Origin of the sequence: Veillonella parvula, assembly GCF_018366295.1 — a bacterium.
Lineage (GTDB): Bacteria > Bacillota > Negativicutes > Veillonellales > Veillonellaceae > Veillonella > Veillonella parvula_P.
In genome coordinates, this window is record NZ_JAGZIJ010000001.1 from 403,701 (window position 1) to 461,371 (window position 57,671).

Annotated in this window: 55 protein-coding genes and 1 riboswitch (2 of these 56 cut by a window edge); of the genes, 12 read left to right on the forward strand and 43 right to left on the reverse strand. The window is 36.6% G+C overall.

What is annotated here, in order from left to right:
- From rsmH to KHY58_RS02045, 15 genes are all read right to left on the reverse strand, one after another.
- On the reverse strand, positions 1–649 hold the 5' portion of the coding sequence (gene rsmH, locus KHY58_RS01975) for a 16S rRNA (cytosine(1402)-N(4))-methyltransferase RsmH (RefSeq protein WP_278471715.1). The gene continues 284 nt to the left of window position 1, outside the view; only the first 649 of its 933 coding nucleotides appear in the window; the start codon lies at positions 647–649; its stop codon lies beyond the left edge, outside the window.
- 9 nt (positions 650–658) lie between these two features.
- Complete coding sequence (gene mraZ, locus KHY58_RS01980) at positions 659–1,090, reverse strand: division/cell wall cluster transcriptional repressor MraZ (protein WP_118091313.1); 432 nt, start codon at positions 1,088–1,090, stop codon at positions 659–661.
- Between the two features lie 403 nt (positions 1,091–1,493).
- Complete coding sequence (gene trxA, locus KHY58_RS01985) at positions 1,494–1,814, reverse strand: thioredoxin (protein ID WP_004696229.1); 321 nt, start codon at positions 1,812–1,814, stop codon at positions 1,494–1,496.
- Positions 1,815–1,823: 9 nt separating this feature from the next.
- Positions 1,824–2,198, reverse strand: a complete 375-nt coding sequence (locus KHY58_RS01990; protein WP_278471927.1) for a CoA-binding protein — start codon at positions 2,196–2,198, stop codon at positions 1,824–1,826.
- Positions 2,199–2,330: 132 nt separating this feature from the next.
- Entirely contained in the window at positions 2,331–3,305 is a 975-nt protein-coding gene (gene gluQRS, locus KHY58_RS01995; protein ID WP_278471717.1) for a tRNA glutamyl-Q(34) synthetase GluQRS, read from the reverse strand.
- Between the two features lie 82 nt (positions 3,306–3,387).
- Complete coding sequence (locus KHY58_RS02000; protein ID WP_024061915.1) at positions 3,388–6,297, reverse strand: insulinase family protein; 2,910 nt, start codon at positions 6,295–6,297, stop codon at positions 3,388–3,390.
- Between the two features lie 140 nt (positions 6,298–6,437).
- Positions 6,438–6,755, reverse strand: a complete 318-nt coding sequence (locus tag KHY58_RS02005; protein ID WP_004696238.1) for a hypothetical protein — start codon at positions 6,753–6,755, stop codon at positions 6,438–6,440.
- Positions 6,756–6,762: 7 nt separating this feature from the next.
- Positions 6,763–7,992: an aspartate kinase gene (locus KHY58_RS02010; protein WP_004696945.1), complete on the reverse strand. Its 1,230-nt coding sequence runs from the start codon at positions 7,990–7,992 to the stop codon at positions 6,763–6,765.
- A gap of 319 nt (positions 7,993–8,311) precedes the next feature.
- A complete protein-coding gene (locus tag KHY58_RS02015) occupies positions 8,312–8,701 on the reverse strand; it encodes a class II SORL domain-containing protein (protein ID WP_004696242.1) in 390 nt (129 codons plus the stop codon).
- Between the two features lie 139 nt (positions 8,702–8,840).
- Positions 8,841–9,383, reverse strand: coding sequence for a cob(I)yrinic acid a,c-diamide adenosyltransferase (gene cobO / locus KHY58_RS02020; RefSeq protein WP_024061916.1), 543 nt, complete (start codon positions 9,381–9,383; stop codon positions 8,841–8,843).
- 88 nt (positions 9,384–9,471) lie between these two features.
- A complete protein-coding gene (locus KHY58_RS02025) occupies positions 9,472–10,848 on the reverse strand; it encodes a cobyrinate a,c-diamide synthase (RefSeq protein ID WP_024061917.1) in 1,377 nt (458 codons plus the stop codon).
- Between the two features lie 29 nt (positions 10,849–10,877).
- Positions 10,878–11,585, reverse strand: a complete 708-nt coding sequence (gene cobI / locus KHY58_RS02030) for a precorrin-2 C(20)-methyltransferase (RefSeq protein ID WP_004696248.1) — start codon at positions 11,583–11,585, stop codon at positions 10,878–10,880.
- A gap of 86 nt (positions 11,586–11,671) precedes the next feature.
- Positions 11,672–12,526, reverse strand: a complete 855-nt coding sequence (locus KHY58_RS02035; RefSeq protein WP_024061918.1) for a sirohydrochlorin cobaltochelatase — start codon at positions 12,524–12,526, stop codon at positions 11,672–11,674.
- 206 nt (positions 12,527–12,732) lie between these two features.
- Positions 12,733–13,614, reverse strand: a complete 882-nt coding sequence (locus KHY58_RS02040; RefSeq protein WP_278471721.1) for a sirohydrochlorin cobaltochelatase — start codon at positions 13,612–13,614, stop codon at positions 12,733–12,735.
- Positions 13,615–14,026: 412 nt separating this feature from the next.
- Entirely contained in the window at positions 14,027–15,031 is a 1,005-nt protein-coding gene (locus KHY58_RS02045; protein ID WP_278457142.1) for a DUF805 domain-containing protein, read from the reverse strand.
- A gap of 1,189 nt (positions 15,032–16,220) precedes the next feature.
- Between KHY58_RS02045 and KHY58_RS02050 the strand changes: the two genes are divergently transcribed.
- Both KHY58_RS02050 and KHY58_RS02055 read left to right on the forward strand, forming a co-directional pair.
- Positions 16,221–17,210 (forward strand): sirohydrochlorin cobaltochelatase, encoded by a 990-nt coding sequence (locus KHY58_RS02050; protein ID WP_004696254.1) that lies wholly within the window; start codon positions 16,221–16,223, stop codon positions 17,208–17,210.
- Positions 17,211–17,261: 51 nt separating this feature from the next.
- Positions 17,262–18,203: an ABC transporter substrate-binding protein gene (locus tag KHY58_RS02055; RefSeq protein ID WP_278471722.1), complete on the forward strand. Its 942-nt coding sequence runs from the start codon at positions 17,262–17,264 to the stop codon at positions 18,201–18,203.
- Between the two features lie 68 nt (positions 18,204–18,271).
- Here the strand turns inward: KHY58_RS02055 and KHY58_RS02060 are convergent, their stop codons facing one another.
- From KHY58_RS02060 to KHY58_RS02115, 12 genes are all read right to left on the reverse strand, one after another.
- Positions 18,272–19,054, reverse strand: coding sequence for an ABC transporter ATP-binding protein (locus KHY58_RS02060; RefSeq protein ID WP_278457145.1), 783 nt, complete (start codon positions 19,052–19,054; stop codon positions 18,272–18,274).
- Entirely contained in the window at positions 19,054–20,049 is a 996-nt protein-coding gene (locus KHY58_RS02065; RefSeq protein ID WP_008601262.1) for a FecCD family ABC transporter permease, read from the reverse strand. Before KHY58_RS02065 ends, KHY58_RS02060 begins: the two co-directional genes overlap by 1 nt.
- A 137-nt stretch (positions 20,050–20,186) precedes the next feature.
- On the reverse strand, positions 20,187–20,852 hold the full coding sequence (locus KHY58_RS02070) for a precorrin-8X methylmutase (protein ID WP_004696261.1): 666 nt from the start codon (positions 20,850–20,852) through the stop codon (positions 20,187–20,189).
- Positions 20,839–21,627: a precorrin-6A reductase gene (cobK, locus tag KHY58_RS02075; protein WP_004697081.1), complete on the reverse strand. Its 789-nt coding sequence runs from the start codon at positions 21,625–21,627 to the stop codon at positions 20,839–20,841. Before cobK ends, KHY58_RS02070 begins: the two co-directional genes overlap by 14 nt.
- The gene (gene cobJ / locus KHY58_RS02080; RefSeq protein WP_004697003.1) at positions 21,624–22,313 is read right to left on the reverse strand and encodes a precorrin-3B C(17)-methyltransferase; all 690 of its coding nucleotides are present in this window, start codon (positions 22,311–22,313) and stop codon (positions 21,624–21,626) included. The genes cobK and cobJ overlap by 4 nt, the downstream gene beginning before the upstream one ends.
- Before the next feature lie 29 nt (positions 22,314–22,342).
- The gene (locus KHY58_RS02085; protein WP_278471725.1) at positions 22,343–23,488 is read right to left on the reverse strand and encodes a cobalt-precorrin 5A hydrolase; all 1,146 of its coding nucleotides are present in this window, start codon (positions 23,486–23,488) and stop codon (positions 22,343–22,345) included.
- Between the two features lie 4 nt (positions 23,489–23,492).
- Entirely contained in the window at positions 23,493–24,254 is a 762-nt protein-coding gene (gene cobM / locus KHY58_RS02090; protein ID WP_012864529.1) for a precorrin-4 C(11)-methyltransferase, read from the reverse strand.
- A gap of 1 nt (position 24,255) precedes the next feature.
- Positions 24,256–24,843 (reverse strand): precorrin-6Y C5,15-methyltransferase (decarboxylating) subunit CbiT, encoded by a 588-nt coding sequence (gene cbiT, locus KHY58_RS02095; RefSeq protein WP_009351736.1) that lies wholly within the window; start codon positions 24,841–24,843, stop codon positions 24,256–24,258.
- On the reverse strand, positions 24,840–25,466 hold the full coding sequence (cbiE, locus tag KHY58_RS02100; RefSeq protein WP_278471726.1) for a precorrin-6y C5,15-methyltransferase (decarboxylating) subunit CbiE: 627 nt from the start codon (positions 25,464–25,466) through the stop codon (positions 24,840–24,842). The genes cbiT and cbiE overlap by 4 nt, the downstream gene beginning before the upstream one ends.
- Positions 25,442–26,560 (reverse strand): cobalt-precorrin-5B (C(1))-methyltransferase CbiD, encoded by a 1,119-nt coding sequence (cbiD, locus tag KHY58_RS02105; protein ID WP_278471728.1) that lies wholly within the window; start codon positions 26,558–26,560, stop codon positions 25,442–25,444. Before cbiD ends, cbiE begins: the two co-directional genes overlap by 25 nt.
- A gap of 71 nt (positions 26,561–26,631) precedes the next feature.
- The gene (locus tag KHY58_RS02110; protein ID WP_278471729.1) at positions 26,632–27,126 is read right to left on the reverse strand and encodes a YajQ family cyclic di-GMP-binding protein; all 495 of its coding nucleotides are present in this window, start codon (positions 27,124–27,126) and stop codon (positions 26,632–26,634) included.
- A gap of 414 nt (positions 27,127–27,540) precedes the next feature.
- Positions 27,541–29,136 carry a WG repeat-containing protein gene (locus KHY58_RS02115; protein ID WP_278471731.1) on the reverse strand — a complete coding sequence of 532 codons (1,596 nt, stop codon included), beginning with the start codon at positions 29,134–29,136 and terminating at the stop codon, positions 27,541–27,543.
- A 225-nt stretch (positions 29,137–29,361) separates the two neighbouring features.
- Here KHY58_RS02115 and KHY58_RS02120 point away from each other — a divergent pair, with 225 nt between their 5' ends.
- The 3 genes from KHY58_RS02120 to KHY58_RS02130 all read left to right on the forward strand — a co-directional run bounded on the left by KHY58_RS02120 (position 29,362) and on the right by KHY58_RS02130 (position 33,077).
- The gene (locus KHY58_RS02120) at positions 29,362–30,336 is read left to right on the forward strand and encodes an RluA family pseudouridine synthase (protein ID WP_278471734.1); all 975 of its coding nucleotides are present in this window, start codon (positions 29,362–29,364) and stop codon (positions 30,334–30,336) included.
- Between the two features lie 251 nt (positions 30,337–30,587).
- Positions 30,588–31,517, forward strand: coding sequence for a class II fructose-1,6-bisphosphate aldolase (fba, locus tag KHY58_RS02125; RefSeq protein ID WP_195394676.1), 930 nt, complete (start codon positions 30,588–30,590; stop codon positions 31,515–31,517).
- A 3-nt stretch (positions 31,518–31,520) separates the two neighbouring features.
- Entirely contained in the window at positions 31,521–33,077 is a 1,557-nt protein-coding gene (locus KHY58_RS02130) for a putative polysaccharide biosynthesis protein (protein ID WP_021148291.1), read from the forward strand.
- A gap of 96 nt (positions 33,078–33,173) precedes the next feature.
- Here the strand turns inward: KHY58_RS02130 and KHY58_RS02135 are convergent, their stop codons facing one another.
- Positions 33,174–34,217, reverse strand: coding sequence for an AEC family transporter (locus tag KHY58_RS02135; RefSeq protein WP_278471737.1), 1,044 nt, complete (start codon positions 34,215–34,217; stop codon positions 33,174–33,176).
- Between the two features lie 221 nt (positions 34,218–34,438).
- Here KHY58_RS02135 and KHY58_RS02140 point away from each other — a divergent pair, with 221 nt between their 5' ends.
- Positions 34,439–35,179 (forward strand): gamma-glutamyl-gamma-aminobutyrate hydrolase family protein, encoded by a 741-nt coding sequence (locus KHY58_RS02140; RefSeq protein ID WP_119563166.1) that lies wholly within the window; start codon positions 34,439–34,441, stop codon positions 35,177–35,179.
- 15 nt (positions 35,180–35,194) lie between these two features.
- Positions 35,195–36,502 (forward strand): APC family permease, encoded by a 1,308-nt coding sequence (locus KHY58_RS02145; protein ID WP_278471740.1) that lies wholly within the window; start codon positions 35,195–35,197, stop codon positions 36,500–36,502.
- Between the two features lie 150 nt (positions 36,503–36,652).
- Here KHY58_RS02145 and KHY58_RS02150 read toward each other — a convergent pair whose 3' ends face one another.
- The gene (locus KHY58_RS02150; RefSeq protein WP_119563168.1) at positions 36,653–37,492 is read right to left on the reverse strand and encodes a hypothetical protein; all 840 of its coding nucleotides are present in this window, start codon (positions 37,490–37,492) and stop codon (positions 36,653–36,655) included.
- Positions 37,493–37,631: 139 nt separating this feature from the next.
- Between KHY58_RS02150 and KHY58_RS02155 the strand changes: the two genes are divergently transcribed.
- Positions 37,632–38,291, forward strand: coding sequence for an HAD family hydrolase (locus tag KHY58_RS02155; protein ID WP_101928387.1), 660 nt, complete (start codon positions 37,632–37,634; stop codon positions 38,289–38,291).
- A 481-nt stretch (positions 38,292–38,772) separates the two neighbouring features.
- Here the strand turns inward: KHY58_RS02155 and KHY58_RS02160 are convergent, their stop codons facing one another.
- Positions 38,773–39,369 (reverse strand): hypothetical protein, encoded by a 597-nt coding sequence (locus KHY58_RS02160; RefSeq protein ID WP_101928388.1) that lies wholly within the window; start codon positions 39,367–39,369, stop codon positions 38,773–38,775.
- Positions 39,370–39,619: 250 nt separating this feature from the next.
- On the opposite strand from KHY58_RS02160, the gene KHY58_RS10020 reads away from it, so the two are divergent.
- Positions 39,620–39,670 (forward strand): hypothetical protein, encoded by a 51-nt coding sequence (locus KHY58_RS10020; protein WP_353511575.1) that lies wholly within the window; start codon positions 39,620–39,622, stop codon positions 39,668–39,670.
- Between the two features lie 269 nt (positions 39,671–39,939).
- Positions 39,940–40,027: riboswitch (ZMP/ZTP riboswitch) on the forward strand.
- 88 nt (positions 40,028–40,115) lie between these two features.
- Positions 40,116–41,327, forward strand: coding sequence for an L-lactate MFS transporter (locus tag KHY58_RS02165; RefSeq protein ID WP_101928389.1), 1,212 nt, complete (start codon positions 40,116–40,118; stop codon positions 41,325–41,327).
- Positions 41,328–41,564: 237 nt separating this feature from the next.
- Here KHY58_RS02165 and KHY58_RS02170 read toward each other — a convergent pair whose 3' ends face one another.
- The 6 genes from KHY58_RS02170 to KHY58_RS02195 all read right to left on the reverse strand — a co-directional run bounded on the left by KHY58_RS02170 (position 41,565) and on the right by KHY58_RS02195 (position 50,567).
- Positions 41,565–44,903 carry an AAA domain-containing protein gene (locus tag KHY58_RS02170; protein ID WP_278471746.1) on the reverse strand — a complete coding sequence of 1,113 codons (3,339 nt, stop codon included), beginning with the start codon at positions 44,901–44,903 and terminating at the stop codon, positions 41,565–41,567.
- Between the two features lie 307 nt (positions 44,904–45,210).
- Positions 45,211–46,155 carry a DUF4268 domain-containing protein gene (locus KHY58_RS02175; RefSeq protein WP_008601297.1) on the reverse strand — a complete coding sequence of 315 codons (945 nt, stop codon included), beginning with the start codon at positions 46,153–46,155 and terminating at the stop codon, positions 45,211–45,213.
- 35 nt (positions 46,156–46,190) lie between these two features.
- Positions 46,191–46,889: a hypothetical protein gene (locus KHY58_RS02180; RefSeq protein ID WP_039965018.1), complete on the reverse strand. Its 699-nt coding sequence runs from the start codon at positions 46,887–46,889 to the stop codon at positions 46,191–46,193.
- 102 nt (positions 46,890–46,991) lie between these two features.
- Positions 46,992–48,533 carry a protein kinase domain-containing protein gene (locus tag KHY58_RS02185; RefSeq protein ID WP_278471748.1) on the reverse strand — a complete coding sequence of 514 codons (1,542 nt, stop codon included), beginning with the start codon at positions 48,531–48,533 and terminating at the stop codon, positions 46,992–46,994.
- 142 nt (positions 48,534–48,675) lie between these two features.
- Entirely contained in the window at positions 48,676–49,164 is a 489-nt protein-coding gene (locus KHY58_RS02190) for a type I restriction-modification system subunit M N-terminal domain-containing protein (protein ID WP_101928392.1), read from the reverse strand.
- A gap of 182 nt (positions 49,165–49,346) precedes the next feature.
- Entirely contained in the window at positions 49,347–50,567 is a 1,221-nt protein-coding gene (locus KHY58_RS02195) for a hypothetical protein (RefSeq protein WP_008601304.1), read from the reverse strand.
- Between the two features lie 111 nt (positions 50,568–50,678).
- Between KHY58_RS02195 and KHY58_RS02200 the strand changes: the two genes are divergently transcribed.
- Positions 50,679–50,915: a hypothetical protein gene (locus KHY58_RS02200; protein ID WP_038125447.1), complete on the forward strand. Its 237-nt coding sequence runs from the start codon at positions 50,679–50,681 to the stop codon at positions 50,913–50,915.
- 122 nt (positions 50,916–51,037) lie between these two features.
- Here KHY58_RS02200 and KHY58_RS02205 read toward each other — a convergent pair whose 3' ends face one another.
- The 5 genes from KHY58_RS02205 to infC form a co-directional block, all read right to left on the reverse strand.
- Positions 51,038–51,679 carry a PdaC/SigV domain-containing protein gene (locus KHY58_RS02205; RefSeq protein ID WP_038125449.1) on the reverse strand — a complete coding sequence of 214 codons (642 nt, stop codon included), beginning with the start codon at positions 51,677–51,679 and terminating at the stop codon, positions 51,038–51,040.
- A gap of 267 nt (positions 51,680–51,946) precedes the next feature.
- Positions 51,947–52,501, reverse strand: coding sequence for a hypothetical protein (locus tag KHY58_RS02210; RefSeq protein ID WP_004697253.1), 555 nt, complete (start codon positions 52,499–52,501; stop codon positions 51,947–51,949).
- A gap of 142 nt (positions 52,502–52,643) precedes the next feature.
- Positions 52,644–52,994, reverse strand: coding sequence for a 50S ribosomal protein L20 (rplT, locus tag KHY58_RS02215; protein ID WP_004696335.1), 351 nt, complete (start codon positions 52,992–52,994; stop codon positions 52,644–52,646).
- Between the two features lie 46 nt (positions 52,995–53,040).
- A complete protein-coding gene (gene rpmI / locus KHY58_RS02220) occupies positions 53,041–53,238 on the reverse strand; it encodes a 50S ribosomal protein L35 (RefSeq protein ID WP_004696338.1) in 198 nt (65 codons plus the stop codon).
- Positions 53,239–53,258: 20 nt separating this feature from the next.
- Entirely contained in the window at positions 53,259–53,777 is a 519-nt protein-coding gene (infC, locus tag KHY58_RS02225) for a translation initiation factor IF-3 (RefSeq protein WP_038150291.1), read from the reverse strand.
- Between the two features lie 464 nt (positions 53,778–54,241).
- On the opposite strand from infC, the gene KHY58_RS02230 reads away from it, so the two are divergent.
- Positions 54,242–55,735 carry a DASS family sodium-coupled anion symporter gene (locus KHY58_RS02230; protein ID WP_278471752.1) on the forward strand — a complete coding sequence of 498 codons (1,494 nt, stop codon included), beginning with the start codon at positions 54,242–54,244 and terminating at the stop codon, positions 55,733–55,735.
- A gap of 164 nt (positions 55,736–55,899) precedes the next feature.
- Here KHY58_RS02230 and KHY58_RS02235 read toward each other — a convergent pair whose 3' ends face one another.
- Both KHY58_RS02235 and thrS read right to left on the reverse strand, forming a co-directional pair.
- The gene (locus KHY58_RS02235; protein WP_278471754.1) at positions 55,900–57,105 is read right to left on the reverse strand and encodes an MFS transporter; all 1,206 of its coding nucleotides are present in this window, start codon (positions 57,103–57,105) and stop codon (positions 55,900–55,902) included.
- A gap of 155 nt (positions 57,106–57,260) precedes the next feature.
- On the reverse strand, positions 57,261–57,671 hold the 3' end of the coding sequence (gene thrS, locus KHY58_RS02240; protein WP_118091341.1) for a threonine--tRNA ligase. Its footprint extends 1,500 nt past the window's final position; 411 of the gene's 1,911 nt are visible here — the last part of the coding sequence; its start codon lies beyond the right edge, outside the window — the gene reads right to left on this strand; it ends in the stop codon at positions 57,261–57,263.

Below are 57,671 nucleotides of genomic sequence, written 5' to 3' on the forward strand. Positions count from 1 at the left end.
CTCTATTTACTTCGATGCGAATAGCTTGAAACGTCCGTTTTGCCGGATGAGGTCCATCTTGTCGCGCCTTTGCAGGTATTGCATTCTTAATAATTCTAACTAACTCACCAGTAGTAGTAATTCTTTTTTCTTGGCGTGCTTCAACAATAAACTCAACAATCCGTTTAGCCCATCGTTCTTCCCCATAGTCGCGGATAATTTGCAGTAATTGTTCACTGTCATATTCATTAACAATTTCCTCTGCCGTGAGAGGTGCATCTTTATCCATACGCATATCAAGAGGTCCATCATTCATATATGAAAAACCTCGTTCAGGAGTATCTAGTTGATAGCTGGATACACCAAGATCAAATATAAAACCATCGACTTCATAAATGCCCGCATTTTGGAGGGCTTCTTTTAAGTTAGAAAAGTTTGTAGGTATCGTTAACACCTGACATTTCAAATCAGATAAACGCTGTCGAGCTACACTCAAAGCATCTTCATCCTGATCTAAACCTATAATAATGCCTTCTGGATCTAGCATCTCACCCACTGCGTGAGCATGTCCTGCCCCACCAAGGGTACAGTCCACATAAATGCCTTTTGGATTAGTTACGACGGAGTCCACTGTTTCACGTAAGAGTACGCTAGTATGATTAAATTCCATCATAGCCTCCTATAACATAATCCCTTCAAGCCCTTCAACTAACTCTTCCATGCTTTCAGCCACTTGTTCATCATAGAAATCGAATTTTTCACGGCTCCAAATTTCAACGTGGTCTCCAGCACCTACAATAACAGCCTGTTTATCAAGGCTTGCATATTCACGTAGTGGTACAGGAATAAGGACACGACCTTGTTTATCATATTCAAGCTCAGCAGCACTACCAAAAACAAAACGTTTCAAGGCACGTACGCTAGCTTTAGTGGAAGATTGGGATTGTAAAGCAGTAGAAATTTTCTTCCATGCCTCTTCGGTGTAAATAGCCAAGCAGTTATCTAGACCTTTTGTAACGATGCACAAATCGCCTAGTTGTTCACGTATTTTAGCAGGTATAATCATCCGCCCTTTTGTATCAATAGTGTGATTATATTCGCCCATGAACATATGTATCACCGCCCTTTACTATTTCTTATCCACCACTATATGGTAAATTCTACCACAATTCCCCACCTTTCACAACAAAAAATCCATTTTTATCCCACTTTTTTATATTTTTCTTGTTTAATCTCTATTTTTCTCCTCTTTTCTACAATACATATGTTCGATTAAATATTCAAAATTAATTAATTTAACCACTCTCCACCACAATGGTGAAATACTACTCCTTAGACGGACACAATCCCCACTTTTAGATGTATTATGTTTAGGAACTCAATGTATTATGTTTAATAACTTATAAATGTTAAATATATTTAGGTCTATATAAAAAAAGCACAAAAAAACCTCATCAATGTACAATCATACATTGATGAGGTTTTCCTCTATTTATATAGTTTTAATTATAGTATTAGAATTTGGATTCGATAGCCGCTTGAAGATCGCCTTTAGGCAAGAAACCGATTTTACGGTCTACTACTTCACCATCTTTTAAGATAACGAATGTAGGCAATACTTCAACTTGTAAGTTACGTGCTAATTCTGGTTCTTCATCAGCGTTTACTTTTACAAAGTTAGCTTTACCTTCAAGCTCACCTGCAATTTCTTCAATGATTGGCATCATACGTACGCAATAACCGCACCATGGAGCCCAGAAGTCAACAACAGTAACACCACCTTGGTTTACTAAATCTTGATATTCAGCAGTTTTTAAATCTTTTAATTCGCTCATTGTACCCTCCTACGGTAATTGAACTAATACACAATCTTGAATGACATGCAGATCTAAAGCATGTGCTTTTTCAACAACAGATGGTTTATCCGCCCCCGGTTGCAACCACACAACAGAAATGCCAAGTTCTTTGCATTCATCAAGTGCAGCTAACCCCGCTGCTTCTGGTACAACAAAATCTACCACAGCAGGCACAACGGGAAGTGAAGAAAGACTAGAATAACAAGTGTCTCCATCTATTTCTGCAATATTAGGATTGACTGGATATACTTCATATCCGTGATCTTTAAGACATTTATAAATCTTATAACCGAACTTCTCGGTTTTATGGGTAGCTCCAATAACGGCCCATACTTTTTGATCTAAAGCTTGTTGAATTGTCATTTCGACCACCTCTTATATACTATTATAAATAAATATCGAATATTGTCAATATATTATATCGAATTATATAGTTAAAGAATTATTCTCTTTTAGCAAACATCCTATAACATAAATCAATACTATTTTACTACTCTATTCTTTAATTTGTATCTCAATCGTTTTCTGACTAAGACTAGGTACATTTAAATCAATCTCAATTAATTCAGATAAACTAATTTCTCTACGACTTAATGTATGAGCTTCAACTAAGCCCCCTACAATAGCCAGCTCACCTAAAATTCTATTAGGAGACCACTGATTTTCACGCAATTCTCGAATAGTAATACTCTTTTGTCGCTTAGACAATCTATGTCCTTCAGAATCAATTAATAATGGAGCATGCCCATAAGAAGGTATTTGTATATTTTTAGAATTGAAACTGGTTTGTAATGTTTTATATAAATATATTTGCTGCCCCGTAGTCTCTAGTAAATCATCTCCACGAATGACCTCCGTTATCCCCATAACAATATCATCCAGTACGACAGCTAAATTATAGGCATACATACCATCACCACGACGCAATACATAATCATCTAATTCACCTTCTAAATGAATATGTTGAAAGCCTTGCCAACGATCCACGAAATCTAAATCACAAGAATTAACGGCTAAACGCAAAGATGGCTCCTTAGACATCATAAATTCTTTTATCAATTTATCCTCTAGATGACGGCAATGGCCATCGTAACGATGAATTACATCGCCGACATGGGGTGCCGAAGCAATAGACTGGAGCCTTGTACGATTACAAAAGCAAGGATAAATTAGTTTTTCTGATGCAAGATGTTCTAATATTTCTCCATAATATGTTTGCCGTTCACTTTGCCAATATGTTGATTCTGGACCACCAACACGAGGTCCTTCATCCCATTCAAAGCCTAGCCACTCTAAATCATCTAATAGAGCTTCCCCTAAATCCCGTTTAGAACGTTGGATGTCTATATCCTCCATTCGCACAACATACTGCCCTTTTTGTTGCCTCGTAGAAACATAGGATAAGAGGGCTATCCACACATTGCCAAGATGGATATATCCTGTGGGGCTTGGAGCAAATCGGCCTTTCATAATGGACCCTCCTACAGTACAAAACAAGTGGCATATCCCGTAGAATTACACAGAATATGCCACCATACATGATATAAGACAATTATCCTAGAGAAATGATGTTATCGAATACCTTACCAGCGTCTTTAATTTTTTGTTCGTTCCCCATTGTACAAATATGATTATCCTTCAATACGGGTTCAACCACATCTGCTAAAGCAACGATATCCTCTGGCTTACAAGCGATAACTTGTTTACGAAACTCTACCTTATCCTCTAGTTTAGCACCGCTAAAATACATCCCCATCGCACGTGGGCCACGCAACGCAGGAGTCATAGGCAAGTCCAAGGAGCTCATAGTACCGATAATATATTTACGCATCTCACGATTAGTCAACGTAAACTCACGAAGATATTGAGGTAATTCTTTATATACATTTAATGTTTCTACCAAGTTTGGATCTCGATAGCTACAGAAAATCATATTCCCATCATCATAGAAGTTTGCAAAGGCACCGTAAGCACCACCTTGTACACGAATGCGAATCCAAAGATATTCATAGCGTAAAATCGTCTCTAATACACTCATTGGGCCTACGTGTTTATACCCATGGTCTACAAAGTTACCACCTTGAGCTACGTATTGAACCTTACCAGCTGTAACGATACCATCATTACCAGACAAACGTGTAATCTTTAATTTATCATTACTTAACTCAGTAGTATCCCAGGTTTCAATCAATGGTTTCATAAGATGTTCAAAGGCTTCTAATTCGCCTTCTTCACCAACGAACATGATATCCACATTGTTAGCACGGAAAATCTTACGAGCTACATCAGCTAATTTTTCTGGCAATAATGGTAATGCCGCAGGATTAGAAGCCAACTCGCTAATCTTTTGATAGTAACCAAAGTTACCATTATCTCTAAATTTACCAACTGCAGACACTTGAGCCATAACACGTTGACTTACGATGGAATTACCACGACGGAATGCTTCATTATCCCAAATAGCTTTGCTTTCTTGAACAAGTTCAGTCAAGCGTCTATCGTCACTATAATCTGCTTTTTGTACTACTTCGTTAATCAAACGGCATAAGTCAGGTAATTTAGAATGCAAAGCTTTAGCTCGAACAATCATGAGAGGCGTAAATTCATCACGCTTACCATCTTTGCTAATAGCCGTAATATCTGAGCTTAAACCACCAAGATTCATATTGATATCTTTCGCCAATGCTTCATAGCCACGTTCAGATGTGTCAATACGACCAATAATATCACTTAAAATATCGGCGTAGAACAATTCATCTTCTGTAAGACAGCTTAAATTAAAGTAAAGCCCTACATAGTTGATGCCTTTTGTGAAAGTAGGCACAAAATGTACTGTAGTGTTGCCAATTTTACTTTCACGACGTTCTACCTCTTCAATATTAGGATTTAAATCTGATAATTCAAGCAATGGTATCGATGCTAACGCTTCGTCGCTATCTGGAGCCTCTTGACGAAGTTTAAGTCGTTTTGTTTGCTCTACAATTGCTTCGATTTCTTCTGGAGACATCTTAGCTTTTACAGAAGCTAAATGTTCTTTAACCTCTGCATCCTTGCGCTCTTGAAGACCCCGTTCAGGATAAATAGAAACAAGCACTTTATGATTGTTATTTAAGATAGATTGACGAATTAAATCTTCAAAGTACGTACCGGATAAGCCCTTACGAATATTCACTAATGCTTCTTCGTAGTGTAATAACTCGAGTGGATCATTGTCATATAGCCAGTTATCCATCATACGGATAACATACGCTAAACCAATTGGCCGACCTCCAAAGTCACTTTCACGAAGAGCAAACTCAATGCTATTCAAGGAAGCTTCTAATAATTCTTTATCTAAACCATTATCACAAAGTTCTTGCAATGTAGACTCCACAATGCGTTGCAACTCAGCTTGTTTATCGAGATTGGAACCAGTTGCTTGCACGGTCCACAAAGGTTGACGAATACTATCAAGATAATAGCCACTCACATCAGAGCCAATACCTGCTTTCACCAAAGCCTGTTTAAGAGGAGCCGCAGGAGATGTCAACAATGCATGTGTTAATACCTCAAAAGCCAAGCTATGCTCAGGCGTTACATCAGGTAAAACATAGGCAAAGGAATGTAAAGTTCGGTTGTCTGTTGGCTCTTCAGAACCTACGCTATATGGATAGCTTACCACCTTACCTTTTGTAAATGGAGTTTGTATACCAACCTCTGTATTAACCTCAATAGCATCAAAATGACTTAAGTACTCATCATTCAAGAATGCCAATTGCTCTTCAATATTCATATCACCATAAAGGAAGATATAACTATTGGACGGATGATAATGAACTCGATAGAACTCTTGGAACTCTTCATAAGTTAAGTCTGTAATATGGTCAGGATCTCCACCAGAATCAACACCATAAGTGGTATCTGGGAAAAGTTCACGCATCATTTGGCGTTCTAGAACGGAATCCGGAGAGGAATAAACCCCCTTCATCTCATTAAATACAACACCTTTATAGGTAAGTTCATCGTCCGCACTATCTAATTCATAATGCCAACCTTCTTGCATTACGATTTCCGCATCTTCACGAACGCGTGGATACAATACAGCATCAAGATATACGTCCATCAAGTTGTGGAAGTCTTTATCATTCTTACTGGCTACAGGATACATTGTTTTATCAGGGTAAGTCATAGCGTTTAAGAACGTGTTTAAAGATCCTTTAACAAGCTCAACAAATGGCTCTTTTAAAGGAAACTTACAAGAACCACATAAAACGGAATGTTCCATAATATGTGCCACACCAGTACTATTATGTGGTGTTGTTCTAAAAGCGATATTGAATACTTTATTAGAATCTGGTGAATCAATATAAATTAAACGAGCACCAGACTTTTCATGTTTCATTTCATAAGCGGTACCATTGATCTCATCAATGCGCTCAATGCGGTCAAGGCGAAAGCCAGAATAAACCTTATTTATTTCCATGCTGTCCCTTCTTTCTATACTAATATAATGATTTCTCTCTGAATAATTTATTATATCATATCGATGACTCTATATATAGATGTTAAGAATAATTATCGAATTACAAAACCCCATAGGCAAGTATACCCATGGGGTTCATATTATTTATTATGTTGCATCTGCCACTTTTGATTACGACGCAAGGTTAATAAGCCTTCTAACACGGCTTCGAATTGTATAAAACTCAATGTATATGGTTGATACATATCTGGTACAACCTTGTAAGTAATAGTAACCTCAGACTTATCGTAATCATAGAAGATACCATGTAAATTACTCATTGTTGTATAACCAGTTTGAGCTTGTTCCAATGTTGGAATAGGCTGATTTTTTAGATTTCCTAGTAGATCGCTAATGAAACCTTCCTTACGACCTTGGTCATTGAGCATTTCATCCATAAAACTACGTAGACTATCCATGCAGTGATTAACCTCGTTGATCTAACAATAAGCCATTATGAATTACACGAACAGCATCTTTTACGCGATCTTCAGCAACAAGACAAGAAATACTAATTTCAGAAGTAGAAATGATTTCAATATTGATACCTTCTTGGCTCAAGATATCAAACATTTGCGCAGCTACACCAGGTTGTCCTAACATGCCTGCACCAATAATGGAAACTTTCGCCATTTTTTCGTCAATATTAACAGCTTCAATATCTACTGCTTTTTGTAATTCTTCTAATACTTCTCGAGCTAATACCACATCATCCATAGCTACTGTAAAGATAAGATCAGTTTTTGGTTCTCCCACGGAACGGATAGATTGAACAATCATATCTACGTCAACGTTTCTAGCAGCTAATGCTTTGAATACAGTCGCTGCAACACCTGGTTTATTTTCAACGCCTACAAGAGCTACTTTTGCTGTATTTGTATCATCAGCTACGCCAGTAATTACGTGTTTATTTGCTTCCACAGTATAATCCTCCCGAATAATAGTACCTGGTTTATCACTAAATGTAGAACGTACATGAATAGGTACACCATAACGGAAACCCATTTCTACGGCACGCGGCTGCATTACACCTGCACCAAGGCGTGCCATCTCAAGCATTTCGCCATACGTTACTTCTTCTAATTTGAAAGCTTCCTTCGCCACGCGAGGATCTGTAGAATATACGCCGTCTACGTCCGTAAAAATCTCACATACATCCGCTTTCATAGCACCTGCCAATGCAACAGCTGTTGTATCAGAGCCACCACGGCCTAATGTCACCATATCACCATATTCAGTTATACCTTGGAAACCAGCAACTACCACAATTTTACCTTCATCCAAAGCTTCAAACACACGATTAGGATCAACGCCCAAAATGCGACCTTTATTAAACGTATCACTACTTGTGATACCTGCTTGATCACCTGTTAAGGATACAGATTCCTGACCACGTTCGTTAAAAGCCATTGCCATCAATGCAATTGTTACTTGTTCACCGGTAGACAACAAGCGGTCCATTTCACGACCATACGGCTTGGATGTAACTTGTTTAGCTAAGGCCACCAAGTCATCAGTTGTATCACCCATAGCGGATACAACAAGAACGATTTTATCGTCAGCTTGCTTCTCACGAAGAACGCGATCAACAATATTAAATATTTTTTCTGGTGTAGCTACGGAACTACCACCAAATTTTTTAACGATTAAGGCCACAATAATCCCTCATTTAACTATGTTTACTAAATATCAATATGCATATACTTTACCACAAACAAATAGCACTGTAAAGGGATGTACAGCAATTAATCCACTGGAGTGATACAAAACTCCTTTTTATATGGACATTAAAAATCAAATAATATGTCTATAATATGATGAATATGCATTAAATAATCCTAACACGTATTAGCCATAATGCCATTAAATATCTACTATTGAAAGTTTAACTTTACCTCATTATTAAGCTATGTAAACACATAGATATACAAAAAGACCAGCCCTCGGGCTGGTCTTTATTAGTTGTTTTAGTTAATTAAGCAACTACGATATCTTTTTCGGATTCCCACAAGCCATGGATATTGCAGTAGGAAACAGCGATCAATTTACCGGATTTTTTCAAAGCTACTGCTAAAGTACCTTCAGAAACTGCTGCTACAGGACCTTCGTTTGCAGTTGCACCGTCACCATGAACGTTGAACTCGATAGCGCCAACTTCGAATGGCAATTGAGTGCCTTCAGCTACGAAGTACAATTTAATCCAATCAATGTGATGTTCTACAGTGTTTGGATGTGCAATGTCTTTACCTACGGATAAAGTAACGTGGAAAGTTTCACCTGCTTTTACAGTGTCAACTGTTTCGATAACAGGAACGTGTTTTTCAGTAGCGAAATCGCCAGATTTAATGTAATCATGTACAGCCATAGTTAACCTCCTGGTTAGTCTTATATACATACTTAATGTCAAGAATATTGAGCACCTCTGTGCTTATGACTATATTATACATTTTCGATATAGTTTTAGCAAGTTCTTTTTCGATTTTTTTCGATTTTTTTGAATTAAATCAAAATTCTATGCCTTTAGCAGCTTTTATGCCCTTTTCATAAGCATGCTTTACTACCTTCATTTCTGTTACGGTATCCGCCATATCAATGATTTCAGGTTTAGCATAACGCCCCGTCAAAACAACATGAAGTCTTTTTGGCTTATTCTTAAGCATTTCCACTACAGAGTGCACATCGATAAGCTCATAATTAATGGCATTATTTATTTCATCCATAACAATTAGATCCCATTTGTCGGAGTTTACTTCCTCTACCAATGTACGCCAAGCGGCTTGTGCTGCTTCTTTGTGGCGAGCAAGCTCAGCTTCTCCTACTTCATCACGTTTATAGTAAATAAAGCCTTTTCCCATAGAGCGAATTTCAACTTGATCACCTAATTTAGCGAGACCTGCCAATTCACCATAGCCATTGCCACTCTTAATAAATTGTAATATAAGAACCTTGAAACCTTGTCCGACAGCACGTAAAACAACGCCTAATGCCGCTGTTGTTTTACCTTTACCATTCCCTGTATTAACTAGAATTAATCCACGTTCTTCCATAATAGCTCCTTTAATACGAACTGTCCCGCAGAATGTAATTGTGATAACACATAGTCATATAAACCTATTAAATACATTTATACATCTATTACTTTTGGGCCTTATAAGCAGCACATGTATCAACAAAATGTTGTGCCCCTTCATCAGAGCCAGCAAAGTTCAAATGTAAGTAAGAAGCTAATACATTTTTTGTTGCATAGCCGCCGTCATACGATTGAGGTTTACGGCCTCCTTCTAAATGAAAAGCCCATGGGAAGTCATCTATAGTTGGCTCCATTGTAGAGAAATGGAACTCATGACCACGAATAGCTGTATTCATAGCACCTAGCAAAGTATCTCTCTTTGCTGTTGCTGTAACATATCCCACCTTTTGAAGCTTTTGTTGCATCACACAATTGGCAGGTACAATACCTACAGTTTTATATACAGAACCTTCAAAGTCATGAATACTTTCACAAAGATACATAAGGCCACCACATTCAGCATAAATAGGCATACCTTGTGCATTAGCTTGGCGGATAGATTCCTTCATAGACTCATTACTAGATAACTGGAATAAAAACATTTCTGGGAAGCCACCACCGAATACAAGTCCGTCTACATCGGGAATTACCGAGTCATTAAGCGGACTAAAGTAAACAAGCTCAGCCCCTTTTTCCTCTAACGCAGCAAGACTAGCAGGATAATAAAAAGAGAATGCCTCATCATAAGCTACACCGATTTTCACACGTTTTTCAATGGTTTTAACATCTATAGCATCTGGTAGTTCGATAGTTGGTGCATTAGTAGCAATTTCCAATAGTGCATCGAGATTTACCATCTTCTCAACAGCTTCTCGAATCGTATTAATCGCCTCTGTTGGATCGATTTCAGTAACTGGTGTAAGTCCTAAATGACGCTCTGGTGAATGCATACGATCATCACGGTAAATAGCACCAATAACGGGTACGCCAATTTTATCCATTCCTTCACGAACCATACGCTCATGATTAGCAGAGCCTAAGCGGTTTAAGATGACACCACCAAAGTTTACCTCTGGGTCATAGTCACGGAACCCTTTAGCAATAGCTGCCGCACTTTCACCCATAGCCTTGCAATCGATAACAAGCACCACTGGTGCATTTAACTGTTTAGCAATTTGAGCCGTAGAACTAACGCCTTCTCGACCACCATCGTAAAGGCCCATAACACCTTCAATAATAGCAAGGTCTACATCATGTGCCATTGTAGCAAAGAAAGGAGTCAACTTGTGAGGTGGCACAAGCCACGTATCTAAATTATAGCTTTCACGGCCGGATGCAATTTTATGAAAGCCCGGATCAATATAATCCGGGCCCACTTTAAAAGATTGCACCGTACGTCCACCATTTGCATAAGCTGCCAATAAGCCCGCGACGATAGTTGTTTTACCAACACCAGAATTGGTGCCTGCAATGACAACACGTGGAATCTGTACTGTGTTCATAGATATTACCTCGCAATACGATGTGTTTGTTAACGATCCTTACGTTTTGCAAGAATTGTAGATAAGTAGTTGAGTTTAGTATCTTTTGGTATATTATCTAAACCTACGAATACTTGCTCATCAGGCAAACCTACACGGCTAATCATAACCGCATCATCTGCCATATTATGTTTAATCAAGGTTTCTTGTACTTCATCAAAGTTTTTATATACCTTCATGATAACTGCATCATCTGCAACAGCCAATACAGCATCGATTTTTTCTTTAGGCGCTGTAGCTGGAACGATGGCCAATACCTCTTCCTTCTCTACGATTGGGTATCCAAGGTGAGATCCGATTGCACAGAATGCAGTAACGCCAGGAATTGTTTCAATTTCATGACCTGTATTTTCAATCAAACGGTATACATACATATATGTGCTGTAGAACATAGGATCACCTAATGTTAAAAATACAACACTTTTACCTTCATCTAAGTAAGACAAGATAACGCGTTTAGCCTCTTGCCAGCCTTCCTCCTGTGTAGAATCATCCAATACCATTGGGAATACTACGGGAACGATTTCTGTATGTTCTTGGATATATGGGGATGCGATATCAAGGGCTACGGAACCATCTTTCTTTTCTGTTTTAGGTGTGATGATAATATCTGCTTCACCTACGATGCGAGCAGCTTTCACAGTCATTAATTCAGAATCGCCAGGGCCTACGCCAATACCATATAATTTACCTTTCATGGGTATCTCCTATTCTTATAGTCACACTCTATTTATAATTGCAATATCTTTTATTATAACCAATTTATACAATATATACAAAGATACTATTTAATATTTGGAATTGCAGGACGATGTGGGCTACGTTTGCCATACAAATCATCGATACAATCTTGCACATGTTGACGGAAAATATCATGAATCGCTTCATATTCACCTAGAGCACTATGAATTGGTTTAACCGCATATCCTGCTCCAGAAAGTTCATTAACAACACTATCCTCTTCGTCACCAAATAAATCATTTTGTGCATGATCCCCGAGTACCAATAATAAAGGATGTACATAAATTGTTTTTGGACGTTTACCATCAAGCCATTCCCAAGGCATTGCTACATCTGACACATATGGTGCATTTTCAAGTACAGCAATACGCACATTTGTAAGTCCATTACGGATTAGCTTAAACTGTAAATTACCATATGAAGAATTGCCAGAACCAAGACCTCCATGACCGACCAATAACAAACCATCATCCTTAGAAATATTAAGAGATTTAATGAAACGGTCAATCAAGATTTGGTAATCATCTGGGTGCTCTTCTTGTCCCATATAGTATACGAGAGGTCTACCTACACGCAATACTTCGAGTTGTCCTTCCCCTTCATGAGCAAGGATATTATTTTTCAATTTATCGAACTCTTCACCACCGGTGAAATGAAGTGGCTGCACATATACATGTGTATAACCTTCTCGAATCAGTTTTTCTAACGCCCCTTGTTCAGTAGGAATCTCAATACCACGCTCACGTAAGCGCTTAACGATGATACGAGAGGAAAAAGCTAATTCTACAGTATAATCCGGATACGATTTACGAATATGTTCTACTACGGAATCGATATTATGTTCACGAGCACTGTCCACAGTGGATCCAAAGGCAACAACTAAGATAGCTTGTTTCATGAATGTCTCCTTATATTAACTAATAATGTATCTTAATCATACCATAGACCATTCTATAGGGGCATACCGTGGTACGTATAAAATAGAAATTATTCTTATCTTTCATGGTAAAAGTAAAAATCCTCCTCATTGGATGTCCAACAAGGAGGATTTTTATTAATGTGAAAGAGTGGAGTGTTGTATGTCTAATTATGTAATAACAAATATCAAGAAATCAAACCTTGCGCTTCTAAGCGAGAATTTGTCATGACAGGTTTTACGGATTCTCTAGGCATGGGCCGTTTACGATCAGACATGCGGATAGCTTGACCTAAATGTTTCAAGAATAAATCTTGTACATGTGGATTTTCCCCAAGCCCTTCATTCCAGATATCAACATTGTAGCCTTCCTCAGCGAGTAAAGCATAAATGGAATCGGAGCGTTCACCGCCAAGGTAATCCATTAAATGTGTAGAACCTATGAGAGCCAATGGTACAACTAATAAATCTTTATGCCCCATACGATCCAAGAAAGTAAGAGCTTGTTTAAAAGTAGGGAAACCATTTGTAGTAAATACTACTACATTTGGTGCTGCACCATACATCGCCTTTAATTGCAATGTACTAAACTCTAATTGATTTTGACCATTCGCCATGAGCACAACAGATTTATTAAGTGCTTTTGTATTAACGTGACGAACTATGCTTTCTAATGTTGCTTCATAATCATCGGCATAATTTTTTACACCTAAAGAGGTAAGCAATGGTTTACCGATATTTACCTGGCTAAAACTATATTCATTGCTATGTAAAAACTTTAATGCTTGTTTGCGCATTTGTTGGTAGCACTGATCTGCCACCAATGTAATAGGTTGAATGTACACCTCATCAATTCCCATGCGAGCGAAATCTTGCATAGCCTCTGTGAAAGAAGAAATCTTATCTTCGTATTTCTCATTCCACTTCTCTACTAATGCATCAGATAAGAATACGCGGCGCACCTCCATATCGCTATACATGGAACGTACTTTTTTCTCTATACTGCCAATGGATTTCTCCACAGCATCTTGGTAAATTGATCCAAAGGATGCAATAATTATGCCTTTCATATGTGACCTCCATATTACTCATACATGAAACAACTTTCACAATTGAAAACTGTTATCAACTACTATGTAATAATAGTACAAGATTAATCTATAGAAGTCAATGAGAAAAAATATCAAAATTAACCAAAATAATGTATAACCGATGCAACACCACATAAAACAAGTAAAAACATAACAATGAACTTAATTCGACCTATAAAGGTATCATACATTCTCTTGTCGCCAGCTGTGATTTTGCCTGAACGATTATGACGCCATAGATCAAAGACACAAGCAACACAAAGAATAATAATTAAAATATACTTCAAATATGACGAGATAATTCACCATTAATAAGTCAAAGAGACCAATTACAATATTCTCAAACATACCAACCTATCAATTTTCTCTAAAAATAAATAAAAAATCAATTTCAGCATTTGATTGTCTCATCATTATAGGTTGGCTTAAAAAATAGCATATATAAAACATATACGTTTACAATAGGAACTACCATAAAGAAAAGCCAAAAACCACTATTTCCACTATCATGAAGACGACGAACAAGTAAACTTATATAAGGTACTAATATAATAATAGCGACTAAGACGTCAATTATAAAAATATTAACAACATAACTATTCAATATATCAGATATATTTATATAACTTAATAACATTGATAGCACAGAAAATAGCATAGTAAATATCATCAGTTCATCTCTAGAAGATCGGCCCTCAAAATTAAAAATATCTTTAATGAGAATTTTTTGGAGAACTTCCATAAACTCAAACTTTTGCTCTTTTACAGCATTACCAGACCTTAATGTATCATCATAGTCCTTTTTACCAATTAAATTATTCCATAATTTTCTAATCTTAATCTTTATAATTTTAATATTTAAAGGATCCATTACTAAATAAGAGCCATCCCAAAATCCAGATGCAGGTCTATCACCATACGAATTCTTTTGACTTCCAGGAATTAAAAGTAATAAAAAAATCATTCTATTCATTACTACGAAAAAAAAGGGTTTATTAAGAGAAATAGTTGTATCTGATACCGCTAAAATATAATTACTAGGGCTTACAAAAAAATCACCACCACAATATAACGTAATAATGGAACTAATTATAACAACACATAGAATACCTATATATCTATGAATCCCATAATCTTGACATCGATATCCCAATACAACTAAAAACAATATATTAGTTATCATATCAATCCCATAAAAAAAGACGCTATATAATCTAGGGTTAACATAAAAACCTAAAGCCATTGTCATTAAGAATATAAATACTATCGCAGCATAATATGTTATTGCTGTTATAATATTTAAACGTCTATTTCTAAAAATATTAGAATCTCCTAATGCTCGTATATTAGCTTTGAATAAATTACAGTCATTAGGGATATTTATTTTAAGATGCATAATCTACCCTTTATATTTAGTAAAATTATTTTGAAAATCTGATTTACTCAATGGTATCCATCCTCCATTTACAATATCCTCAAACATATCTACCAATGGTGTTAAACTCAAAGGAGTCCAACACCATGTTTTAATTAAGAATCATATTAAAATCTAAAAGAATACTATCCAAACTATCACTAATCCATATAAAAATATGATTGCATGAATTGTTAGAATTGAATTAATTATATTTTTCTTTTTTCTCTCGTCGTCAGTATTTATATATTTATACCTATGTAACCATAATATACAACAATATATAATAACCGCTAATACCATACCTAAATAAAAATATGTATCTGATACAAAATAGTTAGTTTCATACAGTTTATTTATTAAGTATCCAGCAATTAATACAGCAAGCAATATAAACTCTATTAGGACTTGTGATTTATTCTTTGCTTTATACATAAGAAAAATATCATATAATAACCATATACTAATGCCTAAAATTAATAAATCATATATCATAATCTATTTCCTATTTCATAGAATATGAACCTATAGGTCTTTTACAAATTGCCAAGATCTCTTACCAAACAATAAGTAAAAAAGCTTTTCTACCTATCCTAGTATTATGTAGTAGATCGTATACATTCTGTTTTAAAAGAATTTGTTCTCTCTCAAAAAAAACAAACATAGTCCTTCTCTCTTTTATATGATAATTTTATTTTACTAAAATTTTATATTTATATTTATTATATATCATATTTTGATGGGACGCCTACATAACTACAGTAATAAAAATGATGACCTGTACTTGTGTAGCGACATCAGGAACGAGGAGCAAACAAGTATAGGGCATCATTTTTAATATATTTGTAGTAATGTTATGGGGCCCCATCAAAATATGCCTAAATAAAGATCAAATAAAATCACTTATATATTCACATATTCATACCCTTATAACCAACAAGAATATAATTATAAAATGTACTATCATACTATATTCATCACATTAATTTATTAATACTTTCTTATTTCCTCTATACTTCTAGGGGTATAGGGTTTATTGACACTCCTTAGCCCCTTTGCTACGATTGAAATAAGGTTATATATATGCGATGAATCCATAGTTTTCATTATAATAGAGCTATGTAAATGATTGCATATTAGTGTAGTTATAGTTATAGATAGGAGTATAGAAATGAAAAAACAATTAGCTTTAGCATCCGCTATTCTAGGTCTTGCAGTATCCTTTGGTGCACCAGTTGTATCTAATGCTGCATATCAATTAAATGAAGAAGTAAAAGATCCTACACCAGCATTGAAAGAAGCCGCTGCAATTGGTGTTCGTACACATAATACAGAAGCTTTACAAAACTTGCCAAACAAAGATGCTATGGTTGTTATGAGCTTTGGTACAACTTATAAAGATACTCGTGTGAAAACAATCGATGCTACTGTAGATGCTATTAAGGCAGCACACCCAAATACTAAAGTGATAACTGCTTTCACAAGCCATATTATTCGTGATCGTATCCAACAAAAAGAAGGTATAACATACCCTACACCTGAAGAAGCTTTAGCTGAACTTAAAAAAGATGGTTACACTCGCGTTGCATTGGCATCTCTAGATGTAATTCCTGGTATGGAATATAACTACGATGCAGCAGTATATAATTTATACAAAAATGATTTCAAAAAAATGACACTCGGTACTTCTCTTATGTACTGGATGGGTCAAGAAAACCAAACTGACCAAGTTATTGAAACATTAAAAGCTGTTCAATCCCAATTCCCTAAATTAGGTAAAGAAGATGGTCTTCTTATCATGGCTCATGGTACTCCAGATCCTTCCAATGCATACTATTCTGTAATTCAAGACCGTATCCATACTCTTGGCATGAAAAATGTATTCATCTACACAGTAGAAGGTACACCAAATCTTGAACAAGTTATCCCTCAATTGAAATTACATGGTATTAAACATGTTACATTGATGCCTTTCATGATGGTTGCTGGTGACCATGCAAACAACGACATGGCTGGTAACGAACCAGATTCCCACAAATCCATTCTTGAAAAAGAAGGCTTCAAAGTTGACACTTACATCCATGGTTTAGGTGAAAACCAAAACATCCGTAACTTATTCGTTGAACGTGCTAACGAAGCTTGGGATGCATTAGAAAAATAATCAATATAACTAAGATCGTTATTGCATATATAACATTCATAGGAGTACATCATGAAAAAACTACTACTCGGTAGTATCGCTTTGGTTATGATTGTACTAGCACTAGCTGGGTGTGGTAAAACCACATCCAGCTCTTCTGCTACTACGAAGGAATTGACCTTTAATGGCCAAACCTATACTGTACCAAAGGATCCACAAAAAATTGCTGTATTATCTAATTCTGTTTTATCTATGCTTTATGCTGTCGATGGTAAGGCTATTAGCCGTGCCAATACAACGGATAAACTAGCACCAGAGTTAGAAGCTCTACCAGCTCTTGGTCAAACTGCAAATATCAACATGGAACAACTATTAGGCTTGAAGCCAGATGTGGTATTGGGTTTAGTAAATCAACATAAAAAATATGAATCCCAATTACAAGCTAATAATATTCCAACCGTACTTTTTGATTACGATGGTATTAAAGATAATGTACCAATGTTAACATTCCTTGGCGAGTTAACCAATCATCAAGATAAGGCTAAATCTGTTATTAATACCTATGAAAGCAATATTACCAAGGTAAAAGATGCTGTTAAGAATCAACAGCCTGCACGTGTTGCCGTATTACGTGCCACAGGAAAAGGTGTAACTGCCGAAACTGATGAAGCAGTTACTGCATCTATGGTAAAAGAACTAGGCATGACAAACGTTGTTGCCTCCCACTTAGAAGGCACAACTAAGGATAAAACTGTCCCTTACTCTCTTGAAACATTGACTGCAGATAACCCTGATATTATCTTTGTTGTTACAATGGGTAAAGAAGAAGAAATTACAAAAGCTATGAAACAAGCTATGACAGATAATCCTGCATGGGCTAATTTAAAAGCCGTACAAAATAACCGAGTAATATACTTACCATCTAAACTATTCCTATTAAACCCAGGACTACAAACACCTGAAGCTATGACACGTTTAGTTAAAGAAGCATACGGTATTAATGTTACATTCTAACATATTGTATCATGCGAAAGAGGGCATCCCCCAAATAGGGAATGCCCTCTTTTTCTATTAGTATCAAGCTACTCAACTAATCCTATTACGCGCACATATTTTTTATTATCAAATGTATCAAGTTGTACATCTACAGAGAATACATCTCTAAACAACTCATCCGATATAATTTTACTTGTCTCTCCTGATGCTACTAAATGGCCTTCTTTTATAACAGCCATATAATGTGAATATTGAACCGCCTGTGTTAGTTCGTGAAGTACCATGAGAACGGTTAAATCTTGTTCCTTATTTAATCGTTTCAATAACTCCATAATTTCTAATTGGTGATTAATATCTAAATATGTTGTTGGTTCGTCTAAGACTAATAATTTTGGTTGCTGTGCTAGCGCCATAGCAATCCAAACGCGTTGCCGTTCACCACCAGATAGGGATGGGATTAATTGTTCTCGCAAATGATTCGTTTTCGTGATATGTAACGCATAGTCAACAATCTCACGATCTTCTTTAGCCGTGTTTTTCCACCATGTTTGGTATGGATACCGTCCACAATATACCAATTCTTCTACAGTCATATCCTTTGGCATATTCGGTACTTGTGGCAAAAATGCCATTTGCCGTGCCAGATTGTTTTGAGAATATGATTGTAACGGTTTATCAAATATGGTAATACATTCATGAGGGCTATGAATATATCCGATCATAGATCGTAAAAGCGTACTTTTACCACAGCCATTAGGCCCTATTAATGTCGTAATTTTACCGATAGGAACCGATACATTAATGTCATGTAGAATATGACGATTGCCAAGAGTTACGGATAACTGTTTTACATCAATAGCGGTATTCATTAGTTATCCCTCCTCAATAGATACAAGAAGAACGGCGCTCCAAAGAATGCCATAATAATGCCCACTGGTACCTCTATAGGGCTCCACATAACACGTCCTATTGTATCACTAACAACAAGAACTAGAGCGCCTAATAATGCGGATCCAGGCAGTAAATATGCATAGTCATTACCGATTATAAGACGTAACATATGGGGAATAACCAAACCTACAAATCCAATAAGCCCAGCTATACTTACAGCACCAGCCGCTAAAAGAGCAGCCACTGCAGTCATAATAAACCGTGTTTGTTCTACCTTAAGGCCTAATCCCTTTGCAGTTTCATCACCTAAGCTTAAAATGGTAAGTCGTTTAGCTCCTAAACAGGCAAAAATAAGACCAATTATAGCATATGGAAACAGCACTTCTACCTGAGGCCAACTGCGTGCAGCGAGTCCCCCTACCATCCAAAGCAATGCCCCTTGTACACGATCACCGAAGAATACAAGTAGTGCTGAAATACCTGAGCCTAAAAAGGCTGCGACCGCAACACCAGCTAAGATAATACGACTAGGTCGCACTCCATTTTTCCATGCTAGTGCATACACCATGAGTGCTGCAGCCATAGCACCTAAAAAGGCCACTAAAGGAACTATATGATCATACCCAGGAAATAAAATAAATATGATAACACCAGCTAGTCCTGCACCAGAGGATACCCCTACAATCTGTGGATCTGCTAGAGGATTTTTCATAACTGCTTGCAAAATTGCACCAGATACAGCTAGACAAGCCCCCACTAACGCAGCTACAATATTGCGAGGCAATCGAATATTCCAAATAATTTGTGAAGATGTATCAGTTAGCTCACTAGACCATAATGTATGCCAAATCTCAGCTAATGATACGGGTGTTGATCCCCAAATAAGAGATATAATCATGCTCATAATAACGGCGATGATTAAGATACAAATCACTGATACACGAAATAATTTTCGTTCATTACTTGATGCCATATGAACCCCCTCTCAAAATTAACTACATTATAAGAAATCTAATACATTATATCTGACTATGTTTAGCAATTATTCTGAAAAATATATACAGTAAAACCCGAATCGCAAAACTACTAAAACACGATTCGGGTTTTATATTATTTAGATTCTTTACCTTCCACAAAGAGCATGTCATTACGTTTTACGTCTGTGTAAAGTAATGCATTACATACGGAGGCAGCGATTGGGCTACCGCCTTTGTTGCCTTTTACAGTGATGTAAGGAACTGGGGATACTTCCATCAAATAGTCTTTGGATTCTGCAGCACCTACAAAGCCTACAGGGATACCAATAATAAGAGCTGGTTTAATGCCTTCTTCAAGAGCAAGGCGCAACACTTCATACAATGCAGTTGGTGCATTACCGATAGCAACGATTTGTCCTTCTAGTTGTTTACCAAAGGTACGCATAGCCGCAATGGAACGAGTTACACCTAATTCTTTAGCCATTTTAGCTACATTTTCGTCTTTAATTAAGCAGTGCACTTCATTGCCGCGAATTTTAAGAGCTGGCTTAGAAATACCTGTGCGAACCATTTCTACATCTGTATAAATGTCTGCACCATTATCCAATGCTTCAATACCTTTTTGAACAGCATCAGGGCTCATTTTTACGAGTTGAGCATATTCGACATCACCAGACGCATGTACTGTACGAGATACAACGCGCACTTCATCATCTGTTAAGCCTAAATCCTTTACATAATCATAAATGATTTCCATGCTTTTATCTTCAATAGCTTTAGGATTTTTAACGTAATCCATTAGTGTCCTCCCATAATTTAAAGAATTCATCATTTGATGATACCACGTGACTTTCAAGTTTAACACGTGGACGATCGATAACAATAACATGGATACCAAGATCCATAGCAGCTTGTAATTTTGTATCAGCACCACCTACAAGGCCAGAGTTTTTCATAACTACAACGCTTGCCTGTGTATCGTGGAACATGATGCGGTTCATATCATAAGAAAATGGACCTTGAACAGCAACAATGCGCTTAGGACTCACGTTGAGGTCTTCCATCATTTGTAACACCTCTGCAGTCGGCAAAATACGTGTCCATACTTCACAATCTTGTAAAGCCTCAGATTTAGCAAAGATGTGCATTGTCTTACTACCTGTGGTCAAATACACATGTTTGTTATTCTCCTTTGCCAATTTGCCAGCTAAATTTGCGGCCTCTACCTCATCCACTACGATATGTAATTTATCATAATCTGGTAATGGTACCTCTTTACGTTCAAAGCGAACAAAAGGAATACCTTTAGCTTTTGCTGCATCTTGAGCCGTAGCTGTAACAATAGCAGCATACGGATGGCTCGCATCGATTAATAAGCGTATGTTGTGTTCCTTAATCAAATTTTGCATAGCCTCTTGGTCAAGGCGGCCCGTATGAACGGTAATTCCCTTATGGGCAGCAAGTTCTGCCCCATACTGACTCACAACAGTAACGAGAACCTCTTCACCTGTCCGTTCTTGAATATCTACCGCTAAGGTACGACCATCTAAGGTACCAGCGATGACCCAAATCATAATTTGTAGCCTCGAGGTGTAATCATGCGGCCATTTTCAACATAGGTTTGGCTATTACCGATAATAACAAGTGTTTGCATATCCACTTCTTCTTTTGTAAAGTTTTCAAGGTCAGAAATTACCATATGTTGACCTGGGCGTCCTGCTTTTTGCACGATGCCAACAGGTGTTTTTGGGTCGCGGTATTTAAGAACGATTTCACGAACTTCATCTAAGTGAGTAACACGTTTTTTACTGCGCGGATTGTACAAGGAGATAACCATGTCACCTTGTGCACAAAGATCAGCACGTTTTTTAATTAGATCCCATGGAGTCATCAAGTCACTGAGAGAAATAACCGCAAAGTCATGCATCAAAGGTGCGCCCAATACAGATGCTGCTACATTTACAGCACTAAGGCCAGGTACGATATCTACGGAAGGGCGTTTTTCTGCTGGTACCTTATTAGCAAGTTCCAACACAAGACCTGCCATGCCGTATACGCCAGAGTCACCAGAGGATACTACAACTACTTGATGACCTTCTACCGCTAAATCAACGGCTTGTTGGCAACGATCTACTTCTTGCATCATGGCAGTGCCTACAGTTTCTTTACCTTCAATAAGGTCTTTAATCAAGTCAAGATAAGTCAAATAACCTACAACACGATCAGCCGCTAAGATGGCTTCGCGTGCTTGCGGTGTCATAAACTCTTCATCGCCAGGGCCTATGCCGATTACTTTGATGTTACCTGTGCAATGGCTACCGTTGTTTTGGGATAAATTGTTTTGTGCTGTATTAATGTTCGGCTCTTGGCCGCTAGTAATGCTGTTGTCTCGCATACGTTTCCTACTCCTATAGTTCCTTTTACAAAATTAGATTCTTTTAATTTTTCTTCTTCAATAAGTGGTGCCATCTCGTCCTGTGTATAGAACACGATAGGCCACCCCATAATTTCCATAGCCTCCAAGAGGCCTACTTCATCTTGTTTAACAATTACCGATGCTGCCGTTACAAGGCTTTTAGGTGAAAGTTTATGCGCTGCTAGTGATTGTTGTATGGCGTCAAGAATCAATTCCTTTGGCGTATCTCGGCGACAGCCAATGCCCATCGTATACGTACGAGGACGCAAAATCAATTGATGACCATATTCGGTAATTACTTTGTCCGTAATGACTACGCGAGAAGAATCCTCTTCAGCGCTTTCATTTTTACATGGAATAGACTCTAGTTGATCCAAAGAAACAACGTGAACCAATCCATGTTCGCCAATATGAGCTTTCGCAGCTTGCTCTAGTTCCTCTGCATTCGACAAGCTTTCATCGATATAATAATCAACCCGCTCTCCCCCGACGATGGCAGAGTTCACATTGATTAAAGTTTGAAAATCATCTACCAACAGATGCTCATGGCGCGCCAACACGTCAGGCGCTGGCAATCCGTTTACATCCGTTGCGGTTGTAATAACAGGGTCCGCATCGATGGCCAGCGAAATGGACTGCGTCCATTCGTTGGCGCCCCCAAGGTGACCAGATAATAAACTGATTACATGGTGCCCTACTTCATCCATTACGACTATCGCAGGATCCTTAGATTTATGCTCAATATACGGTGCAATCATGCGCACTACAATACCGAGTGCCATAATGCATAATACTTGATCGTAATCCTTAAAAATCTGTCCGATATGGCTTTTGAGGGAATCAAAATAAATAGCCTCACCACCAGAGGGACGGGTTTCCTTTTCAAAGCAATCTGCATGAAGTGCCACCAAAGACTTGATGCGTTGACCTAGCTTTGCACCTCGTTCAGATACAGAAAGAATAGCCGTTCTATTCTTCTTAGCTCCCGTCATAGGCACAACAGTTTCTAGTTCTTTCATCATATTAGTCCTTAGCACTGCGGTACATGTGAGCGAAGCCTTTGTCATAAAGTTTAGATAATTCATATTCACTATCTAACACATGGCTTACTACGATCATAGCTTGGCGCAATACACCTTCTTTAGCTACGATGTCCGCAATGGTCTCCAATGTGCCACGAATAATGCGTTGGTCTGGCCAAGAAGCTTTTACCACGATAGCCACTGGAGTCGTTTTGTCATAACCGCCCTCGATGAGTTCGGCTACAACCTTATCTAACATTTGAACGCTAAGGAAAATACACATTGTCGCTTCATGAGATGCTAACATGCGCAATTTTTCCTTTGGAGGCATCGGTGTACGACCTTCCATACGCGTAATAATGACTGTTTGAGATACATTTGGCAATGTATATTCTTGTTTCAATGCCGCAGCTGTAGCAAGGAAAGAGCTTACACCTGGTACGACTTCATAAGAAATTCCCATGCTAGCAAGTGCATCCATTTGCTCTTGAATAGCACCGTAAATAGCAGGGTCACCTGTGTGAAGGCGAACTACGCTTTTACCAGCCTCAACAGAAGCTTTCATAACAGCCAATACCTCATCAAGGTTCATAGTAGCACTGTTATGGATTTCACAGCCTGGTTTACAAGCCTCTAAAATGGCAGGGTTTACCAAGGAACCCGCATAAATTACAACATCTGCCTCTTGCACTAAACGATACCCTTTGCGAGTAATTAACTCAGGATCCCCAGGGCCTGCGCCTACAATATATACGTCAACCATATTACTCTCCTTCTGCGATACGCGTTGCAGATACAATGAAAATTGGACTCAATGGGTCTAACAAATGATAAGGCCCAGCCTTGCGGTAACGACTGATGGACATTTGGTAACCTTCATACGTGAAAGGACGACCTTTCAACTCTTTAAGGATTGTATAGCCAGTTTCCATCGTTACAGCAGTTACAACTAGACGGCCACCTACTTTTAACAGACGTTGCGCCTCGTCCATGATGCCTGTCATGCCACCAGCGCTACCACCGATGATAACCGCATCAAGCTCAGGCAATTCTTCCATGCCTTCAGGAGCTTTAGACTTGATGACAGTCATATTATTAACATTGAATTTCTTCATATTCTCATTGATAAGATCGATGCCTTTATCAAATCGCTCAATCGCATATACATGCCCTTTAGGAGCCGCCAAGGCTGCTTCAATAGAAATAGAGCCCGTACCAGCGCCTACATCAAGGACAATGCTATCCTCCTCGATGCGTGCCTCGTTCATAACGGCTTTGCGAATCTCGCATTTTGTCATCGGCACGTCGCCGCGGATAAATTCCTCATCGGGAATTCCGAAAAAATGTCTCATCCTAGTACCACCATTACAGAATGACCAAAGCCTTCAAGCTCAGTTAACACCTCTAGCGTGGAGTCTACAATTTTTTCATCATCATAACTCAAACGCTCTAAGGCTGCTGCTCTCGTTTCTTTTGGCCAACCTGCATCTATTAAAATACGCGCAATATGCGCTGGATTATATTCAGGATCCGTTAAGAAACCCATCTTTTTACCTGCTTCATACACGAGTTTTTCGGGCGCCGGTTGGCGACCGTGAAAGCTCATTAAATCAGCATCATGCCATACCTCATTAAGACGGGCAAAGGCAAAGGTCATAGAACTAATGCCAGGCACCACCTCAATAGGGTTAGCAGTAAATTTTTTCTTTAAATATGGCAATAAGCTATAATAGCCTGTATCACCACTAACCATAACTACAACGTCATGGTTGTTGAGCTCACGCTCAATTTGCTCCGCTAATACGCTGAGCTTACCCGTTACAGGATATGTAATTTGGCCAGGCTCTTGAAAGTCCTCTAAGGACCGTTCACTGCCTACCAATACTGTAGCATGTTTAATTAAATTAAGGCCTCTAGGCACCACATAATCAGGATTACCCGGACCAATGCCTACGATATACAAGGTATGTGCCAATGTTCAAGTTCTCCTATCTCTTTTGCATGCTTATCCATTGCTAAAATCTCGCCTTTTAAGGTCGTTATAATGATGCCTACCTCTGCTTCGTTAGCAATATAGCGCTCACTACGTAGAGATGCACGATCTACAACACGTTGGTACACACCAGTCAATCCTTCTCGCTCCAAGATAGGGAATGTAGACTCTGTGGTTTGGCAATTAAATAACTCTTCACACACCGCTTGGGATGCCCCTTCTAGAGCGGCATAGGCCACGATACTTTCCATACGGCCATCACTCATGCGATTATGAGTATGGAAGCTACCACTAGCTAGTTTGATTAATTTACCGATATGACCGATGATTAATATTCGTTTGAATCCAATCTGTACAGCCTTTTCAAGCATAAATCCAATAAAATTACTCGTTTCTGCCATTTGGTTCTTATGGATACCCAATACTTGCTCTGCCAGATCTTGACCGATACGCCCCGGTACGAGAACAGCTGTTTCACATCCGTTAGCCTTCATAACTTTCAACTGTGGCACCAACGAGTTCTTAAACCCTTCTTCACTCATAGGCTTAACAATACCGGTAGTACCAATAATGGAAATGCCACCTTCGATACCAAGTGTATGATTTAATGTTTTCTTGGCTAATACCTTACCATTAGGAACACTAACGGTTACCGTCACACCTTGACCATGGACACAATGTTCTTCAAAAACTATTTTCATCATTGCCCGGGGCCCTGGATTGATAGCCGGTTCTCCTGGTGGCATAGCAAGGCCTGGTTTCGTTACAGTACCTACACCAAAGCCGGCTCGGAATCGCAGTTCACCAGTATTATCAATGGTCACTGTCGTTTCCACATCATTGCCATGGGTTACATCAGGATCATCGCCGCCGTCTTTCATAACGGTCACCTTCGCCTCTGTATCGGATATAACCTCTACCGCTTTAATAGGAACCTCAATGTACTGACCTTGAGGGTTCTCAATAACCACTTGGTCCACAATATTCTTATCTAAGAGGGCCAATAAACCAGCTTTCATACCTGCCGTAGCACATGAACCTGTGGTATAGCCACCCTTCATGTCCTCCACTTTCATAAGGCCTCCTACACTGATAGTATTAGCGACTCAAACGAGTCTAACTAACCCTATCCTATGAACATATGTTATTAGGAACGGAAGTTAACGAATTGCAATTCTACAGGGATATCCAATTGTTTTAACATTTGGATTACTGCTTGCAAATCATCTTTATCCTTACCAGATACGCGCACTTGATCCTCTTGAATAGATGCTTGTACCTTAATTTTCATGTTTTTAATTGCTTTTACTACTTCTTTAGCATTTTCTTTAGTAATGCCTTTTTTAATAGTAATGATTTGGCGAACTGTTGCACCTGCTGCTGATTCAACTTTGCCGTAATCAAGATTTTTAATCGCTACATTACGTTTAACCATCTTGCCTTTTAAAACATCGATAATGGCATTCAATTTGTATTCATCATCACCGATGATTTTGATAGTGTCGCCTTCAAGACTAATTTCTGCTTTAGAGCCACGGAAATCATAGCGCGTACCAATTTCTTTTTTTGCTTGGTTTACAGCATTATCTACTTCCTGCATATCCACTTCAGACACAACGTCAAAGGAACAATCTTTAGCCATTTTATACCTCCTACACCTGAACCTGTTGGGCATAAGGTTCATAGCATTACTTTCATCATCCTCATATTCCAAGTGAAAGTGTAAAACTACACCAAATCGGAATACATCTCTATAATTATACCTTAAAATAGGCTTATTTTCTAGGTAAATCGATTTTCTTAATTATAATTGTTAGCTATGTATTAATGAAGCTTTTATAAGTATAGTGAAAGTTCTCTAATAAGGTTATGCAACGCAATACATAAGACAAATAATATAAAAAACTAGCAACATACATAATATATGTACATTGCTAGTTCTATAAAACGCTATTCTGTTGTATTTAGTCTATAGCTAAGAACTATAACTAAAAAAAACTAATTAAGCCAGAACTAAAGGCAATACAAATTCAAAAGAATTCTACAACCAATTATATTATAAAACGTTTACCGCATCATATGTAGGTTGTACAAGCCATTCGCCTTTGGAGTTCATGATTCCCCATTTGCCTTTAGACTTAACAGAGCTGAAACCATGGTTAAAGGACTTAGCGTCTTCAATAAGTTTGTTGGTATCTCTAAATAAAATATGACCATTATTATCTATGATTGTATAGCCCTCTTTACCAGTATGAACCCATGTTACAGTATCGTTGTTGAATGGTTCAATAGTTGCTTCTGTTTGAGCAGAATACAAGGATTTACCACTATTCATATCGATAAGGTTTTTAACATGATCTTTCACAACTACTAAACGATCAGTCCCTGCAAAGGAAATAGAATCATATTTGAAGGATACCACTTGCTTACCTGTTGATACATCGAAAATGCCCCATTTCTCAGTCTTATTGTCTCTTAACGCTAATAGACCATTTAATTTATCCATTTCACCTGCATCGTAATCGTCTGGTTGAATAACAACTTCACCTTTACGGTTCACAAAGTATAAGTTACCAGCATCTTTAATTACTGTGCCATAGGCTGTGATAGGCCATACTTTATCTTTTTTGCTGTCGATTACAATATTACCAGAGCGATCGATATAGCCACGTTTTGCACCATCATAAGCAAAACCACCTACGTGATAATGTTGACCACCTAAAAGCGCACCTCCAAGGATACCGCCCACGATGAAGCCACCTACAAGGCCACCTAAATTAAAGCCACTCACGGAGCGGCGGTATTCAGCCAGACCATTACGGTATCTATATACCTCTTTAGATGGAGCATTAAATAATTCTTTACCAGTACCATCAATCGCTACGATTTTACCTTTAGCATTTTTAACAAAAGCACGGTCTTCACTAAATCCAGTCACAATTTGACGGAATTGTGGAGCAATCACTACTTTATCATCAGTAGTTTTAAAGCCATATTTACCTTTTTCTTTAAACTCTACATAAGAATCACTTGCATACTCTTGAGTTGCTTCTTGTTTTACACGTTCTTTTAAAGCTTCCTCTTCAGAGATTTCTACACCCTTAGGGGTAACCCAAGTGTCTGTTTTCTTATCTACTTGAGCTAACACATTGCCCGTTTTATAATCAACATCTTTAATTTCTTTATATTTAGGCTCAATAGCAACGGTACCATCTGGACGGATAACACCCCATTTACCACCTTGTTTCATAGCTGCCAATACACCATGTTCAAGCACTTCGTCATTTTTGAAAGTAGTGCCTTTACCAGATTTTAAAGATTTAGGAGCATTACGATAAGGGTTTAATGCGCTTGCCACATCAGCTGCGATATAGCCAGAAAGTGCACTACGCTCTTCAATTTTTTGAGGAGTCATAACGCCTACACTAGCTTTTGTGCTTTTAGAAGAGCTAGAGCTCTCTGTACGAACAGTAGAAGTTGATGTAGTCGTTGTATGTTGCTCACGAGTAACACGTGTACTAGTAGATGTTGGTGTGTCTTGGTTTGTTACCGTTGTACTACTAGTAGATGTTGTAGTAGATGCCGCAAAAGTTGTTGTAGACATAGCCGCTAACACACATGCGACTAATACAGATTTCTTGTTAATATTCATAAACCTCTCCTTTTATAGAATAAGCTATAACCATACAGTCGTTAACATACATATATAGTTCATAAAATATACTGTTATAACTAAACACACAGTTTTACAGTAAAAAAAGTTCACACATAAATAATGTATAAAATTAATAATTCAAATTATACTATATGGACCTTCATAAATACAACGAATTATGAAAAATTCTTCATTTATATTTTATTTGTTATAATAATACGTATGAAAGCAGCAACGATAATCGATTTGATTGTAAACTCTAATGTACACACACAATCTATAAATCATATTATAAAACAACAGCATATCTCCCAGCGCATGAGACGACGTTTACGAAGTGATGGTATCATAACAGTTGATGGTAAACCTGCTACCTGGAATACGCTCGTTCATGGTGGTGATCATCTCATTATGAAGTTAACACCAGCGCAAGAGTTTAGTATAAGCCCTATGGAACTAGATATCATATATGAGGACGAATATATTTTAGTCATTAATAAAGCGGCTGGTGTTCTTATGCACCCTACTTCTACCATACGAGATCATACACTGGCAAATGGTGTACTTCATTACTACCAAGAAACAAATCAGCATTATGATTTCCATCCCGTACACCGATTAGATAAGGATACCTCAGGTATTGTCATCATTGCTAAAACATCAGTGGTTCAACATGCATTTGATAAAAAACACACCCATTTTTACAAAAACTACGACGCCATTGTAGAAGGACATCTCCCTTCTGTGCCTATAAGAATTAACTGGCCTATAGGTCGTAAACCAGGCAGTATCATTGAGCGTTGTTGTACAGGCCAAGGAAAGCCGGCTCGCACAGATATAACTATTATTAGTAAAAATACAAGCAAAATCAGTAGTGGTAAGATTAATTCTGATGATGTAATTACGATGAATAATAATAGTAATGTATGTTCAACTGACAGCTCGCTTACATATTATAATCAGTTTACCCATGTACGGTGCTTATTGCACACAGGACGCACCCATCAGATTCGAGTTCATTTATCTCAACTAGGGTATCCACTAGCTGGTGATGACTTATACGGTGGTCATCTAGAATCTATCCAACGCCAAGCACTGCATGCAGCGCGCGTAAGCTTTTACCATCCCGTAACAAATGAATGGCTCGAACTGCATGCAGAAATACCGGAGGATATGAAAGTATTGCTAAACGATTGAGCTGATATAATACCCTAAATAAATGCTCCTACACAGAAATAACCCACATGGGTCACATAACAAGACGAATTTTATGCATAAGTTATACAAAAAATATTGGCCCTTTATAGTGTTTCTTGATATACTTAACTTGAATTGATATATGATTGCAATAACACTAGTTTTTTTATCTAGCTCATATGCGCTAGAAATACTAGCAGTCACAGTATTAATAACATGATATGACAGGCTCTAGAGCCAAGGAGGACAACATGCCATTAGTTACTACTACAGAAATGTTCAAAAAAGCCTATGAAGGCGGCTATGCTGTTGGCGCTTTCAATGTAAACAACATGGAAATCGTACAAGGTATCGTAGATGCAGCGAAAGAGGAACAATCCCCTCTTATCTTGCAAGTATCTGCAGGTGCTCGTAAATATGCTAAACATATTTACCTTGTTAAACTCGTAGAAGCAGCTCTTGAAGACAGCAACTTACCGATCGCTCTTCACCTTGATCACGGCGATTCCTTTGAAATCTGTAAAGACTGTGTAGATGGTGGTTTCACATCCGTTATGATCGACGCATCTCACTATGATTTCGATGAAAACGTAAAAATCACTAAACAAGTTGTTGAATATGCTCACGCTCATGGCGTTGTAGTAGAAGCAGAATTAGGCCGTTTGGCTGGTGTTGAAGATGATGTAAACGTATCCGATGCAGATGCTCGCTTTACAGACCCAGAACAAGCTGCTGAATTCGTACACCTAACTGGCGTAGACTCCTTAGCAATCGCTATTGGTACTAGCCATGGTGCTTACAAATTCAAAGGCGACCCTTACCTCGACTTCAATCGTTTGAAAAAAGTTGGCGAATTATTGCCTAACTTCCCTATCGTATTGCATGGGGCATCCTCCGTGTTGCCTGAATTCGTAGCAAAATGTAATGAATTCGGTGGCAACATTCCTGGTGCTCAAGGCGTTCCTGAAGAAATGCTTCGCAAAGCAGCTCAAATGGCGGTTTGCAAAATCAACATCGATACAGACCTTCGTCTTGCTATGACCGCATCTGTACGTGAATACTTGGCTCAAAACCCATCCGAATTTGACCCTCGTAAATACTTAGGACCTGCTCGTGATGCTATTAAAGGCATGGTAGCTCACAAAATTAAAAATGTATTGGGTTCTTCCAACAAACTATAATCAATGGCTAGTGGATTTTTAAAAGGAACCTTAATTTTAACCATTGCCGGTTTCGTAGTGAAAGCCATCGGTAGTATCAACTGGATTCTTCTATCCCGCATCTTGGGCGGTGAAGGGATCGGCATCTACCAGATGGCCTTTCCTATCTATTTGTTACTATTGCAAATTTCGAGCGCAGGTGTGCCGATTGCCATCTCTATTTTAACGGCAGAACGATTAGCCTTACACGACTTTGGTGGTGCTAAGAGAGTATTTAATATTTCTTTTACAATGTTGACTATAACAGGTTTTATCGCCAGTCTTGCCATGTACTTTGGTGCAGATTGGTTAATCTCTAGTGGTCTCATTGCTGAAAGCCGTGCCTACTACTCTATCATCGCGCTCGCTCCGGCAGTATTCTTTGTAACATGGATTTCCTGTTTCCGCGGGTATATCCAAGGCTATGAAATGATGACTCCCACGGCGATTAGCCAAATTGTAGAACAATTGCTACGGGTTATCGTTATGCTCGGTGCTGCTGCTATTTTATTACCTTACGGTTTACCAGCCGCAGCAGGTGGCGCTAGCTTGGGTGCAGGTGTAGGTGCTTTTGGGGCCTTCCTGGTGCTGTTGTATTATTACTACAAATTACCTAAGGCTAGTAGTACTGGTGAAAGCTATGATGGTCCCCGTGAATCAGCTAAAGAAATTTTGTCACGACTCTTAACATTGTCCATACCAATTTCCTTAGCAAGTATCATGTTACCGTTGACGGCGAATCTCGATTTACTTATCGTACCACGTCGCTTATTAGATGCTGGATTCCCGATGAACGAAGTAACAGAACTCTTCGGTTACCTTACTGGGATGGCGGTACCGCTCATCAACTTGGCTACCATTATTACCGCAGCCCTTGCGACAAGCATTGTACCAGCTATCTCTCATGCCTTTGCTAAGCGAGATCATCAAGGTATCTATGATCGCACTGCAGGTTCTATGCGACTAACATTTATGGCAACCGTACCATTTACAGTGCTATTGTATGTACTGGCTGCCCCCACTGTTACACTGATTTACAATGCGCCTAAGGCAGAACTAGCAACGCAAATCACGGCGTTCTCTATATTCTTCCTAGGTGTGCACCAAGTAACAACTGGGATCTTACAAGGTCTCAACAGGCCACGTATTCCAGTCATAAATATGGGGATTTCCCTCATAATCAAGGTTATCCTTAACTGGACACTGACTGCTATTCCTTGGCTGGGCATCGGCGGTGCCGCCTGGGCAACCGTTGCTGATATTGGCTTTGCCGCATTACTTAACTTGATTTATATCAAAAAATACACAGGCTACTTTCTTGATATTTCCCTTCTTTGGAAAAACGTGGTCAGTGCCGGTGTTATGGGTATACTTATTTTCATGAGTTACCATTACTTAATAGACATTCTACCTATGTGGGCTAACTTTATACTCACTGGTATTGAAGGATTACTACTGTACGTAATTATCATGGTTCTTTTAAAAGGCCTCAATAAAAATGATGGTGCTAGCATGCCACTCGTTGGTAGATTCTTTAGATAAGCTGTATATACTTACATAAAAATAGGTTCCTAATAGTCACCTATATGACCATTAGGAACCTATTTTTTATTTACTTATTTTAATCTTCTTCTTATTTTAAGCCTGTATACCTATCATTGTTAAAATTTCCATTATGATTGGAATTACTACAACAAATAGTATGGTACTAATCATAACAAGACCTGTAGCAAATGGCAAATCAGCTTTTGATTCATTAGCTACAATTGGCAATACTGCAATGACAGGTCCTGCTGATTGTACAACAAAAGTAATGATTGCAATTGGTTCTAGAACTATGCCTGCTCCATATTGTAAAGCCATAATCAAACAGAACATGATAATCGGGGAAATGACAAATCGTCCTACAATCCCACCGATGGAGTCTTTATTTAAACGCATACTTTTTAAGCCCGCATCATGAAGTACAATACCTATATAAATCAAGGATAATGGGGTTACCATATCGCCTAAGTAATTCAAGGTAGTATGCAAAATTGGAAGTAAAGGAATTTCAAAAAACAAGAAGATTAAGGCCACAAAAAAACCTATCAATGGTGGTGGTAATAACTTCTTCCAATCAAATTTAGGTTTCTTGCTTTTACCTTTAGTAGATTCTGAACTATTATTTATACTATCAATCTTATAGGAGCCATTATTAAAATCTACTTCAGAATTTGGCAGTGGATCTAGTTCTATAAGGAATACCCCCACCATCCATACGGAAATAGTGTTACCGATGTAATATAACAGGAAATACGGCAGCGCATCTTGACCAAAGAGTGCAATTTGCACTGGTAACCCAATAAACAAGCAGTTATCATTTACTACCATATTGATAAAAATACCACGTCGTCCTTTAGGAACTTTCAGCATTTTCATCATAATGAACGCAACAATATATGCAATAACATATGTTAGGACAACTACTAACATGCCATATCGTAAATTCCATATATCTGAAGTATGTAGGTGATGTAATACAGATACAAATACTCCCGCTGGTAATGCAACCGACATGATAAATCGCGATAAATTACCACTAAAGGTGGGGTTAAACATGCCCCGCCCTTTTAATATATATCCTAACAAAATAAGTAGCACAATAGGTATGATACTTTGCAAAGATGTTAGAAAAACCATAGTAAACCTCCCGTACAGTTCATTCGTAGTTTATCATATCATGTTTCGCAATAAACTTATACAACTATATCTTGAAAGAAAATATAGTAAAATGTATCAACTTTAACATATTTTCTCTATTATAAGTCTTATAATTATATCTATTAGTAGTGTTTTTATCCATAAAAATCTGATACACTAACATCAGGTTGTACAGATTTTTACACATATGAGGTGATATTATGACGAAACCATTCATTGGCATATCTGGCAATATCTTACGAGATAATGGTGGACCTTACGTAGATTTATTGCGTTCTTACGTAAACCAAGACTATCCTCGTTCTATTGAGGAAACTGGTGGCATTCCTATTATAATTCCATTTACCGAAAATCTTGATGTAGCTCTCGAAACGGTAGCAAAGCTTGACGGCTTGCTATTATCCGGCGGTCATGATGTATACCCTCTTCACTATGGAGAAGAACCTTTGCAAGGTCTTGGTGATGTATTTCCGGAGCGCGATCAATTCGATTTTGCTTTAATCAAAGCAGCAGAAGAAAAACAAATTCCCATCTTTTGTATCTGTCGTGGTTTACAAATCTTAAATGTATATCGTGGCGGCTCTTTATTCCAAGATTTAAAATATGATCAAAACTGTACAATAAAACACTCTCAGAATCAAACACCTTCTCTTGGCACCCATACTGTAGAAATTGATTCCAGATCAAAACTAGCTAGTGCTATAGGTTGCAATACTTGGATTACGAACTCCCATCATCACCAAACAGTTAAAAATGTCGGTAAAGGATTAAAAGTTGTAGCAAAAGCTAAGGATGGTACTGTAGAGGGTTTAGAGGATCCATCTTATCCTTGGTTAGTAGCCTGTCAGTTCCACCCAGAAATGATGTCTACAAATGACGAAAATGCAAAGCGTTTATTTACTGCATTCGTAAAAGCAGTTCAAGAAAATATAACTAAATAGTAGGAAGATTGTATCATGAAAGAAACAGGAAAATTTGGTTTTTGGAGTATTGTACTCCTAGGCATCAATGGTATTGTAGGAACAGGTATTTTCCTACTACCAAACAAAGCATATTCTATAATTGGTTCCGCTAGCTTAGGCGTCCTGTTATTTGACGCCGTTATCGCAGGTTGTATCGCCCTTTGCTTTGCAGAGGCAGCCAGCCTATTTACACGTAATGGAGGTCCTTATCTATATGCAAAACATGCATTAGGTGATTTCTGGGCCTTTGAGGTGGGCGTTCTAAAATGGATCGTAACCGTTATTGCATGGGCGGCTATGGCCGTTGGCTTTGCTACAGCATTAGGTGCTGCAGTACCAGCTTTAAGTGGTGATTTTGCAAAGGATGTTATTTCATTTATCTTAATTGTAGGCCTTACGATTGTAAACATATTTGGTGTTAATGTATCAAAATTCGTTAATAACTTAATTACTATCTCTAAGTTAGTTCCGCTTACCCTATTCATTGCAATTGGTATTTTCTTTATAAATGGAGCTAACTTTACACCAGTCTTCCCTCAAGACATCTATGTAGATGGATCATTTGCTCAAGCTGCGGTTCTTCTATTCTTTGCCTATACAGGGTTTGAAGTTATTGCCATTGCTGCAGAGGATATGAAAAATCCTAAAAAGAATTTACCACGTGCTATTATCATGTGTATGCTTCTCGTATCCGTTCTGTATATGGCAATCCTTGCCGTATCCATTGGTGTACTTGGTACAGATTTAGCAAATACTAAGGCTCCAGTACAAGATGCATTCAATGTGATCGTTGGTCCTATTGGCATGTATATCGTATTAGTAGGTACCTTAATCTCTATGGGCGGTATCAACTTTGCTGAAGCTTACTATGCGCCTCGTGTGGCAACATCCATGGCGGAAGATGGGATGCTACCAAGTGCTTTAGCAAAACGCAATCGTTACAATGCACCATATGTAGCAGCTATCGTTACTGCCATTGCCAGTGTATTACTTGCATGGTCTGGTTCCTTTACAACACTAGCAGTCATTAGTGCGGTATCTCGTTTTACACAATACCTACCAACATGTTTGGCTGTTATTATCTTCCGTCGTAAATGGGCAGACAAAGCTCGCTCCTACACAATCCCTGGTGGCTACTTAATCCCAGTCATCGCTATCGGCACATCCCTATGGATGCTTGCCCAAGCTCAAACTAACCAATTATTATGGGGTCTAGGCGGCTGTATTATAATCTTGCCATTCTACTACTCCTACTGGAAAAAGAAAAAAGCTGGTCTCATTAAAGACCATGATGAAATGTAAATAATACAAAAAACTACCAGTTATTCATAATATCTAGTGGCTTATCCTTCCATAGCAGAAGATCTGTTTAAAAGATATATGTTTAACTGGTAGTTTTTATTTTATCTATTAATTCTAATTAGATTAGATGTATCAAATGAGTAGTATCGACTAATATAGATCCTCTTCAATAATAGTTTCCTTCGTTAAGTCCTCTTCGATATAACCAACCTCATCAGTCGCTTCATCTTCATCGCGTGTATCGATATAGATACTGATAAGTGCTAGTGCACCTTCTCCATTAAGTGTAGCAATAGCACTCATAGGACCATAAGTCAAAATAAGACCATCTTCCTCATCGCGAATGATATGAGGCACCGCATCAAAATGCTGATTCATTAACTGATCAAAGTAGTCCTCTACATCAAGGCCACTTTCAAGAGTAATCGATTCTGCATCGCCCTTTTGAAATACAACGCGCGTATCTTCATCAATATATTGATAAAAATCGTCTACATCTACATTTGCAGTTTCAAGCCACATACTGAGTGCTGTAATCCAATCTTTCACAGTGGTTGGTGCAGAAATAAAAGAATATTCGCTTTCATCAGCGCCAAAACGAAGATCATCATACTCAATACTATAATTTTCTTGGCTTGAAACGATACGATCTACAAGGCCTTCATCATTTACATCTACAAAAATCATGTACACATAGTTATCGCCACTTTCATAAGAAACCGTTAAACCATGACGCCCTTCATGGAATAACGCATCCTCTTCATATATATCGGTAATATGCATCACCTTGCAGGTAACAGGCACATTATCTGCCTTAATAGACTCAGTCATAGAGGATAAAAACTCAACAGTTTCATTGCGGTTTCGTCCAATGATGCCCCGGCCTGTAGACAGGTACTCACAATCTTCAGTTAAAATATGTTCAATACCGTGAATATCTGCGGATTCGAGAATAGATTTTATCAATAAAAGAGCTTGTATTTCAGTCATACTACGCCTCCTATACACTGTAATTATTACTTCTATTATTGTAACACAATTATAATAACTAATAGGTCTATTCTCTTGATTTTCTACATATTTATCATATACTTAAAAGGTACATATTAATTTAATATCGGAGGACCCTATGAAATATACGACTATCGTTTTTGACTGCGACGGTACATTGCTCAATACGGCTACAGATTTAGCTAACGCCGTAAATCATGTTCTACGTACACATGACTTCCCTGAAAAATCTCTAACAGAGGTAAAGGCAGCACTCGGTAATGCAGTAACATATTTGATGCGTCAATGTCTCCCTAGTACAGTAGCTGATCATGAATTAGAGCCATACATTGAGGAATTTAAAGCTTACTATGGTGAGCATTTAAAAGACACAACAGCTCCTTACCCAGGCATCCTAAATATGCTTGATGTATTGCGTGAACAAGGTTATAAATTAGCTATCGTATCTAATAAAATCCAAGAAGGTGTAACACCTCTCAACAAAGAGTACTTTGGTGATCGTTTACCTGTTGCCATTGGTGAAAGACCAGGATTACAACGTAAACCAGCACCAGATATGGTACTACAAGCATTAAAAGATCTAGGTTCTACACCAGAAGAATCTATCTATGTAGGTGACTCTGAAGTTGATGTAGCTACCGCCAAAAACTCCGGTCTACTTTGCATCGGTGTTACATGGGGCTTTAGAGAGGAATCACTCCATCAAGAACTAGGCGTCACACACATTGCCCGTAAAGCAGACGATATTCTAAGCATTGTTGAAAACTTAAATAAATAATATATACAACTCATAGACTTTATAATGGGATTTCTTTTATTTTCTCAAATTTATTTCAATTTTCACATCATAATTATTACGCATAGTTCCTATTCCAAATCTATTTTTCAAAATATAATATATGTTACATTTATGAAATAGTACTTTCACATAAATATGTCATTAATTCAATAGATACAGTGTTGACTAAGAAATGGCAGCATGGTCTGAATTATTCATATCCCTCTTGAGCTTCTACGGTTCTGGTGCTGTACTTGTTAACAAAGTATTCGGTAAAACTGTATTTTCTTTAGGTAAAAGCATATTATAATAGTTTGAAAACTATATAAACTCTTGCACAACAAAAGAGGTTCCTAATGGTCACAAGTTGACTCATAGGAACCTCTTTTTAATTCACTTTTACTATACCCGTTCAGCTAAATATTACAGACTGACTAAATACATTAGGATAAACAAATATGGGGGTCTGATCAAATACACCTTATTTATAACTAAACTGCGCATCCATAATCATCTGGCGCAACTGCTCAATGCGAACACCATTTGGTAGCTTGTCTCTATAAAACTGCAACTTATAATAGTAACGAGTATCTTCATAATCAGTAACTAATACCATATCCGTCCTATTATGTAATGGCCAGCCATACATAAATTCGGCTAGTAAACTACGCACACCATCATTATCGACCTCTGTTACATCATACTTAATAGGCAATACCATCTTTGCAGTAGGTTCAGGAACCGTTCTATCTTTAACAATTTTTTCAATCTCATTATCTAAGGTCGCACTTGTATTATCAATAGTTCTAGCCTTCACATGCATGAAGACACCATCAGAAGTTCTAAAGGCTCTCCCATCTATATCTTTAGTTTCACCCTTAGTCTCCACAGAGTCCTTCAATACACGGAACTGATACGGACCAAAAAACTTGGTTTCTGTAATAGCATCTAACCCCTCATCATATTGGCCATTATGTACATTCGTAATATGTATTAGAGGTCTAATATCGTTGGCGTGTGAAAGCATTGGTGCCGCTAAACACAAACCTAAGCTTAGTAATGTAATACAACGTTTCATAAATATCTCCCCCACTAAACACTAATATTAATTGTATTGTAACATAGTTAATTCGTTTTTATGATAGTAATTACAAAATGAAAGAGGTTCCTATTGGTCACCTAGGTGACTATTAGGAACCTCTAATCTATTTACTTTTATTATTCACAACACTATATTGAACTTGAGGCCTCTAAATGGGTCCAGCCTTTGCTAATCAACTCGAGGATTGGCGGTGATCAATATGAGTACATTCAAAGTGTTATCACTCATGATTTCCTTTGGCATACTTGTAGCGACCATTATCATGGCAGCAAAGTGATTGACCTCTAGCTGAAAGCTAGCTTTCTAATCGTGGCATGAAAAAAGGCCCGACATAGAAGTCAGACCGTTTCTTCAAATATTTACTTTAGAAGCGAAGTCTGGCGTCGAAACCATTTATGCCTCACTTTGATATAAATTATATCATATTTAAATAATTAAAGGAATCTAAGGATTTCATTCTTTGTTTTCTTTTATAAATCCTCATAGTGCATATGATAGTGACTTATATCACCGACAAGATGTCCTTTTAATTGCTATATTTGTAATATATTCCTACTGGGCTGACGGATACGTAGAATTAACTACATGCACAGTAGCACACATCGTGTGATAGCCGACCGTCTGGGCAAGCTTTTGTTCAGATGGTCTTTTTTATTGCCTTCCCGTAACAAATGCTTCTTTATCTATATCTGAATATTCACCTATATGAAAGGAGTTTTCTTATGAGAAATCGTTGGTTTATTGCATTAGCAGCCATTGGTCTGCACATATCCATTGGTAGCGTATATGCATGGAGCGTACTCACACGTCCTATTATGGCAGATATGGGTTTTACTTTATCGCAAACAACATGGACATTCTCATTAGCCATTTTAATGCTCGGACTATCTGCGGGCTTTCTTGGATCCTTTGCAGAAAAAATTGGTCCTAAGAAAAGTGGACTTCTCGCTATGTTATTCTGGGTAACCGGATTATTGGGTACGGCCTATGCACTTAGCATACACAATCTTACCCTACTCTATCTCTTCTACGGCATCATCGGTGGCATTGGACTAGGCATTGGTTATATAACACCAGTTTCTACGCTCGTGAAATACTTTCCAAATCGCCCAGGATTTGCTACTGGTTTAGCTATTATGGGTTTTGGGTTTGCTTCTCTCATTGCAGGGCCTCTTATGCAATACCTTGTAGCTCAGGTTGGATTGGTAGATACTTTCATTATCCTCGGTGTAATCTATCTCGTAATTATGAGCGCCTCTTCGCTCTATTTGAAAGCACCTCAACCAAAACACCCAACTCGAACTACGAAAGATAAATCCGCCATGTACGTTCATACCCATGGCATGCTAGCCAATGATGCCATGAAAACTTGGCAATTCGGTGCCCTTTGGTGGGTATTCTTTATTAATATTACCTGTGGTATAGGCCTACTATCCTTAGCGTCTCCTATGGCGCAAGAAGCCATTGGTATGACACCTACAGCAGCTGCATCACTGGTTGGTATTATCGGTATTTTCAATGGTGGGGGGCGTATTGCATGGTCTACTATCTCCGATTACCTTGGGCGAGCACAAACTTACATACTATTCTTTATTATAGAAATCGTCGCATTCTATTTACTTGCCCAAACCAATAGCGCGCTAACATTTCAAATTTTAATCCTTCTCATTATCACATGCTATGGCGGTGGATTCGCCTGTATACCAGCATATCTTGCAGATCTCTACGGTATACGTCAACTTTCTACCATTCATGGTCGTATTCTAACTGCTTGGGGATTTGCGGGCATCGTTGGCCCTATGCTCGTATCATACTTTCACGAAGCAGGATATGGCTATACTACTGCTTTAGAATGTTTTGCGGCTCTGTTTGTTATAAATACAATTATTGCTATAGCCCTAAAATTATACGGCAAAAGAGAATTACACAACTAATAACTCCATTTAAACATGAAGAAACGGCCTGACATAATATCGGACCGTTTCTTCAACATTAAATTCTAGAAGCGAAGTCTGGCGACCAAACCATTTATGCCTCACTTTGATATAAATTATATCATATATAAACAGGGAAAGAAATCATATGATTGCTTTCCCTGTTTGTTTCTATAAATCTTCATTATTCAAAAGAATGGCAATATCTTATTCTCGTTACGCAACTCATGGATTTACTTAAAAATCCTCCAAAGTATATACAGGTAGGTATCTTTGTGCAAATGCAAGATTTTTATTGAGTTCTGCCCATTTCACCGCATCACCAATAACATAGATATATTCCCTTGCTCTTGTAAAAGCTACATTTACATTGTTAGCATTAACCCATTTTATAGCACCATTAGCAGAGTCATCACTTTGACAGCCTAACATATAAATAACGACTTTAGCTTCTTTACCTTGAAAGGTATGAACCGTACCGATATTATCATCTAACCAATCTTTCTTATTATCCTCTTTAGTCCAGTTCACAATATCATGACTAAGGGATGCCATATACTTTTTAAAACCATATGCCACACTGGTAAATGGTGTAATGATAAAAATATCTTTAAATTTGGTATTTCTTGCTCGTAACTTTTGTATCAGTTCAAAAGCAATTTGGCCTTGTACTTGTATATATCTATCTTTACCCATAGTAGATTCAATATTACTTGCATTATATGTTATCCAACAGCTCTCTTTACATAGCTCAATAGGCTCTTTAGGATTTATAGTCTTATTAATCATAAAACCACCATAAGATAACTCATTAGCGACTGTAAACATTGGATCTTTACAGCGTCTATGAATAACAAGTGGGCAACCGACCCAAGATTCGGACCCATCAAGATTTTTGATAATGCCTGCAAACGGATTTTGTGCATCAGCTAAACTTTGTACAGATAACTCTTTACTCCGATATTTTCCAATACCTTCGCCACCAATTTTTTCGACAAACAAATCCTGTACAGTTTGTACTGGTTCAATCTGTTTAGGATCACCAACTACTATTGCCTTTTGCGCACGGAATAATGCCCCTACAAGCATATGAGGTGACGCTTGTCCTGCTTCATCGATAATAATTGTACCTAACGAACTTTCAGATTTACAATTAATCAAAAATCTCTCCACAGCAGCAAAGGTGGAGGAAATAACAGGAACTGCAATCATCAATGAATTAATTAGTGCAGGAAAAATAATGTTAAGATCAAAGTTTTTCTGCAATTTTTTCCTATCACTTAATGAGCCCCAATACTGACTAAGTAATTGCATGTTTTTTCTGAAAGCATCATTCATAACTACAGTCTTTTGTAATTGTAAGGCATCATATAACAAACGTTCTCTACATTCATTCAAATAATTACACACATATAAGAAAGCTGTGTGTGCCTCCGCTCTATCCATATCAGCTGACATTAACTTTGACGATATATCATCAAAGCAATGTATAGAATCTTTAGTACTAATTTTTAATGTACCTAAAATATCTTGCTGTGTTTCTTCTATTTTTTGAAGAGTATTATCAAACCCTTTAATATCAGCTAATAGACCATCTTTCGTATTGATTATAGATTCACGCTCATTAACTAACTGATGTAATGTATCCAATTGCTGTTTAACATTTTGAAGCTCTGTAGTGTTTTCTTCAATAGCAGATAACAATGCAGGATTACTCATAGCTTTTAAAATAGACCAATTAGTAGCATTCCAAAGCTTATCAAAAATAGAGCGTTGATTATTATACTCTATTAATTTAGTCTCAATACTGTTTTTATGCTCTATCAACTTCAACAAATCATCATCTAATGTATCATATTTACTTAATTGTTCATTAATTGAAAGAACGTTTTCTTGTAACTGATTCGTTTTAAGATTCAACTCTTGAATCAATTTGATATTCTCTTCATATGCTGTTACATAATCAAATAATGTTTTTACAAGATTATATTGTGCCTGAAACTGTTTCTTGGTACTTTCAAAAGCATCTTGAGCACTAGGTACACACATAATAGAGGACATATCTGAGGACAATACATCTAATACTGGCATGAATGTGTTTATATTAGACTTCTTACCAAGTCTCGCAGAAATTAGGCCCCATTGTTCATTACTCTCTGCTAAACGATCCGCTAAAAAGGTAAAATATACCTCATTAGATTTTACAAATTGATACTTCTTATCCTCAGCAAAACAAGATAAATCAACCTGTTGTTCAGAGGAATCAGGATTAAATAATGTAGACCCATTAGTCCCCTCTTCCACAGAGGAAATATTCGGTAATTCTAATGTAATGTTTTCAACGGCCTTATTGTTTGATGAAAGCACCAGCATGCCATATACTGCAATATCACTAGGTATATCATAGTAAAAAGAGGTTCCATCCCTACCTATAACCTTTTTGAAGATATCATTTACTTGATTACTTTCACAAAACTTAGCAGCACGCTCTACAATATTGCTAGCAATTATATCTTTTAATAATGTTGTTTTTCCTGTACCTGGAGGTCCATTAACAGAAAAGATATCCTTAGGGTTCGCCTTAGCAATATTAACAGCAATTTGCTGCATAAATGACAAATTAAACTCAGACGGCCATCTACCATATGGTAACACCTTCGGATTATACCATTTACGCATCTTCTCAGTATCTTTCAACAAATCATAGTGCTCAATATCCTGATTAAGACTATTGATATAAGACAATACCTTATTATTATCCTTTAATGTATCGATGTGCTGTAAGACCAACTGTAAATCATCAAGGAAAAAGCTAGATTTTAAATCATTTACAGGCATTGTATCAGCTTTAACAAGCTGAATCTCCTCGGCCGTAAAGCCACAATAGCCATAAACATCACCGGCACGGAACATGGTAATGCCCATAGGCTCCAAGATATGCTTTTGTATATACACATTGATCACATATACAGCCTCATCAAGGGATATCTTTTCTTCAGGAAGATTAAAACCATCCTCGATTTTTTTAACAACTTCATCCCAGCCATCTAACTTAATATCTTTAAACTCCACATCAGGCTGAAACATCATTTGATAAATTACCCAAATAAAAGGAGCAATTTGTAGACTGCCCTCTTTATAGTATCCCTCCGCATCAACGATAAATGATGCACTATACACATTTCCTAAATATGGTTTTTCAGGATATTCAATTTCTAATTTATCAATGAAAGCCTCTAATATTTCAGTCCCTTTAACTACACATAACAGAACAGCATATTCATCGTCTAAAACATATTCCTTTTCATCCTTAAAGTATTTAATCTCATCAATAATAGAGTAATTATAAGGAACATTTGGTAACGGTACTACATACGTAGAAACACGTGAATTTGTTCTTTTCCAATAAGGTTTTATTACAGACTGTTGATAAATAGTAGTTCTATCATTTTCAGTAGTAAATAAGAGCTCTTTAATATACTTCTTAGGAATTGCTTTATACTTTGGAACTTCTTTCGGCTGTAAACACTCAAGTGAATACCAATACTTTATAATTTGCTTTGCAGTATCTTTCATCTATACCTACCCTCTCATTAGACTAATGAAACTATTATATAAGTAAAATAAAGAGATTTCATGAAAATAAAATAAAAACAGTCCACCCGTAAAGCCAGACTGTTTCTTAAAGATGTTACAACATTAATAATACTTAATGTTTCTCATAAATTTTTAAAGGTACTATATTATTTAGTTGCTATGGTTCTAAATGCACTATTATTTTTCTTTTATCTAATTTAAATTCACCAACTAAACTACAATCATGTAACCTATTTAATAAGAATAGCCAAAATAGAGTTAAATAATATTGAAACTATTTTGAAATCTACATATTCCCTATTTTTTTTAAATATTTAATATAAATATCCTTTAAGCGAACTATATTCTCTAAAGTATCGTGCATCAAATCGTCATAATTACTATCATCATCAAAATTTAATCCCGGTATCTCTAAAATAACTTCTGATTGTTTTAAACTATCAATGTTTTTCCATATTAAGGGATACATTACATCTTTTTCAATATCATCCTTAAATTTTTCAAGTAACTGATATAGATTTTTATTATCACGAATACATAGGGCTATTCTAATACAATGTGCTTTATCAGTAAGTTTTATCTCCATACGAACATTACTTACACCAAGAGATATAGACATTCTATCCTTAGTATTTGCTTTTCTATTTTTTAATATTAAAGATTGAGTAGAACTATATTCTATAAAACGAGACCAAAAGTCATATCGAGCAGCTTGTGAACGATTTAATGTTTTATTTCTAGATTTCATATTTCCATTTTTAATAAAATCATTTGGCATTTGTACAATTTCAAATTTAGGAGCTGGCAAAGAGTCCCCGATTCGATAAGCCTTTAATTCAATTAAAAAGAAATTAATATCATTCTCAGTATTATTATTTAACCATTCAATAGCACTCTTATGTTCTGAACGTGCATTTGTAACAATCCAAATAATTTTTGAAGCATCTAATCCTGATGCATAAGTTATAATTTTTCCTAAATGATCATGGTTAGAACTTTCTAGTTGATTTTCAATAATAACAATTTTACCTTCATTATTATCATCCTTAGCTACAATATCACATCTATATGAGCCTACAAACTGTTCAGTTTCTATACCAGTAAAGGCTATCCCCAAATCTTCTCCTAAAATTGATAGATTTTCTTCTTTTGCAAGCCATGATGAAAAATCATATTGCTCATGAGCCCATAAATCCCGCACAGGAACAGCTTCCAGTTTCCCTATATTCATAAATCTCCCCTTAAATAACTACCACTCAATTGAACTTATAACAAGTCAATCTCTAATGCTTTTCTTAGTAAAGATACTAATTCTTCATATAATACTGTAGCTTCATCCAAATTACTTTGAATATCTTGGATTAAATTATGATTATCATAACTTAATCCTCTAATTTCATCCAATAGTGTTTCTTTATAAATTAATATACTATTTAATTTAAGGGTAAACTCAAATAAAGCTTTGAAATCTTCTTCCTTTATATATAGTCGAACATATAGCAAGTGTTTTTTCAATTTATTAATTGAATTATAAGCACTTAAACATTTGCTGCGATTATACCAATACACTACCTCTTTTAATGCTCTAGTCTTATTTAGTTCCCATTGATTTATTATATAAATTTTATCATTTTCATCTAATGAGATTTTATCTAAATAGTCAGAAATTTCCTGTTTAGTGTATCTAGAAAAATCAGGATGTTCTTGAATCGGTGAAGCAATATTACTCACAAAACTATAAGCTTGTACCATACATTGATTAACTTTTATGATTCGCTTATGTTTTAGTTCTATATAAATACGATAACTAGTTAAATTATGTTCAAAAGAGTATTTTAATTTTTCAAGTTCAGAATTCCACTTCTTTTGTTTTTTAAATTTATAGATAGTAAAAATTATTGTACATATAGAAAATAAAATAGATGCGTTATATGATATATCTGAAATAACACCAACAGCTTCCATGGCCCCTCCTAACATATAAAAATTATCAGTTCTATAATACCAAATAAAAAAACTATCTTATTAAAATATTCCTAAAACGCTTTTATAAAAGTAGTACATTTTTTATAGATAATGATAAAAATCTTTTGGCTTATATTTATTTATTTCACGTAAATAAGTGTCAAGAATACCAATATCAATTTTACAGTTTTGAAGTTTATCTAAACAATCGATGTTATCATTGAATAATGCTGCTGACAATCTAGGGGCAATAACAATATTCTTTCCACATGGTAATAACCGTTCGTATGTAAGCACATCAATAATTGGAACCGGAATACTACCAGGACCTAGTTCTAAAAATCCACTATAGGTTTCTTCTGTTTTTACATGATACTTACCATTGACTATTGACATAGAAGAACTTTCATCACCATTTATTAAATAAAATGGAAGTTGTTCAGCATCTAACCAAATAATAGAGTTATAGTCTGATGGAGAAGCAAATAACCATATCCCCTTTAGCCTAAATTCAATAATATTACTTTGTGATACTTGAATTTGAATGATATTATCTGATTTCTTATATCTAATCCCTATCAGCTCTTGATCCCAATAACCTGTACTAAACCAAATGTTATTCTGCTTTTTATATTGATCTTTAATAAATATATCTATCATTTGAATAATTCTATCAATATAATCAGAGCTATCAACATAAACTATCTTATTGTCAGCATGTGGATAACATCTACGTATTAATACAGTATATTCTTGATTTAAATCAATCGCTTTTTCAGCAAACTTTATACGTTCTTCATTTAATTTATATTCTTTATAATCTTGATCTATTGTATTTATTAAAGCTTCTAACTCCTCAATAGAATTAGGTCTCTCTTGTGGATCATATGCTAAGAAAGCATGTAATAATGGTTTAATTCTGTGATTTTTGTAATCCTTTATTGTAATCGTTCCTTCATATGTATGTTTCTCTAAAATCCAAAATAAAATTTGTCCAATAGCATACATATCCGAGGCTATACTACTTGATGCCTCAGGTTCTTTTTGTTCAGGAGCAGAAAACCTATAATTTGCCATTCGATCATGGTCTCTAGTTAGCTCACTATCTATAAATTTAGCAATACCAAAATCAGCTAAATAAAAACGCTCTTTTTCATCTATTAATATATTTTCAGGTTTTAAATCTCGATGAGTAATTTGATATCTATAAAGTGGTCTTAATGCATTCATAAAGAAACCTAAGATTTGCTCAAAAAGATTTTCCCTATCACCAGTATAATGGTCCATATAAGATTTAAGAGTTTCTTTATAATGTTTCATAATATAAAAGTAAAATTTATGCTCATTAAACTCAATACATTCAAAATTAATATAGGTAGCAATACCCATCTTTTCATGATTTTCTAAATACTGTATCTTAAAATATTCATTTTTAAATCTAATTTCATCTCTACTTTCTAGCTCCTTATTAAAAAATTTAATTACTACATCAAAATCTTTATATTTACCAGAATAAACTAATCCACTTCCACCTTGTCCTAATTGATTCAAGTCAGTGATTGTGCCCCAATTCAAATTTAATCTTTTATTATTAGCTTTAATAAATTCACTAATCTCTTTTGAATAATTATGTTTTAATGTCATCTTAATACCTTTACATTTATAATATTTATAAAAAATAGTATTAGACACAATATGGTGTCTAATACTATTTTTTAACTTTCCTGACCATATATGGACAAAACTACTAATATTTTATTATTTAACCAATGTTAATTAAACTCTATTATTTCAACTCATCTCTCAATGGAATAACTTCTTCAAACAAACACACTTTCCATGCTTCTATCATATGTTGAGGGTATGAAAATGGATCGGAATCAGGGTGTTGTTGTACATATACGGGATAGTCAGCACTACCTACTATACGATTTTTGTTATATATATCCTCACCAGCTGTAGATTGATTTACAGATACCATGAGTTCATCTACATCAACACACCACATTGAAGCAAAGTCTTCAACAATAGAATCATATGCCTTAGTAAAGTATTCTCGTTTAATTTTCAATAAATTACTATCTTTATCTATTACATGTGTATCAATATCATCAAGAGATTTATAAGCTTTAACAACTGTCGATTCCAATAATTTATCGGATAAATATTTATAGAATATTAATCCCAAGAGATAATCCTTATATTGATCAGCACTCATCTTACCGCGTAAACTATCAGCAGCACTAAATAATTTTTGATTTAATTCGGCACCCATAATATCTCCTAACTTTTCATGATTTATTCATAGTAATTAATTTTATTCTACTACAAAAAATGCCACATATAAACACTTTACTAGAGTAATAGTATTTATATGTGGTAAAACTTACATATATATTTTCATAAATTAAATTTAGAATCAAGTCAAGATTATATGTGAGGTTTACTATTTTCCCCTTATTTTACAGATGAGTTTTCATATATACCTTTAGGCATAGCTCCCATTCCAGCTTGGCTTTTAGCGTATTTATCTTTGTCATTTGCATTGTCTACATATTGAACTATATCGCGTAAGTCTTTTGATGGTGTTTTATACTCTAAATCGGCCATTATAAAGTGAGTATATAAATATTTATCATCATATAGTGATTGAATGTACATTCTAGATGCAGATCGTTCAACTTCCATATACATAGCAGGAGTAGCATCATTCCAAACTGTTGCGTATTGAATTGGCTTAAAATCAGAATATGGCTTATACATAATGAAGAATCGTATCAATTTATAATTAATTTGATGATGATTAGCCAACTCTTCCGGTTTTAATTCTCTCACCATAATACCTTCACGATATTTTTTACCATCATAGATATAAATTGCATCATTATCAGGGCCATGATACACTAAATCACTTGATTTTAACGTTTGGAACGTGAATCCATTAATAGTTATTGGTTTTGTTTTTGAAAGTATTTGTTTTGCTGGTTCAATTGAAGGTAGTACATAATTAACTAATGGTGACATTAGCTCTTTATACACGTACTCCTGATCATGTGTCTTTAATAGTTCTAGTTCCTTTTTCTTAATCAAATCATAACTAATATAATAAGACAGCGAAGAATCAGATTTCACACCAAAGTTAATAGCCCCTTCTAAAGCTCCACTTTTAGTCTGCCCAATCTCCCATGTAGCATTTCTAACAGTAGGATACGAGAACGAATTTTCCTTAGCTTGGCTTTCACCACTCTTACGAATAGTATAATGTAGGTTGCCCTCAATTAAACGAAAATTCCCTTTTTTAATATCTGTAGTTAATGGATCCCCTTTTATAGTTTTACCGAACTGGCTACTCTCTGGCAAAGTAAATTTGATATTTGCCCCATTATCCTTAAGAATAAAAACAGAAGAAGACTGTTTTGTAGAATGATACAATTCTTTTGTAAAGTATAGCAACTCATCTAGTGTCCATTTTTTAGACATATTATTAGCATATTCATCTCGTATCTGATTAGCTATAATATTTTCAGTCTTTTGGACTTCATTACCAGTCTTACGATAATTCTGATATGCATCCTTCGATATTGTAGGATCCGCACCTGGTATATTAATATCAATTGCTTGGCTACCTAATGTCACAAAACTAAAACATAGTGCAGCCATTAACGCACGTTTCATCATAAACTCTCATCCTTTCACATAATGTCTCCCCAATATTATATATATAGAATATCATATTTTATTTGACTCATAGTAGTATAATATAAATATAGGAACAAGGAGGTAATTACTATGAAATTTACAAAACGTATACTCATCATGACTGCTTTAGCCGTAACCGCTGTTGTATCTACTGGATTTGCTTACGATTATGTATGCAATAACTCTCAGTACAATTGCAACACTAACACACAATACAACTCCGATAACAATACGAACAATACTAACTATGCACCAGGCACCAATAACAACCAAAATTATTGCGGTCCAAACTCTAATACTAGAGGATGCGGCGGATTTAGAAGATAATATGGTAAATACGATAAAGGCCTATAGTACTAAAAATGTACTATAGGCTTTTGTCGTATATTACAAGAATACTATTTAATTCATCAAAATACAGTTAGGATCAATATAGCAACATACTTTTATCAGGAGTTCATTCTGTTAAAGTATTCAATGGCTTTTGGTGTAAAACCAATATAGGTATTACCAGCTGCGTACGGTCCTAGTTCATATGGTTGGTAAACTAGATCAATGTTCCCCTTACCACGTAAGCAATAGTTATCGGTTACATATTTTACACTCCATCCACTTGGAATATAGCTCTTTATATGATTACCTGTATAATAACTTAATACATGGGATCGTAAACCGTTATCCAATTGTGCTGCATTCGCAATTTTTATATAGTTATATAATGGAATGCGTTGACCTGTTACTTTATTATATACAAGACCTCTTGTATTATACATACCATGAGCAGCTCCGGCGTAGTAATAATAGGTAGTTAGTAGGATTGAAACAACTTGACTATCCTCATAGGTAACCTTATAGTTTTGAGAAACTTGATAAATATGTTGGTTGTAATACATATCCTTTGCTTCGAGTACATAATTTGCAATATCTGTATTAATAACTCTTTGAGCATAAGCATGTTCTGTATAAACTAAAGGATACTTTAAATCTAAATTTACATCTGATTGACTGCCTGTAACAACAGTTGCATACGTTGGTACAGTTAACATAACACCTAACATAGAGGTCATACATAGCTTTTTAAAGATTCCCATAATAATGCCTCCTTTTACAAGCACCTTAAATAGGTTTATTACTATGTTAGTTCTACAAGCTATAATAAAACTCCTCTTTTATATTTTACTTTTTTGATAGTTTATTTCACTTTATAAAACAGCCAAAACGATTTAGTATTTTACACTAAAATATAAATGTAGCTATATCATACTTTTACCATACAAAAAGGACCCTCCAAAGAGAGTCCTTAATCTGTATTATTATGCTATTAAGCGTTTTTAGCTACTTCCATAAACTCATTTATCTTATTTCTTATGAAGAGTCATATTTTCAAAAGTTGTACCATAAGCTTCTTTAAAGATATAGTTACCTACAACATATTTAGGATCATGCAAAGCTACATCAACGTATTGTTCTGGAATATTGCCGAAATTACCTAAAGCCACACCTTCATAATTAAAATCTTCCACACTATTTATTGTTAATTTCATACCAGAGCTAGCTTGTTTAGCATATATAAGAAGTGAATAGTCTTGTGCATACTGTGGAGTACGTAATACGCTGGCTACAGAATGGTTTATATCATAACGATAAGTAACTAAAACCTTGTGAATATATGAATTAGTTCTACGACTATTATTATTTTCAACCTCATATACAACGGCCTGTGCTTTATAAATAAACTCATTCTCTTCTACTCTTTTAATGGAACTTTTATCTACAAAATACGTAATAGCATTTTTTCCTGTAAGAATAGGAACATTGTTCTTATCATTTTTAATTGCTTCCATCGATATAGCTTGGATCTGTAATGGTATTACTATACATACTAACAATAACATAGAAAATAACTTTTTCATTATTTTAATTCCCCTCTTTCAATATTTATCACACACATTATATGTATAGGATATCATATTATAAAAATATTGATAATCTATTACTTTCACCACATAAAAAAGGACCCTCCAAAGAGAGTCCTCAATGTATATGGTTATACTATTAAGCGTTTTTAGCTACTTCAACAAGTTTAGCGAATGCTGCTGCATCGTTAACTGCCAAGTCAGCCAACATTTTACGGTTCACTTCAACGCCTGCTTTAGCTAAGCCAGCGATGAAACGGCTGTAAGTTGTACCGTTGATGCGAGCCGCTGCGTTGATACGAGCAATCCACAATTGACGGAATTCGCGTTTTTTCGCACGACGGTCACGACGAGCGTAGTACAACGCTTTCATTACTGTTTCGTTAGCTTTTTTGAACAAACGGGAACGTGTACCGCGGTAACCTTTAGCTAATTTTAAAATCTTTTTATGACGTGCATGAGCTGTAACGCCCTTTTTCACTCTTGCCATTGTATATTCCTCCTAAATTACGATGTATCGATCTAATAGTTAACGATTAAGCGTATGGTAAGCATTTAGCTACGCGTTTGTGGTCAGCTTTTGCAACCAATGTAGCTTTACGTAAATTACGTTTACGAGCTGGAGATTTTTTCTCAAGAATGTGGCTTTTGAAAGCTTTCGCACGCTTGAATTCACCAGTACCAGTTACTGCGAAACGTTTAGCCGCTGCGCGACGAGTTTTAATTTTTGGCATAATATAATCCTCCCAATACCTTATTTACTTACTAAAATCATGGTCATGTTACGACCTTCTAATTTAGCTGCTTTTTCAATAGACGCCGTTTCTTTGAGTTCTTCAGCAAAACGTGTCAACACTGCCATGCCTAGTTCTGGATGTGAAAGTTCACGACCGCGGAACATAATGGTTACTTTTACTTTGTTACCTTCACCCAAGAATTTGGATGCGTTTTTCATTTTTACGTAAAAGTCATGGTCTTCAATATGTGGACGTAATTTGACTTCTTTCAAAGTTACGATTTTTTGTTTCTTTTTCGCTTCTTTCTCCCGTTTTTGTTGTTCATAACGATATTTACCGTAGTTCATAATGCGAGCTACTGGTGGTTTAGCGTTAGGCGCAATCTCCACAAGATCAAGATGCTGTTCTTCAGCCAATGCCAAAGCCTCACGGCCAGACATAATACCGATTTGTTCGTTTTCAGGACCTACGACACGAAGTTCACGAGCACGAATCTCTTCATTAATGCGTGGTGTATCCTTGCTAATAGCGTTCACCTCCAAGAGAATAAAAAAAACGGACGGCAAACACCATCCGAATAGAATTCTCTATATTAACCTCATACTTCTTGGTATTAGGTGAGTGGCGGATGGCCTCTGCTTCATAAATCACTTAATTATAATAACAAATTAGATAATGAAAGTCAACAACAATCTTAAGTTGCTCTCAGCAATTTATTATTACAACTCTTACAGTATAACAGAGATTATAAGTTCTGTATATAGGTATACTTACTGACACCTATCCCCCTTTATGTATACAATATTTCTATAATATAATTATTAATTCTATAGAAAAAATACGATACAATAATATATATAATATATTCTACCTAAATAGGTATTATCTAAATAGGTATTATCTAACTAGATATTATTTAACTAAACATTATCTAACTAAACATTATCTAACTAGGTATTATACAGTAATAGGTATTACACAAACTGAAAGGGGTTTTATCATGAGTGTAACAACTAGTTCGCCTCCGCAAAAGGCTCGTACAACAGTTCAAAATATTGGCCTTATTCTCGCCTTTATTGTTCTAGGTAGTATTTTATTATTGCCTACGCCAGAAACATTATCTACCGGTGGTCATCGCATGATTGGTGTCCTCGCCTTTGCTATCATCTTGTGGATGACATCGGCTGTATCCTATCCGGTAAGTGCGACCATGATTACGGCACTCACTGCCTTATTACTAGGCTTCTCTCCAAATCCAGAAGCGCCAGCGAAAACTATGGGCACAGCCAATGCCTTGAAACTAATTATTTCAGGTTATTCTTCTCCTGCGATGATTCTCGTGGGTGCCGCTATGTTTATTTCCGTAGCCATGCGTAAAACAGGTCTCGATCGTCGCATAGCCATGCTCGTATTATCTAGTGTAGGTACAAAGGTTAGCCGCATTTATTTAGGTGTTATTATTACAGGCCTTATTCTCGCCTTCTTTGTACCAAGTGCAACGGCTCGTATTGCTTGTTTGGCTCCAATTATTATCGGTATCGTCGAAAACTTAGGTATTGAACGTAAAAGCCGTGTAGCAGCCCTACTCATGGTAGGTGCCATACAAGCAGATACATTTTGGAATATTATGATTCAAACAGCTGCCGCTCAAAACCTCGTAGCTGTTGGGTTTATGCAAACACAGATGAACACATCGGTAAGTTGGATTGATTGGCTCACAGCAGCTGCACCGTTCTCCATAATTATGGCTATCATTACCTACTTTGTAACGCAAGCTTTTATTAAACCAGAGTTTAAAGAGCTCGTTGGCGGTGATGTCCAACTCGCTAAAATGCGCAAAGAAATCGGTCCCATGTCATTTGATGAAAAGAAACTATTATGCATCTCTATTGGTTTATTAGCATTGTGGGCAACAGGGGGTAAACTACACTCTATCGATACCACAACAACTACGATTATTGCAATTGCCTTATTCTTCTTCCCTAAAATTGGCATTATGGACTGGAAGTTTGCACAACCAAATATCGACTGGGGATCGATTGTCATGTTTGGGGCTGGTATCGGTCTTGGCTCTGTATTACTTAAAACAAAAGCTGCTACTTGGCTCGCACAGGTATTTGTAAATGCCTTTTCCCTTGAAACGGCAAGCGTGTTCCTTTTAATTGCTATTATGGCCGCCTTCCTGATTTTAATCCATCTTGGATTTGCATCAGCTACAGCTCTCTCTTCTGCCATGATTCCTATCGTAATATCCATCGTTATGGGACATTCTGCAGAAGGACTTAATCCACTTGGCGTAACAATGCTCATGCAATATGCAATCTGCTTCGGTCTGGTACTACCAGTAAACTCTCCACAAGGCATGGTAGCTTATGGTACAGATACATTCGATGTAAAAACATTTATGACTACAGGCATTCCATTAACCATCATCGGCTATATCATGATGCTCGTATTTGCACTTACATACTGGCACTGGATTGGAATTGCGTAAGTCTAAATATTCTAAATAGACCAAACACTCTAAATAATTCTAATATTTTAAATTAAACATACTATAAGAGGCTCTGTCTTATGACAGAGCCTCTTGATTTTTATATAAGTTTCAATATAAAACGTCTATATTCTTTTCAATGTAAAGCTTTCACAAATAATTATCTATTCTAATTCCTTACCTTTAAGTTCAGGAATTAAGAACACGGTTGCCAATATATCGATTACATAGACAATCGCCAAGAATGCAATTGCCACTTGGTACGAGTACATTGAGATAATCATACCTACTACCATTGGGCTAAAGCCACCTACAGCTCGACCGATGTTAAATAATACGTTTTGAGCCGTTGCGCGAGCACTTGTTGGATAAGCTTCTGCCATTAAGGCACCGTAGCCACCCATCATGCCATTTACAGAGGCCCCTAGAATAGCGCCAGCAAATAGCATAGCTGTTGGATCAGATAGTTGAGAGTAAATCAAGATAGATGCCACAGCACATACTTGGAACAAGATAAATGTTGGTTTACGACCAATTTTATCCGCCAATCGTCCGAATAACCAAATGCCAAGCATCATACCACATACGGTAACGGCAGTCCACAGACCCGATTTTGTAAGAGAAAAACCTAATTGCTTACTCAAGAAGTTAGGCAACCAGATCATAATACCGTAATAACCAAAGTTTTGAACAGATGTTAAAACAGCAACACCTATAGAGGTCTTTGTAGTTCTTACATCTTTTACTAATAACTTGAATGAGTTTGTATGGGAATGTTCCTTAGTTTCTTTACTATGAACAAAGATTTCTGGTTCATGTAATTTCGCACGGAAGAACCAAGCGACAAAGGCAGGAATAATGCCAACCATGAACATACCACGCCATCCAATATAAGGAAGTAATACAGGGGTTAACAGTGCTGCGGCCAATACGCCTAACTGCCAGCCGATGGCAACATAGCTTGTTGCCTTTGCACGGTGTTGTGCAGGCCATGCTTCAGCTGCTAAGGCCATACCAATGCCGAATTCACCGCCTAGGCCGATGCCAGCAATTGTACGATATATGAGAAGATCCCAATACCCTTGTGCAAAAGCACATAAACCAGTAAATATAGCAAATAAGACAATAGTCCATGTCAACACACGAACACGACCAAACTTGTCTGACAAGGTACCAAAGATAAAGCCACCGATTACAGCACCTACCAAGGTCCACGTCACAAGTGAACCTGCTTGACCAGTAGTCAAGCCTAAATCCCCCGAAATCAAGGTTAGCATAAAGCCGAGAATCAAGAGATCAAACCCATCCATGGCATAACCTATAGATGAACCAATAACAGCTTTCCAACCGTATGAATTTACTTCTTTCATAGTCATTTCCTTTCGCTACTCACAGGTAACAATTAAAGAGAATATAATAACAAAATCCCCCTCATATAATCTCACCACTAATAAATTATACAGACTAATCATAATTGTGCAAGATGTGAGGGGGATTTTTATCAATATAAACAATAGATATTTAATTAATTACGTTCTTTAATTTCAATCTTAATAGAATTAAAGAATTCTTCGAATGGTACAGAACCTAATTCATCACCGCCGTGTTTACGAACGTTAACTGTGCCTTCTTCAACCTCTTTATCACCCACAACAAGCATGTAAGGAACTTTTGCCATTTGCGCTTGGCGGATTTTGTAGCCGATTTTTTCGCTGCGATCATCCACTTCTACACGTACATAGTCGCGGTGCATTTGTTTTGCCAATTCTTTAGCATATTCAACGTGTTTTTCAGAGATAGGCAAGATTTTAACTTGTACAGGAGCCATCCATGTTGGGAATGCGCCTGCATAATGTTCAGTTAAGATACCAATGAAACGTTCCATAGAGCCGAAGCATGCACGGTGAATCATGATAGGACGATGTTTTTGACCATC

Excerpts from the sequence above, each read along its gene's own strand:
- KHY58_RS02085 (WP_278471725.1), bottom strand. The coding sequence starts at position 23,488 with ATGAAAGAACTAGAAACTGTTGTGCCTATGACGGGAGCTAAGAAGAAT.
- KHY58_RS02230 (WP_278471752.1), top strand. The coding sequence starts at position 54,242 with ATGAGTGTAACAACTAGTTCGCCTCCGCAAAAGGCTCGTACAACAGTT.
- KHY58_RS02155 (WP_101928387.1), top strand. The coding sequence starts at position 37,632 with ATGAAATATACGACTATCGTTTTTGACTGCGACGGTACATTGCTCAAT.
- cobO (WP_024061916.1), bottom strand. The coding sequence starts at position 9,383 with ATGGAAGAACGTGGATTAATTCTAGTTAATACAGGGAATGGTAAAGGT.
- KHY58_RS02045 (WP_278457142.1), bottom strand. The coding sequence starts at position 15,031 with ATGCATCTTAAAATAAATATCCCTAATGACTGTAATTTATTCAAAGCT.
- KHY58_RS02065 (WP_008601262.1), bottom strand. The coding sequence starts at position 20,049 with ATGGCATCAAGTAATGAACGAAAATTATTTCGTGTATCAGTGATTTGT.
- KHY58_RS02195 (WP_008601304.1), bottom strand. The coding sequence starts at position 50,567 with ATGATGAAACGTGCGTTAATGGCTGCACTATGTTTTAGTTTTGTGACA.
- KHY58_RS02000 (WP_024061915.1), bottom strand. The coding sequence starts at position 6,297 with ATGGAAATAAATAAGGTTTATTCTGGCTTTCGCCTTGACCGCATTGAG.
- KHY58_RS02120 (WP_278471734.1), top strand. The coding sequence starts at position 29,362 with ATGAAAGCAGCAACGATAATCGATTTGATTGTAAACTCTAATGTACAC.
- KHY58_RS02190 (WP_101928392.1), bottom strand. The coding sequence starts at position 49,164 with ATGGGTGCCGAATTAAATCAAAAATTATTTAGTGCTGCTGATAGTTTA.
- KHY58_RS02135 (WP_278471737.1), bottom strand. The coding sequence starts at position 34,217 with ATGGTTTTTCTAACATCTTTGCAAAGTATCATACCTATTGTGCTACTT.
- cobJ (WP_004697003.1), bottom strand. The coding sequence starts at position 22,313 with ATGACACCGCAAGCACGCGAAGCCATCTTAGCGGCTGATCGTGTTGTA.
- mraZ (WP_118091313.1), bottom strand. The coding sequence starts at position 1,090 with ATGTTCATGGGCGAATATAATCACACTATTGATACAAAAGGGCGGATG.
- KHY58_RS02115 (WP_278471731.1), bottom strand. The coding sequence starts at position 29,136 with ATGAATATTAACAAGAAATCTGTATTAGTCGCATGTGTGTTAGCGGCT.
- KHY58_RS02140 (WP_119563166.1), top strand. The coding sequence starts at position 34,439 with ATGACGAAACCATTCATTGGCATATCTGGCAATATCTTACGAGATAAT.
- KHY58_RS02110 (WP_278471729.1), bottom strand. The coding sequence starts at position 27,126 with ATGGCTAAAGATTGTTCCTTTGACGTTGTGTCTGAAGTGGATATGCAG.
- KHY58_RS02235 (WP_278471754.1), bottom strand. The coding sequence starts at position 57,105 with ATGAAAGAAGTAAATTCATACGGTTGGAAAGCTGTTATTGGTTCATCT.
- KHY58_RS02150 (WP_119563168.1), bottom strand. The coding sequence starts at position 37,492 with ATGACTGAAATACAAGCTCTTTTATTGATAAAATCTATTCTCGAATCC.
- KHY58_RS02055 (WP_278471722.1), top strand. The coding sequence starts at position 17,262 with ATGAAAAAACTACTACTCGGTAGTATCGCTTTGGTTATGATTGTACTA.
- KHY58_RS02035 (WP_024061918.1), bottom strand. The coding sequence starts at position 12,526 with ATGAAACAAGCTATCTTAGTTGTTGCCTTTGGATCCACTGTGGACAGT.
- KHY58_RS02185 (WP_278471748.1), bottom strand. The coding sequence starts at position 48,533 with ATGACATTAAAACATAATTATTCAAAAGAGATTAGTGAATTTATTAAA.
- KHY58_RS01990 (WP_278471927.1), bottom strand. The coding sequence starts at position 2,198 with ATGACAATTCAACAAGCTTTAGATCAAAAAGTATGGGCCGTTATTGGA.
- rplT (WP_004696335.1), bottom strand. The coding sequence starts at position 52,994 with ATGGCAAGAGTGAAAAAGGGCGTTACAGCTCATGCACGTCATAAAAAG.
- KHY58_RS02200 (WP_038125447.1), top strand. The coding sequence starts at position 50,679 with ATGAAATTTACAAAACGTATACTCATCATGACTGCTTTAGCCGTAACC.
- KHY58_RS02205 (WP_038125449.1), bottom strand. The coding sequence starts at position 51,679 with ATGGGAATCTTTAAAAAGCTATGTATGACCTCTATGTTAGGTGTTATG.
- cobK (WP_004697081.1), bottom strand. The coding sequence starts at position 21,627 with ATGATTTGGGTCATCGCTGGTACCTTAGATGGTCGTACCTTAGCGGTA.
- KHY58_RS02210 (WP_004697253.1), bottom strand. The coding sequence starts at position 52,501 with ATGAAAAAGTTATTTTCTATGTTATTGTTAGTATGTATAGTAATACCA.
- KHY58_RS02145 (WP_278471740.1), top strand. The coding sequence starts at position 35,195 with ATGAAAGAAACAGGAAAATTTGGTTTTTGGAGTATTGTACTCCTAGGC.
- cbiD (WP_278471728.1), bottom strand. The coding sequence starts at position 26,560 with ATGAAAGTGGAGGACATGAAGGGTGGCTATACCACAGGTTCATGTGCT.
- KHY58_RS02070 (WP_004696261.1), bottom strand. The coding sequence starts at position 20,852 with ATGGATTACGTTAAAAATCCTAAAGCTATTGAAGATAAAAGCATGGAA.
- KHY58_RS02160 (WP_101928388.1), bottom strand. The coding sequence starts at position 39,369 with ATGAAACGTTGTATTACATTACTAAGCTTAGGTTTGTGTTTAGCGGCA.
- gluQRS (WP_278471717.1), bottom strand. The coding sequence starts at position 3,305 with ATGAAAGGCCGATTTGCTCCAAGCCCCACAGGATATATCCATCTTGGC.
- fba (WP_195394676.1), top strand. The coding sequence starts at position 30,588 with ATGCCATTAGTTACTACTACAGAAATGTTCAAAAAAGCCTATGAAGGC.
- KHY58_RS02005 (WP_004696238.1), bottom strand. The coding sequence starts at position 6,755 with ATGGATAGTCTACGTAGTTTTATGGATGAAATGCTCAATGACCAAGGT.
- cobM (WP_012864529.1), bottom strand. The coding sequence starts at position 24,254 with ATGGTTGACGTATATATTGTAGGCGCAGGCCCTGGGGATCCTGAGTTA.
- KHY58_RS02040 (WP_278471721.1), bottom strand. The coding sequence starts at position 13,614 with ATGAAAGGCATAATTATTGCATCCTTTGGATCAATTTACCAAGATGCT.
- KHY58_RS02050 (WP_004696254.1), top strand. The coding sequence starts at position 16,221 with ATGAAAAAACAATTAGCTTTAGCATCCGCTATTCTAGGTCTTGCAGTA.
- cobI (WP_004696248.1), bottom strand. The coding sequence starts at position 11,585 with ATGAAAGGTAAATTATATGGTATTGGCGTAGGCCCTGGCGATTCTGAA.
- KHY58_RS02060 (WP_278457145.1), bottom strand. The coding sequence starts at position 19,054 with ATGAATACCGCTATTGATGTAAAACAGTTATCCGTAACTCTTGGCAAT.
- rpmI (WP_004696338.1), bottom strand. The coding sequence starts at position 53,238 with ATGCCAAAAATTAAAACTCGTCGCGCAGCGGCTAAACGTTTCGCAGTA.
- KHY58_RS02025 (WP_024061917.1), bottom strand. The coding sequence starts at position 10,848 with ATGAACACAGTACAGATTCCACGTGTTGTCATTGCAGGCACCAATTCT.
- KHY58_RS02130 (WP_021148291.1), top strand. The coding sequence starts at position 31,521 with ATGGCTAGTGGATTTTTAAAAGGAACCTTAATTTTAACCATTGCCGGT.
- KHY58_RS02015 (WP_004696242.1), bottom strand. The coding sequence starts at position 8,701 with ATGGCTGTACATGATTACATTAAATCTGGCGATTTCGCTACTGAAAAA.
- KHY58_RS02170 (WP_278471746.1), bottom strand. The coding sequence starts at position 44,903 with ATGAAAGATACTGCAAAGCAAATTATAAAGTATTGGTATTCACTTGAG.
- KHY58_RS02180 (WP_039965018.1), bottom strand. The coding sequence starts at position 46,889 with ATGGAAGCTGTTGGTGTTATTTCAGATATATCATATAACGCATCTATT.
- cbiT (WP_009351736.1), bottom strand. The coding sequence starts at position 24,843 with ATGAGACATTTTTTCGGAATTCCCGATGAGGAATTTATCCGCGGCGAC.
- KHY58_RS02165 (WP_101928389.1), top strand. The coding sequence starts at position 40,116 with ATGAGAAATCGTTGGTTTATTGCATTAGCAGCCATTGGTCTGCACATA.
- trxA (WP_004696229.1), bottom strand. The coding sequence starts at position 1,814 with ATGAGCGAATTAAAAGATTTAAAAACTGCTGAATATCAAGATTTAGTA.
- KHY58_RS02175 (WP_008601297.1), bottom strand. The coding sequence starts at position 46,155 with ATGAATATAGGGAAACTGGAAGCTGTTCCTGTGCGGGATTTATGGGCT.